This is a genomic window from Pseudomonas sp. sp1636 (assembly GCF_030376615.1).
Classification (GTDB): Bacteria; Pseudomonadota; Gammaproteobacteria; order Pseudomonadales; family Pseudomonadaceae; genus Aquipseudomonas.
This window is the reverse complement of record NZ_JARRAB010000008.1, coordinates 1-54,658: the sequence shown is the minus strand read 5'-3', so window position 1 is coordinate 54,658 and position 54,658 is coordinate 1. Positions and strand designations below refer to the sequence as shown.

Genomic DNA, 54,658 nt, shown 5'->3' with positions numbered 1-54,658 from the left:
CCGTACCCGCGCCTCCGGCGGGCATGGTTTGGGCTTGTCGATCGTGCGCCGGATCATCTACTGGCACGGCGGTCGGGCGCAGATCAGCCACAGCGAAGCCCTGGGTGGGGCAAAGTTCAGCCTGGTATGGCCGCGCCAGCAGGGCGCCGACTAGCAGGCCGTTGAAACACTACTGCGCTCGGCTATGCGGCGTTGAAGCCAGCCTTACAAAAGCGAAGCGTTGAACGCGCTTCGGCGCGACCCCGAAGGGGTGGGCGGAGCGAATCAAATGCTCGTGTACGGCTCGTCCACTGCGCTTTTTACTCGCTACGCTCGCCCTGTGGGCCAGCCTTCGGCTGTTACTCCGCTTCGCTGCGGCTGATTTCGCCTTGCCTAGCCTTCGCTCGCTACATTTCCCAACGGCCTGCTAGAGCCTGAGCTTGGCGTACTACTCGCCGCGGACTTCGATGCGCCGGCCGCTGGCCTGCTCCGTCTTGGGCAGTTCGATGCGCAGTACGCCGTTGCGGTAGCTGGCCGAGGCTTGCTCGGCCAGTACCGGCGTCGGCAGCGGAATGCTGCGGTGGAAGCTGCCGAAGGCGCATTGGCGGATGCGATACTGGCCGCTGCTGGACTCCTGCTCATAGCGTTTCTCGCCGCGCACGATCAGCATGTCGCTGCGCACCTGTATATCCAGGTTCTGCTTGTCCAGGCCGGGCACTTCGAGGCGTACCACGAACTTGTCGTTGTCCTCGAACAGGTCGCCGGCCAGCAAGGCCCAGTTTGCCGAGGGGAGCTCGGCGGAGGTCGGGGTTGTTGCCGCTGCCTTGTGGTTCCTGCCCTGCGGGGTGAAGCGGGTCAGGGCGCTGCCGGCACGCTCGCGCAGGTGGCGCCAGTCATCGCTGAGCGAGTGCCAGGTTTCCTCCAGGCTGTGTTTCAGTTCGGTGAGCTTTTCCATGGGTTGATCTCCTGGTTGCGAGCGACCGCACGCTGCCACGGGGGCGGCCGCTCAGGCGGATCAGGCGGTTTTGACCTCGATCTTGCGCGGTTGCGCATAGGCGTGCTTGGGAATGCGCAGGTTGAGCACGCCATCGCGCAGCTGCGCGTCGATCCGCGCGGTGTCCAGATCGCTGCTCAGGCTGAAGGCCCGGCGATAGCGCGACAGGCGCACCTCGGCATACACCGCTTCCATGTTTTCCGGGGTGTCCGGGGCTATGTCGCCTTCGATCAGCAGGGTGTCGTTGTCGATCCGCAGCTCGAGTTTGTCCTTGGGCACGCCGGGCATGTCGACGAGCAGCAGGATGCCGTCCTTGTCCTCGAAGACATCCACTTGGGGCAACAGCGTTTGCAGCTCTTCCTTGGATTCGCTGCGGCGGACTACTTGTTTCTCGTTCATCGCGGTTTCCTCCATCGAGACAGATTCGTGGCACGGGTGTAGCGGAGAGGTCACTGGATACTGATGCGTTTCGGTTGTGCCGATGCCTGACGCGCCACCGCGATATGCAGCACGCCGTTGCGGTACTGCGCCTGGATCTTGTCCGGGTCGGCATCGGCGGGCAGGCTCACGGTGCGCTTGAAGCGGCCGGCGAAACGTTCGTTGGCATAGGTCGAGAGGGTGCCGCTGTCTTGCGGAAGGGCGCTCTCGCGCTCGCCACTGATCGACAGCAGGCCGTGGTCGATCTGGACATCCAGTGTGCTCGCGTCGAGACCCGGTGCGAAAGCATAGATCTCGATTGCCGAAGGGCTGCTGCCGACATTGAGCGCCGGGAAGGCGCCGCTGGCCAGCGCGCGGATGCTGCCCGGCCGTCCCGGGTTGGCAAACTCTTGCTGCAACTCCTGCTGCAGCCGTTCGAACTCGGCGAGCAGTCCGCCGGGGAAGTTAAGCAGGGACTCGTACATCGCAAACCTCCTGTGGAGTATTGACCAGGGACTTGTTTGCGGTGCTCAAGGCCGGGCCTCAAGCCCCGCTAACGGTTATATGTTGGCGATCCGCTGCGGCTTCAAGAGCTTGTTTAAGAACGTTATCGAATGAAGTATGCCGGCAGGTAATAAGCTCCGCACCGCTCCTGCGCGTTAGGGGGCGGCCTGGCGATCGTTCCCGCGCCCGCCCGGGTATGCGCCCCGGAGGCTCTCGCGTAGATCCCATGTTGCTATGCAGCGAGTTGCAACAGCTGACGGGTAAATTGCCTATTGTTTGGCACTGGTCGTTAGAACGGCGCGGGGCAGTCGAAGCGCAGGCGTTCGCCGCTGTGCGGGTGGGTCAGGCCGAGCATGCAGGCGTGCAGGCACAGGCGCGGGTAGGCGGCCAGGGCTTGGGGCGGGGCGTAGAGGGCGTCGCCGAGCAGCGGGTGGCCGATCGACAGCATGTGCACGCGCAGCTGGTGCGAGCGGCCGGTGATCGGGGTCAATTCGACCCGGCAATAGTCGCCGCAACGCTCGAGCACGCGCCAGTGGGTCAGGGCGTGTTTGCCCAGTTCATGGTCGACCACATGCCGCGGCTTGCTCGGCGGGTCGTAGCGCAGCGGCAGGTCGATGCTGCCGCTGTCCTGTTCGGGCTGGCCCCAGCACAGGGCGGTGTAGGCCTTTTCCGTCTCGCGGTCGTGGAACTGCCGCGACAGCTCGCGGTGGCTGTCGACGTCACGGGCGAGGACGATGATCCCCGAGGTTTCCCAATCCAGGCGGTGGACGATGCGCGCCTCCGGGTAACCGTTGTTTTGCAGGCGGGTGACCAGGCAATCCTTGTTGTCATCGGCGCGGCCGGGCACCGAGAGCAGCAGGGTGGGCTTGTTGATCACCAGCAGGGCGGCGTCCTGGTGGAGAATTTCGATGTTCGACAGCGGCATGGCTCTTCCACAAATAGAAACGGCGGCCATGGCCGCCGTCTCTGGCTCTCAGCCAATCAACGATCTGGCAGGGTGATGTTGAGTTCCAGGATCGAACAGCTGCCCTGGTTTTCCAGGGCGACCTGCACGTTATCCGATTCGATGTTGACGTACTTGCGAATCACCTCGACCAGTTCTTTTTGCAGGGCCGGCAGGTAGTCCGGCTGGCTGCGCTGGCCGCGCTCGTGGGCGACGATGATCTGCAGACGCTCTTTCGCAATGGACGCAGTGGTTTCTTTTTTGCGTTCACGAAAGAAGTCAAAAATATTCATTAGCGAGCTCCAAACAAGCGTTGCATGAGTCCTTTCTTCTGCACATCGAGAAAGCGGTGGGCAACTTCCTTGCCGAGCAGGCGGTCGACGGCATCGCTGTAGGCCTGGCCAGCGTCGCTTTGGTCATCGAGGATGACCGGTACGCCCTGGTTGGAGGCTTTCAGCACGGCTTGCGATTCCGGGATCACGCCGAGCAGGCGGATGGCGAGGATTTCCTCGACGTCTTCCACGCCGAGCATTTCGCCGCGGGTCACGCGCTCGGGGTTGTAGCGGGTCAGCAGCAGGTGTTCCTTGATCGGCTCTTCGCCGTTCACGGCGCGGCGCGATTTGCTCGCCAGCAGGCCGAGCATGCGGTCGGAGTCGCGCACCGAGGAAACTTCCGGATTGGTCACGACAATCGCCTCATCGGCGAAGTACATCGCCAGGTGGGCGCCTTTTTCGATCCCGGCCGGCGAATCGCAGACCACGTATTCGAAGTTTTCGCGCAGTTCGTTGAGGACTTTTTCCACGCCTTCTTCGGTCAGCGCGTCTTTGTCGCGAGTCTGGCTGGCGGCCAGCACGTAGAGGTTTTCCAGACGCTTGTCTTTGATCAGTGCCTGGCTCAGGGTGGCTTCGCCGTTGACCACGTTGACGAAGTCATACACCACACGCCGCTCGCAGCCCATGATCAGGTCGAGGTTACGCAGGCCGACGTCGAAGTCGACAATGACCGTTTTGTGCCCGCGCAGGGCGAGGCCGGTACCGATGGCGGCGCTGGTGGTGGTTTTACCCACGCCACCCTTGCCGGAAGTGACTACGAGGATCTTGGCCAAGGTGATTCACCCCAAAAGTGTGAAGAAAGACGGGAATCCGACAGCCGTGCGCGGCTTCCAGATGCCTTTTTATGTCCCTGAAAATTGGCGGCAGTATCCGTTAAAGGCGGGTGATGTTCAACACGTCACCCGACAAGCTGACCTGTACCGCCTCGCCCCATAACGGGTCGCGGCGCAGGTCTTCGGCGACCTTGTATTGGCCGGCGACGGACAGCAATTCCGCGCCCATCTGCTGGCAAAAGATGCGTGCCTTGGTGTTGCCCTTGATGCCGGCCAGGGCGCGACCGCGCATGGGCGCGTAAACATGGATGTTGCCGTCGGCGAGAAGTTCCGCGCCGGCGCTGACCGCTGCCAGGACGATCAGGTCGCCGCCCTGAGCATAGACCTGCTGGCCGCCGCGCACCGGGCTGGTGATGATCTTGCTCGGCTTGACCTCGGGTTCTGCGGGCTTTTCCGGCTTTTTCGCGGTACTGCTACCGCCGGTCGGATCGACCGGGCGCTCGCGGGCGCCGGAGGGCGGCAGCACCGGCAAGTCCAAGGCGCTGGCGGCGGCGATGTCATCTTCGCGGTTGGCGCGCACGGCCAGGGTGCGCAGGCCATGGTTGCGGCACAGGGCCATCAGGGCGCCCAGGTCGAGGCTGCCTTCGCCTTCCGGCAGCTTGTCCAGGGCCAGTACCAGCGGGGTATTGCTGAAGAAGTTCGGGGCCTGGGCGACTTTGCCCGCCAGTTGCTGATCGAGACGGTCGAGGTCGTTGTGTGCCAGTTCCATCACGGTGATGGCCAGCATGCTGCCCTTGAGCTGGAATACGGGGTCTTGCTCGAGTAGATCGGCTTGGCTCATGGTCTGCCTGATACGCCTTGTCGGTCGTGACGAAAGTAGCCCGGACTTATAGCGATAACCCCGCTGGGCTGCAAGCCGGGCCGAGTCTTTGCGTAACGTCTGGCAAAACGCCGGTGCTAGAATGTCGGGCTTTATGCTTTGCTCGGGATCGTTGATGGATCGTCCAGTCTTTCGTGCCTATTTCCTGCACCCGCGTTTCTGGCCGTTATGGCTGGGGCTTGGCCTGTTGTGGCTGCTCGCGCTCTGGCCTTATTCGTGGTTGATGTGGCTGGGGCGCCGGCTCGGTGGGTTGATGTATCGCCTGGCCGGTTCGCGCCGGGCGATTGCCGCGCGCAACCTGGAGCTGTGTTTTCCCGAGTTGTCGGCTCGCGAGCGCGCCAGCTTGTTGCGGGAAAACTTCGCCTCGACCGGCATGACCTTCTTCGAAATGGCGATCAGTTGGTGGTGGCCGGCGGCGCGGCTGGGCAAACTGGGGCAGATCGAGGGGCTCGAACACCTGCGCGCGGCCGAAGCCGAGGGCCAGGGCGTGCTGCTGATGGCCCTGCACTTCACCACCCTGGAGATGGGCGGCGGTCTGTTGGGCATGCAGCAGGACATGTACGGCATGTACCGCCCGCACAAGAATCCGCTGTTCGATTATATCCAGCGCCGTGGCCGCGAGCAGCGCCTGCAGGGGGTGATCGAGCGCGACGATGTGCGCGGCATGCTCAAACTGCTGCGCGCCGGCAAGGTGATCTGGTACGCGCCGGATCAGGATTATGGCGCCCAGCGCAGTATTTTCGTGCCGCTGTTCGGCGTGCCGGCCGCGACGGTGACGGCGACCAGCAAGTTTGCCCGCCTGGGCCGGGCGCGGGTGATCCCCTTCACCCAGACCCGGCTGGCCGACGGCTCCGGTTATAAGGTGGTGGTGCACCCGCCGTTGGCGGATTTCCCCGGGGAAAGCGAGGAGGCCGACTGTTTGCGCATCAATCAGTGGATCGAGGCGGCGATTCGCCAGCAACCGGAGCAGTACCTGTGGGCACACCGGCGCTTCAAGACGCGCCCGCCGGGCGAGGCGAAGCTTTATCGCAAGCGCCGCAGGTAGACGCTGCGTTAGCATCGGCTCGGCGTGGATGGGGCGGCGCCCCCTGCGTGTCTTTCATGCCTGGCCGTCTCCAGGTTGCCAGTTAAAGAATTCGGAACCCGCCTATGACGCCAGACACTCCCTCCTGCCAGCCGGTCACCGGCTTGATTCTTTCGGGTGGCGGCGCGCGGGCGGCCTATCAGGTCGGGGTGCTGGCGGCGATTGCCGATTTGTTGCCGGATGCCACGCAGAATCCATTTCCGGTGATCGTCGGCACCTCGGCGGGGGCGATCAACGCGGTCGGCCTGGCGTGCGGGGCGTTGCATTTTGGCGAGGCGGTTCGCCGCCTGACCAGCGTCTGGCAGGGTTTTCATACGCATCAGGTGTATCGCAGCGATTGGCGGGGGGTGGTGCGCCAGGCCAGTCGCTTTATCGGTCACAGCTTGCTGGGGTTGGGCGGGCAGGTGCCGGTGGCGTTGCTCGACAGTTCGCCGTTGCGCGAATTGCTCCAGCGCGAGCTGGATTTTTCCGGGATCGCCGCTTCGGTTCGCCAGCGTCAGCTGCGCGCGGTGGCGGTGACGGCGTTCGGCTACGAGTCCGGGCATGCCGTGACCTTCTATCAGGGGCGCGCCACCATCGACCCCTGGATGCGCCATCGCCGGGTCGGCGTGCCAACCCGCTTGTCCGTCGACCATCTACTGGCCAGCTCTTCTATTCCATTGCTGTTCCCGCCGGTGAAGATCAATCGCGAATATTTCGGCGACGGCGCGGTGCGCCAGTCCGCGCCTATCAGTCCGGCGTTGCACCTGGGTGCGACCCGGGTGCTGGTGGTCGGCGTCAGTGACAATCCACCGGGTGCGCCGGCCAACGCTGGCGCTCCCAGAACCCAGGTGGTTAAGCCGCCGAGCCTGGCGCAAATCGGCGGGCACATGCTCAACAGCACCTTTATCGACAACCTGGAAGGCGACATCGAGCTGCTCGAGCGGCTCAATCGGATGAGCGAGCTGATCCCGCCGGAGCAGCGCCCGCGCGGCCTGGGGCTGAGTCCGGTGGAGGTGTTGGTGGTTTCGCCGAGCCAGCCGCTGGATGCGATTGCCGCACGCCATCGCCACGAGCTGTCGGCGGTGCTGCGTCTGTTCCTGCGTGGGCCGGGGGCGACCAAGGCTGGCGGTGCGGGCGTGCTCAGCTATTTGCTGTTCGAGGCCGGCTATTGCAACGAGCTGATCGAGCTGGGTTATCAGGATGCGATGGCGCGGAAAGCCGACTTGAGCGAGTTCCTGGGGCTCGCCCGCCCGCCGCTGGCGCAGAGCCAGTCGATCACGGCCTAGAGTTCGGGATACCCGGCGGCTGTTGCTGCGTTGCGGCGCTGCCTGGCCGCGCGCGGCAGGTTTGCAACGGCCTGCGAAAACCGTTCGGTCAGCTGCCGGGTAAATTGCATGGGCGGTGCCACTCGGTGGCGAACAGCGTTTAAACTGCGCCTTCCCGACGCTTTCTGTCGCATTTGCGAAAGCTGCGGTTTTCCTCGGGTTGGCGCTATAAGAAGTTGTCGCATGGCGGCAATGCCAGCCTCGAATCAATCCCTACAATCCTTCCCATCGCCTGCCATCCCATGCAGGTGTTACTCGTCAGGAGAGTTCCGATGTCCGTTCAGCACGATCCGGTGCAACGCGCCGATTTCGACCAAGTGATGGTTCCCAACTATGCCCCGGCTGGCTTTATTCCGGTGCGCGGCGCGGGTTCTCGAGTATGGGATCAAAGTGGTCGCGAGCTGATCGACTTCACCGGCGGCATCGCCGTGAATGCCCTGGGCCATTGCCATCCGGCCCTGGTGGCGGCGTTGACCGAGCAGGCCAATGCGCTGTGGCACATTTCCAACGTGTTCACCAACGAGCCGGCCCTGCGCCTGGCGCACAAGCTGGTCGACGCCACCTTCGCCGAGCGGGCGTTCTTTTGCAATTCCGGCGCCGAAGCCAACGAGGCCGCCTTCAAGCTGGCCCGGCGGGTGGCCTTCGACAAGTTCGGCGAAGAGAAGTACGAAATCATCGCGGCGACCAACAGTTTCCACGGCCGCACCCTGTTTACCGTCAGTGTCGGCGGCCAAGCCAAGTATTCCGATGGCTTCGGGCCGAAGATCCAGGGCATCAGCCATGTGCCGTACAACGATATCGAGGCGCTGAAAGCCGCGGTCTCCGGCAAGACCTGCGCCGTGGTGCTGGAGCCGATTCAGGGTGAGGGCGGCGTATTGCCGGCCGACCTGGCCTATCTGCAGGCGGCTCGTGAGTTGTGCGACCAGCACGACGCCTTGCTGATCTTCGACGAAGTGCAGACCGGCATGGGCCGCAGCGGTTCGCTGTTCGCCTACCAGCATTACGGCGTGACCCCGGACATCCTCTCCAGCGCCAAGAGCCTGGGTGGCGGATTCCCGATCGGCGCCATGCTCACCACCAATGACCTGGCCAAGCACCTGGTCGTCGGCACCCACGGCACCACCTACGGCGGCAATCCGCTGGCGTGCGCGGTGGCCGAGGCGGTGATCGATGTGGTCAATACCCCGGCAGTGCTGGCTGGGGTGAAAGCCAAGCGGCAGCGTTTCGACGCCCGCTTGCAGCAGATCGGCGAACAGTACGGCGTGTTCAGCCAGGTTCGCGGCCTCGGTCTGCTGGTCGGTGCGGTGCTCAGCGATGCCTGGAAAGGCAAGGCCAAGACGATTCTCGACGCCGCCGCCGCGCAAGGCGTGATGGTGCTGCAAGCCGGCCCGGACGTGGTGCGTTTTGCGCCGAGCCTGGTGGTGGAAGATGCCGACATCGATGAAGGCCTGGCACGTTTCGAACGCGCTGTGGCCAAGCTGACCCAGGCCTGAGTCGACAGCCCGGCGGCGATCCGCTTGCGCTCGCCACGGGCTGCGCTTGCTTGGCTTATGGATAAGCCGGGCTAATTGCAGGGATGACTGTCTCCGTGTGTGCTGTGGCCTTCGGGTTACGGTTTTCTCCGGGCGGCTCGCGTTGAGCGGCTTGGAGCTTTTCTTGAGAAGGAGTGACACCATGCTGGTGATGCGCCCCGCGCAAATGGCCGACCTGAGTGAAGTGCAGCGTCTCGCCGCGGACAGCCCGGTAGGTGTGACTTCGCTGCCGGACGATACCGATCGCCTGCGCGACAAGATCGCCACCTCCGAGGCGTCCTTCGCCGCCGAAGTCAGTTTCAACGGCGAGGAGAGCTACTTCTTCGTCCTCGAAGACAGCGAGAGCGGGCGCCTGATCGGTTGTTCCGGGGTCGTCGCCTCGGCCGGTTATTCCGAGCCGTTCTACAGCTTTCGTAACGAAACTTTCGTGCACAACTCCCGCGAGCTGAAGATCCACAACAAGATCCATGTGCTCTCGTTGTGCCACGACCTCACCGGCAACAGCCTGTTGACCAGTTTCTACGTCGAGCGGCCGCTGGTCGGCAGCGTCTGCTCGGAGCTGAATTCCCGGGGGCGGCTGCTGTTCGTCGCCAATCATCCGGAGCGTTTCGCCGATTCGGTGGTGGTGGAGATCGTCGGTCACAGCGACGAGGCCGGCGACTCGCCGTTCTGGGATGCGGTGGGGCGCAACTTCTTCGACATGAACTACACCGAGGCCGAGCGCCTGTGTGGGCTGAAGAGCCGCACCTTCCTCGCCGAACTGATGCCGCACTACCCGATCTATGTGCCGCTGCTGCCCGATGCGGCGCAGGAGGCCATGGGCCAGGTGCACCCGCGGGCCCAGGTGACCTTCGACATCCTGATGCGCGAGGGCTTCGAGACCGATCACTACATCGACATCTTCGACGGCGGGCCGACCCTGCATGCGCGCACCTCGGGCATCCGCACCATCGCCCAGAGCCGTGTGGTGCCGGTCAAGCTCGGCGAACCGGGCAAGGGCGGTCGCCCGTATCTGGTGAGCAACGGTCTGCTGCAGGATTTTCGCGCGGTAGTTGCGGATCTGGATTGGGTGCCGGGTAAGCCGGTTACCCTCAGTCTTGAAACTGCCGAAGCCCTCGGCGTCGGCGAGGGCGCCAGCGTGCGTCTGGTTGCGGTTTAAGGAGTTAGTGCATGATCGTTCGTCCCGTACGCAGTGCCGATCTTCCGGCCTTGTTAGACCTGGCGCGCAGCACCGGCGCCGGCCTGACCACCCTGCCGGCCAACGAGGCGCGCCTGGCGCACCGGGTCGGCTGGGCAGAAAAAGCCTTCCGCGGTGAGGCCGAGCGGGCCGACGCGGATTACCTGTTCGTGCTCGAGGACGACGACGGCAAGGTGGTCGGCATTTCGGCGATTGCCGGCGCCGTCGGCAAACGCGAGCCCTGGTACAACTATCGCGTCGGCCTGACCGTGAGTGCCTCCCAGGAGCTGAACATTCACCGGGAAATCCCCACCCTGTTCCTGGCCAACGACCTGACCGGCAACTCCGAACTCTGTTCGCTGTTCCTGCGTGCCGATCACCGCACGGGGCTCAATGGCCGTCTGTTGTCCAAGGCACGCTTCCTGTTTATCGCCGAGTTCGGCGAGTTGTTCGGCGACAAGGTGATCGCCGAGATGCGCGGCATGTCCGACGAACACGGCCGTTCGCCGTTCTGGGAAAGCCTGGGTCGGCACTTCTTCAAGATGGAGTTCAGCCAGGCGGACTACCTGACCGGGGTCGGCAACAAGGCTTTCATCGCCGAGTTGATGCCCAAGTTCCCGCTCTACACCTGCTTTCTCTCCGAAGACGCGCGCAACATCATCGGTCGCGTGCACCCGAATACCGAGCCGGCGCTGGCCATGCTCAAGGGCGAAGGCTTCAGCTATCAGGGTTATGTCGACATCTTCGACGCCGGTCCGGCCATCGAAGCGGAAACCGCGAAAATCCGTGCCGTACGCGACAGCCAGGCACTGGTGTTGGCCATAGGTACGCCGGGCGATGACGCCACGGTGTTCCTGATTCACAACCGCAAGCGCGAAGACTGCCGTATTGCCGTGGGCGCGGCGCGTCTGGCCGCCGGCACCCTGGTGGTCGATCCGTTGACCGCCAAGCGCTTGCAGTTGTCGGTCGGCGACCAGGTGAGAGCGGTGCCGCTGTCGGCCCGTGGCTGAATACCCGAAGCGCCTGGAGCCGATCCGGAGCGTTCGATCGAAGAGCATGCCCGGCGCAACGCCGGGTGATGAAATGGCTGGGAGTGATAAAACAAAATGAGCACCCATTACATCGCCGGTAGCTGGCAGGTTGGTCAGGGCGAAGCCCTGGAGTCGTTGAATCCGGTCAGTCAGGCCGTGGTCTGGCGGGGCCAGGCGGCCAGTGCCGCTCAGGTCGAGGCTGCCGTAATGGCCGCCCGCACCGCGTTTGCCGGCTGGGCCGCGAGTTCCCTGGACGGGCGCATCGCCGTGCTGGAACGCTTCGCCGTGGCCCTCAGGGGCCGTGCCGACGAACTGGCCCAGGCGATTGGCGAGGAAACCGGCAAGCCGCTGTGGGAGTCGGCCACCGAAGTCACCAGCATGGTCAACAAGGTCGCCATCTCGGTGCAGAGCTACCGCGAACGTACCGGCGAGAAGAGTGCGCCGCTGGCCGATGCCAATGCCGTGCTGCGGCACAAGCCGCATGGCGTGGTGGCGGTGTTCGGTCCCTACAATTTCCCCGGCCACCTGCCCAATGGGCACATTGTCCCGGCGCTGCTGGCCGGCAATTGCGTGCTGTTCAAACCCAGCGAGCTGACGCCGAAAGTCGCCGAGCTGACCGTCAAGTGCTGGATTGAGGCCGGCTTGCCGGCGGGCGTGCTCAATCTGCTGCAGGGCGCACGGGAAACCGGCGTGGCCCTGGCCGGCAATTCGGGCATCGATGGGCTGTTCTTCACCGGTTCCAGCCGCACCGGCAACCTGTTGCACCAGCAGTTCGCCGGGCGCCCGGACAAGATCCTCGCCCTGGAAATGGGCGGCAACAACCCGTTGATCGTCGACCAGGTCGCCGACGTCGACGCCGCGGTCTACACCATCGTGCAGTCGGCCTTTATCAGTGCCGGCCAGCGCTGCACCTGTGCCCGGCGTCTGCTGGTGCCGCAGGGCGAGTGGGGCGATGCCTTGCTCGCGCGTCTGGTTCAGGTCGCCGGGCAGATCAAGGTCGGCCGTTATGACGAGCAGCCGGCGCCCTTCATGGGCTCGGTGATTTCCTTAGGCGCGGCCGAACACCTGCTGCAGGCCCAGCAGCAATTGCTCGACAAGGGCGCCACGGCGCTGCTGGCGATGACCCGGCCGCTGCCCGGCGCCGCCTTGCTGACCCCGGGTATTCTCGATGTCAGCGCGGTGGCCGAACGTGCGGACGAAGAGTTCTTCGGCCCGCTGCTGCAAGTCATCCGCTATGCCGATTTCGAGGGCGCAATCGCCGAGGCCAACAACACCCAGTTCGGCCTGGCCGCCGGTTTGCTGTCGGACTCCAGCGCGCGTTACCAGCAGTTCTGGCTGCACAGCCGCGCCGGCATCGTCAACTGGAACAAGCAGCTGACCGGCGCCGCCAGCACGGCCCCGTTCGGTGGCGTCGGTGCTTCCGGCAACCACCGCGCCAGTGCTTACTACGCGGCGGATTACTGCGCCTATCCGGTGGCCTCGCTGGAAAGCGAGAGCCTGAGCCTGCCCGCCACCCTGACCCCGGGAGTAAGCCTGTAATGTCCGCCTATGAAATGAATTTCGACGGTTTGGTCGGCCCGACCCACAACTACGGCGGCCTGTCCTACGGCAACGTCGCTTCGCAGAGCAACAGCCAGGCCGCCTCCAGCCCGAAGCAAGCCGCCAAGCAAGGTCTGGCGAAGATGAAGGCGCTGATGGAGATGGGCTTCAAGCAGGGCGTGCTGGCCCCGCAGGAACGTCCGGATGTGGCGGTGCTGCGCCGCCTCGGCTTCACCGGCAGCGATGCCCAGGTGATCGAGCGGGCGGCGAAACAGGCCATGCCTTTATTGGTGGCAAGCTGCTCGGCCTCGAGCATGTGGACGGCCAACGCCTGCACCGTCAGCCCCAGTGCCGATACCGCCGACGGCCGGGTGCATTTCACCGCCGCCAACCTCAACTGCAAATTCCACCGCAGCATCGAGCACCCGACCACCAGCCGCGTGCTCGGCGCCATGTTCGCCAACGCTCAGCATTTCGCCCATCACCCGGCGCTGCCGGCGGTGGGGCAGTTCGGTGACGAGGGCGCGGCCAACCACACGCGCTTCTGCAAGGGTTATGGCGAGGCCGGGGTGGAGTTTTTCGTGTTCGGCCGCAGCGCCTTCGACAGCCGCTTCCCGGCACCGCAGCGTTACCCGGCGCGGCAGACCCTGGAAGCTTCCCAGGCCGTCGCCCGCCTGCATGGTCTGAGCGAGGAGGGCGTGGTCTATGCTCAGCAGAACCCGGCGGTGATCGATCAGGGCGTATTCCACAACGACGTGATCGCGGTGGGTAACGGCGAAGTGCTGTTCTATCACCAGGACGCCTTCCTCGACACCGACAAGGTGCTGGCCGAGCTGGGCGACAAGCTCGGCCGTCGTGGCGGCAACCTGCAAGCGGTGTGCGTGCCGCGCGATGCAGTCACGGTAGAGGACGCGGTGAAGTCCTACCTGTTCAACAGCCAGTTGTTGTCGCGCGCCGACGGCGGCATGTTGCTGATCGTGCCGGAGGAGTGCCGCAACAACGGCAATGTGTGGAATTACCTGCAGCGGCTCACCAGCGGCAGCGGGCCGATTCGCGAGGTCAAGGTGTTCGACCTCAAGCAAAGCATGCAGAACGGCGGCGGCCCGGCCTGCCTGCGTCTGCGCGTGGCGCTCAAGGACAATGAGCTGGCGGCGGTGAATCCGGGGGTGATCATGACCCCGCAGCTGTATGACACGCTCAACGTCTGGGTCGACAAGCACTACCGCGATAGCCTCCGCGAGAGCGAATTGGCCGATCCGCAATTGCTAATTGAATGCCGCACGGCATTGGATGAATTGACCCAGATCCTTAAACTGGGTGCGGTTTATCCTTTTCAATTGAACTGAGCGGCAAGCCAGCAGCCTCAAGCGCACGCTTGGCGTTCTAAACTTGCTGCTTGTGGCTTATAGCGTGGAGCTTTGAATAATGTCCGATGTCCTGCAACTGATTCTCGAAGATGAAGATGGCACCCAGCTGGAAACCACCTGCACCCGTTTTGCCGTCATGTGGCAGGGCCAGGAAGTCTGGTTTCAGCAGGTTGGCAATAACCAGTTGATGATTGGCGTGGACGTGGAGGAGGGTGCGGCCGAGTACGCCAACCTGCTGCTGCGCCCGCTGGCCACCAACCTGGTCAGCCTGGAGCTGGAGATGGAGCCGGGCGAGCCCGGCGACGACGAGCACGTGCACGGCCCAGACTGCAATCACGATTGAGGTAACTCCTATGCTTGCCCTCGGCAAACTGCTTGAACTGACCTTGGCCGGCTTTGAACCGGCAGCGAAGATCCAGCTGACGCCCGAGGGCGCGCGTTTGCGCTGGCTGGCCGAAGGCGCGCTGGAAGTGACGCCGCCGGCGGCCAGCGACAATGGCCTGGATCTGCTGCTCTCGGCCGGCATCCACGGCAATGAAACCGCCCCCATCGAATTGCTCGACCGCCTGCTGCACGGTATTGCCCGTGGCGAGCTGAAGCCGCGCGCACGGATCCTCTTCCTGTTCGGCAATCCGCCGGCGATCCGCCGCGGCGAGCGTTATATCGAGCAGGACATCAATCGCCTGTTCAACGGCCAGCACGAGCAGCATGCCGGTGCCGAGGCCATGCGTGCCTGTGAGCTCGAGCATCTGGCCGCGACTTTCTTCAGCAAGCCCGAACGTACCCGCCTGCACTACGACCTGCATACCGCGATCCGCGCCTCGAAAATCGAGCAGTTCGCCCTGTATCCCTGGCAGGCGGGGCGGCCGCGCAGTCTGCGCGAACTGGCCCGCTTGAATGCGGCGGGGATCGAGGCGGTGCTGCTGCACAACAAGAGTTCGATCACCTTCAGCGCTTACACTTACACGCAGCTGGGCGCCGAAGCTTTCACCCTGGAACTGGGCAAGGCGCGTGCCTTCGGCCAGAACCAGCAGGTCAATCTGGAGCGGCTCGAACAGCGTCTGCAGTACATCATCGAAGGCTGCGAGCCAGAGCCGCAAGCGCAAGGCGCCGAACTGAGCGGGCTGCAGTTGTTCACCGTGGCGCGGGAAGTCATCAAGCACAGCGACACCTTCCGCTTGCACCTGCCGGTGGACGTCGAAAATTTCAGCCAGCTGCCGCTCGGCTATCTGCTTGCCGAGGATATGGCCGGTACCCGCTGGGTAGTGGAAGAGCCGAATGCGCGAATCATTTTCCCCAACCCCAAGGTGAAAAACGGTCTGCGCGCCGGCATCCTCATCGTCCCGGCGGAAGACGTGCAGCTGGCCTGATCGGTCATGTGTAGCCCGGATAAGCGCAGCGCAATCCGGGATTGCCGTCATCCCGTTTTGCGCCAGGGCCTGCTCTATAAATTTAGGCGGGCTACGAAACTGTATCCCCCGGAACTGTAACTTGTGTGCCTGTGACCGGCGCCTTAGCATCGGCGTTTTCGTCACGTTAAGGAAAACCGTCCATGCCCGTCATCGACCTGCGCAGCGATACCGTTACCCAACCCAGTGCCGGTATGCGCGAGGCCATGCTGGCGGCCGAGTTGGGCGATGACGTCTACGGCGAGGATCCCACGGTCAACCGCCTGGAATGTTACCTGGCCGCCGAGCTGGGCTTTGCCGGCGCGCTGTTCGTGCCGAGCGGCACCATGAGCAACCTGCTCGGCCTGATGGCCCACTGTGAGCGTGGCGACGAATACATCGTCGGCCAGCAGGCACATACCTATAAATATGAAGGCGGCGGCGCGGCGGTGCTGGGTTCGATCCAGCCGCAGCCGATCGAAGGCGAGGCCGATGGTTCGCTCGACCTGGGCAGAGTCGCGGCGGCAATCAAGCAGGACGACTTCCACTTCGCCCGCACCCGCCTGCTGGCGCTGGAAAACACCATGCAGGGCAAAGTGCTGCCGTTGAGTTATCTGGCCGCGGCCCGCGAACTGACCCGCCAGCATGGCCTGGCCCTGCACCTGGACGGCGCGCGGCTGTACAACGCGGCGGTCAAGCAGGGCGTGCCGGCCAGGGAGATTACCCGGCACTTCGATTCGGTCTCGGTGTGTTTGTCCAAAGGCTTGGGCGCGCCAGTGGGTTCGCTGCTGTGCGGCAGCGGCGAGCTGATCGGCAAGGCGCGGCGTTTGCGCAAGATGGTCGGCGGCGGCATGCGCCAGGCCGGCCTGCTGGCTGCTGCCGGGCTCTATGCCCTGGAGCATCAGGTGGCCCGCCTGGCCGACGATCACGCCAATGCCGAATGCCTGGCCGACGGACTGCGCGGGTTAGGCTACGCGGTCGAGCCGGTGCAGACCAACATGGTCTATGCCCAGGTCGGCGAGCAGGCCGGCGCACTCCAAGCGTTCTGCGCCGAGCGCGGGATCAGGCTGACGGCCGCGCCGCGTCTGCGCATGGTTACGCATATGGACATCTCGGCGGATAACATTGGCCGGGTGCTTGAGGCGTTCGCCGCTTTCCGGGAAAACTGATCGAAACATAGCGTCAAATAGACGCTGCCTATTAATAAAGGTACTAGCCCCATAGCGCAGGCCCGATATAATGCGGCCCTTTGCCGGCTTTGCCGTGGCCGCCTGTTTCCGTGGATGATCCTATGAAAAGCGCAGAAATCCGTGAAGCCTTCTTGAGCTTCTTCGAAGAAAAAGGGCACACCCGTGTCGCTTCCAGCTCGCTGATCCCGGCGAACGACCCGACGCTGCTGTTCACTAACGCCGGGATGAATCAGTTCAAGGACTGCTTCCTCGGCCTGGAAAAACGTGCCTATACCCGTGCGGTCACCAGCCAGAAGTGCGTGCGTGCCGGTGGCAAGCACAACGACCTGGAAAACGTCGGCTATACCGCGCGCCACCATACCTTCTTCGAAATGCTCGGTAACTTCAGCTTCGGCGATTACTTCAAGCGCGACGCCATCCACTTTGCTTGGGAATTTCTCACCAGTGAGCGCTGGCTGAACCTGCCCAAGGACAAACTCTGGGTCACCGTCTACGCCAACGACGACGAAGCTTTCGATATCTGGAACAAGGAAATCGGCGTGCCGGCCGAGCGGATGATCCGCATCGGCGACAATAAGGGCGCGCCCTATGCCTCCGACAACTTCTGGACCATGGGCGACACCGGGCCGTGCGGCCCTTGCACCGAGATATTCTTCGATCACGGCGAGCATATCTGGGGCGGCCCGCCCGGTTCGCCGGAAGAAGATGGCGATCGCTACATCGAGATCTGGAACAACGTGTTCATGCAGTTCAACCGCACCGCGGACGGCGTGCTGCATGCGCTGCCGGCGCCGAGCGTGGACACCGGCATGGGTCTGGAGCGCATCAGCGCGGTGCTGCAGCACGTCAACTCGAACTACCAGATCGACCTGTTCCAGAGCCTGCTGAACGCCTCGGCTCAGGCCATCGGCTGCGCCAACGAAGATCAGGCGTCGCTGAAAGTGGTGGCCGACCATATCCGTTCCTGTAGCTTCCTGATCGCCGACGGCGTTACCCCGTCCAACGAGGGCCGCGGCTACGTGCTGCGCCGCATCGTCCGCCGCGCCTGCCGCCACGGTAACAAGCTGGGCGCCAAGGGCAGCTTCTTCTATCGGATAGTCGCGGCGCTGGTGGCCGAGATGGGCGAAGCCTTCCCCGAGCTGAAGCAGCAGCAGGCACAGATCGAGCGGGTGCTGAAAACCGAAGAAGAGCAGTTCGCCAAGACCCTGGAGCAGGGCCTGAAGATCCTCGAGCAGGATCTGAGCGAGCTTGCGGGCAGCGTTATCCCCGGCGAGGTGATCTTCAAGCTGTACGACACCTACGGCTTCCCCATGGATCTGACCGGCGACATCGCCCGCGAGCGCGAGCTGAGCCTCGATGAGGCCGGCTTCGAGCGCGAAATGCAGGCCCAGCGCGAGCGCGCCCGTTCCGCCAGCTCGTTCGGCATGGATTACAACAGCCTGGTCAAGGTCGACAGCGATACGCGCTTCCTCGGCTACGCCGGCACCAGCGGCAGCGGCAGCGTTATCGCGCTACTGCGCGACGGCCAGGCGGTCGAACGTTTGAATGAGGGCGAGGAGGGCGTGGTGGTGCTCGACCAGACGCCGTTCTACGCCGAATCCGGTGGCCAGGTCGGTGACTGCGGGTTTCTTGTCGATGAGGCGGGCGCCGGCGTGCGTTTCGATGTGCGCGACACCACCAAGGCCGGCGGGGCCTTCCTGCACCACGGCATCGTCGTCCAGGGCGGTCTGAGCCTAGGCGCCTCGATCAAGGCCGAAGTCGACGCCAGCGTGCGCCAGGCCACCGCGCTCAACCATTCGGCGACGCACTTGTTGCACGCCGCGCTGCGTCAGGTGGTCGGCGAGCACGTGCAGCAGAAAGGCTCGCTGGTCGATAGCCAGCGCCTGCGTTTCGATTTCAGTCACTTCGAGGCGATCACGCCGGCGCAATTGAAGCTGCTGGAAGATATCGTCAACACCCAGGTGCGCCTCAATAGCGCCGTGGAAACCGTCGAGACCGATATCGAAACCGCCAAGCAAAAAGGCGCCATGGCCCTGTTCGGCGAGAAGTACGGCGACCAGGTGCGCGTGCTGAGCATGGGCGGCGATTTCTCCGTCGAACTCTGTGGCGGTACTCACGTCTCCCGAACCGGCGACATCGGCCTGTTCAAGATCACCAGCGAAGGCGGAGTGGCGGCGGGTGTGCGGCGTATCGAGGCGGTCACCGGTGGCGCTGCTTTCGCTTACCTGAATGCGGCCGAAGAGCAGTTGAAAGAAGCCGCCGCACTGGTCAAGGGCAGTCGCGACAACCTGCTGGACAAGCTGACGGCCGTGCTGGAACGCAATCGCCAGCTGGAAAAGGAGCTGGAGCAGTTCAAGGCCAAGGCCGCCAGTGCGGCGGGCAACGATCTGGCCGGCGCTGCGGTGGCGGTCAAGGGCGTCAAGGTGCTCAGCGCGCGGGTCGACGGCCTGGATGGCAAGGCCATGCTGGCCATGGTCGATCAGTTGAAGAACAAGCTCGGCAGCGCGGTGATCCTGCTCGGCGGCGTGCAGGACGACAAGGTCGTGCTGGTGGCCGGTGTAACCCAGGATCTGACTGGCAAACTCAAGGCCGGCGAGTTGATGAAGCAGGCCGCGGCGGCGGTCGGCGGCAAGGGCGGTGGTCGGCCGGACATGGCCCAGGGCGGCGGTACCGATAGCGCTGCGCTGGATGGCGCCTTGGCGCTGGCCGTGGCCTTTGCCGAGCAAGGTCTGTAGGCCCCTGCCTGGGCGGGTGAGCGCCAAGGCCTGCATTACGCCCGGTGGGCCTTGGCAGTGGCTTGAGTTGAATGTTTAATGGGCGCCCTTCACGGGCTGAGGCGGCTTTGAAATGGCTTTGATCGTACAGAAATTTGGCGGCACCTCCGTCGGCACTGTTGAGCGGATTCAGCAGGTGGCCGAGAAGGTGAAGAAGTTCCGCGAAAACGGCGATGACATTGTGGTCGTGGTTTCCGCCATGAGCGGTGAAACCAATCGGCTGATCGAGCTGGCCAAACAGGCCAGCGATGAGCAGCCGGTGCCGCGTGAGCTCGACGTGATGTTGTCCACCGGCGAACAGGTGACCATCGCCCTGTTGACCATGGCCCTGATTCGCCGTGGTGTGCCGGCGGTGTCTTACACCGGTAACCAGGTGCGGATTCTCACCGACAGCGCGCACAACAAGGCGCGCATCCTGCAGATCGACGATCAGAAGCTGCGGGCCGATCTCAAGGCCGGCCGGGTGGTGGTGGTCGCCGGTTTCCAGGGGGTCGACGAGCACGGCAATATCACCACCCTGGGGCGTGGCGGTTCCGATACCACGGGTGTGGCCCTGGCGGCGGCGCTGAAGGCCGACGAGTGCCAGATCTATACTGACGTCGATGGTGTCTATACCACTGACCCGCGTGTGGTGCCCCAGGCTCAGCGTCTGGAGAAGATCACCTTCGAAGAAATGCTGGAAATGGCCAGCCTGGGTTCCAAGGTGCTGCAAATTCGCTCGGTGGAGTTCGCCGGCAAGTACAACGTCCCGCTGCGCGTCTTGCACAGCTTTAAAGAGGGCCCGGGCACCCTCATTACCCTTGATGAAGAGGAATCCATGGAACAGCCGATCATTTCCGGCATCGCTTTCAACCGCGACGAAGCCAAGCTGACCATCCGTGGCGTGCCGGACATCCCGGGCGTGGCGTTCAAGATTCTCGGCCCTGTCAGCGCCGCCAATATCGAAGTCGACATGATCGTGCAGAACGTGGCGCACGATAACACCACCGATTTCACCTTCACCGTACACCGCAACGATTATCAGGCCGCGCAGCAGGTGTTGGAAGACACCGCGCGTGAGCTGGGTGCTCGTGAAGTGATTGGCGACATCAAGATTGCCAAGGTGTCGATCGTCGGCGTCGGCATGCGCTCCCACGCCGGGGTCGCCAGTCGGATGTTCGAGGCCCTGGCCAAGGAAAATATCAATATCCAGATGATCTCCACCTCGGAAATCAAGGTGTCCGTGGTCATCGAGGAGAAATATCTGGAATTGGCGGTACGTGCTCTGCACACCGCCTTCGAATTGGATGCCCCGGCCCGACAGGGCGACTGAGGCATTGCCCAAAAGGCGCGCACTATTGCGCGCCTTTTGTCTTTTTGGTTGGCGTGGATGGACTTTCTTTCTGCCCACACTAGTCAATACTTGGGTGAAGGCCTCGCTTGAGCTTCATGGGGCTGCCACCATTATCTTTTTTGCAGACTGTTGTATTGGATTTAAATCCGTGAGGAGAAAGGAATGCTGATTCTAACTCGCCGGGTCGGTGAGACCCTGATGGTGGGTGACGAGGTCACTGTCACCGTGTTGGGCGTGAAGGGTAATCAGGTGCGCATTGGCGTTAACGCGCCGAAGGAGGTAGCCGTGCACCGAGAGGAGATTTACCAGCGCATCCAGAAAGAGAAGGACGAAGAACCAAGCCACTAATTTTTATCTGATTTTTGGCTTTGCAAACGGGGCAAAGCTGGGTATCATGCGCCCCGTGTTGCGGAGAGGTGGCCGAGTGGCCGAAGGCGCTCCCCTGCTAAGGGAGTACATCTCATAAGGGTGTCGGGGGTTCGAATCCCCCCTTCTCCGCCATTATTCAGCGTTGTAGGTGTTGATCCTGCTTTAATCGGTAAGTTGTTGAAATTAATCTGATTTAAGCTTGATTGAAAAAATTGAATGCCTATAATGCGCCGGACAGTGCACTCATAGCTCAGCTGGATAGAGTACTCGGCTACGAACCGAGCGGTCGGAGGTTCGAATCCTCCTGAGTGCACCATATTGAAGATGATCGGCAGCGATGCGGATCGTGTTTCAAACCAGCGGTGATCTGGTTAAAAAGCGCCACTTGCACTCATAGCTCAGCTGGATAGAGTACTCGGCTACGAACCGAGCGGTCGGAGGTTCGAATCCTCCTGAGTGCACCAATCAGAAGTAACAAGAAAAGGGCCTGCAGCGATGCAGGCCCTTTTTCTTAGTCGATTGTTTTTGCCCGCGAGTTCGTTGTGGTGCGGCCTTGCCAGGGTTTATTCATGGCTATGCCCCAATTATGTGTTGCATGCGCGGTCTCTTGTAGAGGGCCGCGCCTGTTCCTGACAGGCTAGCGGCATTTCCCACATCCATGTGGATCACGCGCCCCGCGGCGAATGCAGCCCGCAGGGCTGCCTGCCCATCGTTTCGCGCTATAGCCAAAGCTCGTCCCGAGGTCGGGCCTCCTACGGATCGCAGGCAGTTCGCGCTTGGTGATACAACGCCTATCGGGTACAGAGCCTTATTCATGGGCTGCTGTTGGTGGTGCAACCGCCAGATTTCTAGCGTTTGCCTTTAACGCAGCCGCTTTCATCGAAGCTGACTTGACGGCTGTTACCTTGACGGTCGCGGTAGTGATAGCGGGTCTGGCCGTTCTGGCCGCTGATTTTGTCCGGTGTACCCAGGCTGTTTTCCACGTCGTTGCGGTTCATGCCGCTGCGTATCTGCTGTTTGATGATGGCTGTGCGGCGTTCGCTATTGCTGATCAGGTTGCCGCAGCCATCCTGCTGCTCGCCGACCACCACCAGTTCGCGGGACTTTTGCGTGCCCTTGCGCCGTGAGGGTTTGCTTGGTTTGGCCAGTGGCGTGGATTTGCCGCTGCCTGGTGTGGCGTTATAAGCGTCCTGCAGGTATTGCGTGTGTTCGCTGGGGCAGCCCTGCTGGGTGAAGGCGATGTGGCCGTTGGCGTCTTCGCAGCGGAACACGGTTGCAGCCAGTAGCGGTGGTGGGCACAGCAAAATGGCGCAGAAAGCTGCGCGGCGCAGTCCATGCATCGAGGCGTCCTCCTTGACGGTCGTGGTGCAAGTCTAGTCGCACAGGTTGGCATTGCCAGTGGTGCCTTGTGCGGTGTCTCCGGCGTCGCAGCTACAGGTTCTTATAAAACGCCGAAGTTTGTCCTGCAAAGGCTTGTTCTTACCTGGTTTTTGTAGCGTGCAAAGCCGTCGGGCGGTGTTATCATTTTGCCCGTCAGCCCCGCCGGGGCTTGTGGATCACCACCATGGACTTACCCAGTAGTTACTCTGAATCTCGATTGTGCAATCGCGTACTGATTGATTGACCCTCTTTGGCGTGCGCCGCCACTGGGGGTGGAGCGTGCCATGACTGAAGTAGAAGCCAAAAAACCGCAAGAAAGCCTGCAGGATCGCCTGGCTCAGGTGGTTGAGTTGCTGCATCGGCATAAGCTGGTCGAAGACCTGACCCATCGTCAGGAAGGCCAGCACCACGATCTCGTGGAAAACCTGGTGCACCGGCAGAATCTGGTCGAGCTGCAACGCAAGCTCGATGACCTGCACTCCGCCGACGTTGCCCATATCCTCGAAGCGCTGCCGCTTGAGGATCGCCGCACTGTCTGGCAGTTGGTCAAGGTCGAGCGCGACGGCGATATCCTCCTCGAAGTATCCGACGCGGTGCGCGAAACGCTGCTCGCCGACATGGACGACCACGAGATTTTCGCGGCGGTCAAGGAGATGGATGCCGACGAGCTGGCGGATCTGGCCTCCGAGCTGCCGCGCGATGTCGTGCATGAATTGATGGAAACCCTCGATGCGCAGCAGCGTGAGCGGGTGCGCTCGGCGTTGTCCTATGAGGAGGATAGGGTCGGTGCGCTGATGGACTTCGAGATGGTCACCATCCGCGAAGACGTCAGCCTGGAAGTGGTGTTGCGTTACCTGCGCCGCCTCAAAGAGCTGCCGGGGCATACTGATAAGTTGTTCGTGGTCGATTACGACGGCGTGCTCAAGGGCGTGCTGCCGGTCAAGCGCTTGCTGGTCAATGATCCGGAAAAACTGGTCAGCGAGGTGATGGCCACCGATCCGGTGAGCTTTCATCCGGATGAGGACGCCTACGATGCCGCCCAGGCGTTCGAGCGCTACGACTTGATCTCCACGCCGGTGGTCGACAAGAACGGCAAGCTGATCGGTCGCCTGACTATCGACGAGATGGTCGACCTGATTCGTGAGGAAAGCGAAAACGAAGTGCTGAACATGGCCGGCCTGCGCGAGGAGGAAGACATCTTCGCCTCGGTATGGAAGTCGCTGCGCAACCGCTGGGCCTGGTTGGCGATCAATCTGATCACGGCGTTTATGGCTTCGCGGGTGATTGGCTTGTTCGAGGGCTCGATCGAGAAGTTGGTGGCCCTGGCCGCCTTGATGCCGATTGTTGCCGGTATTGGCGGCAATTCGGGCAATCAGACCATCACCATGATCGTGCGTGCCATGGCGCTGGATCAGGTCAGTACCGGCAATACCTCACGCTTGATTCGCAAGGAGCTGGGCGTCGCCCTGGTCAACGGCCTGGTCTGGGGAGGGGTGATTGGCGTAGTGGCTTATGTGCTTTACGACAGCTGGTCGCTGGGCGTGGTGATGACCGGGGCCATGACCCTGAACATGCTGCTTGCGGCATTGATGGGGGTGCTTATCCCGATGACTCTGGTGCGCATGGGGCGTGATCCGGCTTTGGGTGCCAGTGTGATGATTACGGCGATGACCGACAGTGGCGGTTTCTTTATTTTCTTAGGGCTGGCCACGGTGTTCTTGCTGTAGTCGCTCGTTGGTGGCGCAAGGCTCGACCCTATGGTCAGCGCGGTTGGGCGATGCCGCTGGTTGGGTTGTGCTGGGTGTAGGGTTTGATGCGGCGCCATTCCATCCGAATATGTCGCAAAAAACACTCTGGATTTGCTTCAAACGCCTGTTTCAAGCTAAGGTGCGCCAGCTTTTCCCGGCAGCTTTCGGGTGCCTCCTCCGTCCAAGAATATGCGACTGCCGAGTCGCGCCAATAAGGAGTCATTATGACCTCCAGCCAACTCCTGCTTGAGGGTGTCGATCTCATGCTGATGGGCATGGGCTCAGTGTTTTTCTTTCTGGCTCTATTGATTCTCTGTATTCGTCTGATGGCTCGTGTGGTCGGACGTTTCGCGCCGGCTCCGCATGTGCGTGAGACCAGTGCTCCAGCTCCGGTCAAATTAGCGGGTCAGGAGCCTGAGCCAGACATTCTTGCCGCCATTCAGTTGGCCCTTCATCAACACCGCGTGCGACGCGGCTGATTCTGGTTTGTCAGGGAGTTTCCGTATGACCGCTACGAAAAATGCACTTGGTATCACCGATGTGGTTCTGCGCGACGCGCATCAATCCATTCTGGCAACCCGGGTGCGTCTGGAGGACATGTTGCCGATCGCGCCCAAGCTCGATCAGGTCGGCTTCTGGTCGGTCGAATCCTGGGGCGGCGCTACTTTCGATGCCTGCATTCGTTACCTGGGTGAAGACCCATGGGAGCGTATTCGTGCGTTGAAGCAGGCCATGCCCAATACCCGTCAGCAGATGCTCTTGCGTGGGCAGAACCTGCTCGGCTATCGGCATTATGCCGATGACGTGGTGGAAAAATTCGTCGAGCGTGCAGCGGTCAACGGTGTCGATGTGTTCCGCGTGTTCGACGCGATGAACGATCCGCGCAACCTGCAGACCGCTCTGCGGGCGGTCAAGGAGCAGGGCAAGCATGCCCAGGGCACCATTTCCTATACCACCAGCCCGGTGCACACCCTGGAGATGTGGGTCGACCTGGCCAAGCAGATCGAAGACATGGGCGCCGATTCCATCGCGATCAAGGACATGGCCGGTATTCTCAATCCGTACATCGCCTTCGAGCTGGTGTCGCGTCTGAAGGCCAGCCTGTCGATCCCGATTCACATGCAGTGTCATGCCACTGCCGGGCTTTCCACTGCTGCGATTCTCAAGGCCGTGGAGGCCGGTATCGACAACGTCGACACCGCGATCTCCTCGCTGTCGATGACCTACGGCCACTCGCCGACCGAGTCGGTGGTGGCGATCTTCCAGGGTTCCGAGCGCGACACCGGCTTGAACCTGGAGCTGCTCGAAGAAATTGCCGCTTACTTTCGCGAAGTGCGGAAGAAATACGCCAAGTTCGAGGGCAACCTCAAGGGCGTCGACTCGCGCATTCTGGTCGCCCAGGTACCGGGCGGCATGCTCACCAACATGGAAAGCCAGCTGAAAGAGCAGGGTGCCCAGGACAAGTTCGATGAAGTATTGGCCGAGATTCCGCGGGTGCGCGAAGACCTCGGCTTCATTCCGCTGGTGACCCCGACCTCGCAGATCGTCGGCACCCAGGCGGTGATCAACGTACTGACCGGCGAGCGCTACAAGTCGATCACCAAGGAAACCGCAGGCGTGTTGAAGGGTGAATACGGCGCAGCGCCGGCTCCCTTCAATAAAGAGCTGCAGCTGCGGGTGCTGGATGGTGCCGAAGCCATCACCTGTCGCCCGGCCGACCTGCTCAGTGCCGAAATGGACAAGCTGACCGCCGAGCTCAAGGGCATCGCCCAAGAGAAGGGCATCAAGCTGGCCAAAGATGAAATCGACGATGTGCTGACCTATGCGCTGTTCCCGCAAATTGGCCTGAAGTTTCTGGAGAATCGCGGCAACCCTGCGGCCTTCGAACCAGCGCCGAGCGGTAACGAATTGCCGGCGCGGGAAGCGGGCAAGCCCGAAGTCTATACCGTGGAAGTCAACGGCAAGTCCTTTGTGGTTCAGGTCAACGAAGGCGGTGACATCGAAGGCCTCAAGCCTGTCGGTGGCGCCGCTGCAGCGGCCTCTGCTGCCCCAGTATCTGTCGGCGCTGGCGATCCGCAACCGGCGCCTCTGGCGGGCAATATCTTCAAGGTTCTGGTGCAGCCGGGGGCTACGGTCGAAGAAGGGCAACTGGTGATCATTCTTGAAGCGATGAAGATGGAAACCGAGATTCGTGCGTTCAAGGCCGGCACCATCGGTGCGGTCAACGTCAAGGTGGGCGATGCGGTGGCGGTGGGCGACAGCCTGCTGACCATCGGCTGAGGAGCATTTAATGGAAAAGCTCCTCAAACTTTGGCAAAGCACGGGTCTGTATCATCTGGAACCCGGCCAGGCCTTGATGATCGCTATCTGCTTGGGATTGATCTACCTGGCGATCAAGAAAGGTTTCGAGCCGTTGTTGCTGATCCCGATCGGCTTTGGTGGTCTGCTGGCCAACATTCCCGTGGCCGGCATGGCTGAAGGCTCCGGGATTTTGCACCTGTTCTATGAAGTCGGCTTGCCGACCAGCGTGTTTCCGCTGTTGATCTTCATGGGTGTCGGGGCGATGACCGACTTCGGGCCGATGCTGGCCAATCCGAAGACCTTGTTCCTGGGGGCGGCGGCGCAGTTCGGTATTTTTGCCACCTTGATCGGCGCGCTGGCGATTGCCTCCCTGGGGATTCCTGGCATGGAGTTCACCCTGCGTGAGGCGGCCTCTATCGCGATTATCGGCGGTGCCGACGGCCCGACCTCGATCTTTGTGACGGCCAAGCTGGCCCCGCATTTGCTCGGCCCGATTGCCGTGGCGGCGTATTCGTACATGGCCCTGGTGCCGCTGATTCAGCCGCCGATCATGCGTGCGCTGACGACCAAGGAAGAGCGCGCCATCGTCATGCAGCAGTTGCGGCATGTCAGCCAGGTCGAGAAGATTGTGTTCCCGCTGGTGCTGTGCCTGTTGGTGGGCATGCTGCTGCCGGACGCGGCACCATTGGTGGGCATGTTCGCCTTCGGCAACCTGTTGCGCGAAGCAGGGGCGGTCGAGCGTCTGGCCGATACCTCGCGTAATGCGTTGATCAACATCGTGACCATTTGTCTGGGCCTGACCGTGGGTTCCAAGCTTTCTGCCGAGTCGTTCCTGCAATTGAAGACTCTCGGCATTCTGCTGCTGGGCATGATCGCCTTCTGTGGCGGCACTGCGGCCGGCGTGTTGATGGCCAGGCTGATGAACCTCTTCAGTAGCAACAAGATCAATCCATTGATCGGCTCGGCAGGCGTCTCGGCGGTGCCGATGGCGGCACGAGTGTCGAACAAGGTGGGCCTGGAGGCCAATCCGCAGAACTTCCTGCTGATGCACGCCATGGGGCCGAACGTGGCCGGGGTAATCGGCTCGGCAGTGGCGGCCGGGGTATTGCTCAACTTTGTTGGGTAACGGCGAGTGCTGTAAGCAAAGAAGCCGCCCGAACGGAAAATGCCAGTCAGTTAAGCTGACTGGCATTTTTTCGTTCGGGCGGCTTCTTCCAAGGTTTAGGCTGAATGCCGGCCCGGTGCACGTCGGCCCGGAATCAAGCGTCAGTAGCTCTCCAGCGGATGGTTTGGCTCGAACGTGGTCTGGAAGCGGTTGCCGCCGCTTTTCTTCGCCATGTACATGGCGTAGTCGGCATGACTGAGCAGTTGTTGCGCATCGCCTCCATGTTGCGGATAGAGCGCCACCCCGATGCTCGGTAGAACCGTGTGAGGCTGACCGCCCAGGTCGAATGGTTGGTTGAGCGCCAAGCGGATTTTTTCGGCGACCAACAAGGCATGATCCGGCGAGTGGCAGTCCTCGAGCAGCACGACGAATTCGTCGCCCCCCAGGCGTGCGACCGTATCCGCCTCGCGCACGCATTGCCTGAGGCGATTGGCAACCATCTGCAGCAGTAGATCGCCGATGGCATGGCCGAATGTATCGTTCACCTGCTTGAACTTGTCCAGGTCGAGGAATAGCAGAGACAGTTGCGTGCGCTCCCTGTGCGCTTTGGCAAGCGCGGTATGCAAACGGTCATAGAGCAGTGCGCGGTTAGGCAGATGGGTTAACTGGTCGTATTGGGCCATGAACTGCAAGCGGCTGAGCAGTTGCTGGCGTTCGATGGCCGTGGCCACCTGGGTCGAGACGAATTGCAGCAGCTCTTTGTCCTTGTCGGTGTAGCGCGCCCCGTAGGTGTAACTCTGCACCACCAAGGCGCCAATAGTGCCCTTGTGTGAGTTGAGCGGCACGCCCAGCCAATAAAGTGAAGCGCAGTCGATAGCCTGCACATGCTCGGGCAGGGTCGCCAGCGTTTCTGGTGAGAGCAGCAGGGCCTGCCCGGTACGGATGATTTCGGCGCTGAGAGTGAGGGCGTCGCGCTTGTGCGGCGCCGGTGCCTGGTGGCGCTCATCAATATGGTAGGGGAAGCTCAGTTGGTCATTCTGTTCATCGTAAAGTGCCACGAAGAAGTTGATGGCTGGTAACAGTTGGCCGAGGATCGAATGGATTTTCTCAAACAGACCGGGCAAATCCTTGGCCAAGTGCGCCGCCTCGGAAATGGCATAGAGCGCCGATTGCATCGACTCGCTGCGTTTGCGTTCGCTGATGTCATGGGCCACGGCAATCCTCAGCTGATCGTCCTCCGACCAACGTGCCGACCACATGATGTGCACGATCTGCCCATCCTTGCGCACATAGCGATTTTCAAAGTTGGGCTTGATCGTGCCCGACATGATTTCGCTGGCCGCCTGCAGCGTTCTTGCGCGATCTTCCGGAAATACCAGTTCGATCATGGTCTTGCCGACCATTTCCTCGGCCGTATAACCAAAGATGCGCTCGCAGGCCGCACTGACAAAAACAAAGCGTCCGGCCTTGTCGACCACGCAAATGGCGTCGAGCAGAAGGTCAACGATGTTGTTTGAGGGTGCGTAAGGATTTGTTTTCATAACGTAAATTATTGGCTCTCGGGGCCAGCCATGGCCTGCGCAAGGGTGTGGCAACGTGTCGCAAGGCGGTAGCCACGAATTAACTTTAGTCGGCGCCCGGCGTGGCGGAAGCAATACTTCAAGGAAAATGTGTAATGGTTTTGCGACGGCGAATGGTTTGCCACGGCATCAGCAGGCCGTGCACCTGGCCGTCGTCGGTCACTGCTGGGCTGGCACCGCCTGGATTGGCTTTTGACCGTCCCGCTCAGGCCGCCACCACTGCCAGCACGCAAATTTTTCCCGGTTCCGGGTAGTGCCAGCGTACATCCACATCCCAGAAGCGCGAGCCATAGCGGCGCTCGGGCTGTGGAACCTGATAGGCCGGGCGCGGATCCTGGGCCAGGCATTGCTCGATTAGCCCGACCAGCGGCTCGCCGAGGCGCAGGCCGTGGCTGTGAGCCTGGCTGAGGGCGTCGTCCCGCCATTGCACCTCGATCAGCGGCGGGGCGCTGTCGGCGATGCGGTTATAGGCACGGGCGACGCTGTCGGCATAGGGCACATAGGGTTTGATATCCAGCACCGGGGTGCCATCCAGCAGGTCGATGCCGGACAGCCAGAGTTTGCCGAGTTCGACCTTGTCCAGCTTGACCACCGATTGACCGATGCCGTTGGGGCGGTGGGTGGCGCGGCTGGCGAACACCCCCACCGATTTATTGCCACCCAAGCGTGGCGGGCGCACTTTCAGGCGTGGCTGATCCTCCAGCGCCTGGTGAAACAGAAACAGCAGCCAGACATGGCTGACCTGTTCCAGGCCCTGCACCGCCTCGCCGGTATCGAAGGGCGCGAGCAGTTCCAGCACGCCGCGGGCCGCCGGTGCCAGCTGGGGCTGGCGCGGTATGGCGAATTTCTCCTTGAAACAGGAGCGGAGAAAACCGATGGGCGAAACGGAGTAAGGCATAAGGACGCGATTGGCAGTGGCGAGGGGGGCCATCTTACCCGCAATACGCGATGGCCTTAAGCGACGCTAGCGAACAATAGCAGCAGGCCCCAGGCAGACAGCAGCAACCCGGCGCTGCGGCCGAGCCAAAGGCCTCTGGGCAGCAGCTTCTCCAGCAGCACATAGGCGCCGATCAAGGCCACCCACAGTAGATTCATCACGCCGCCGACGAACAGCAGCCCCATCAGCATCCAGCAGCAGCCCAGGCAGTAGAGGCCATGTTTCAGGCCCATGAGCCAGCCACCGACGACACCGGAGCGCCAGTGACCGAGGAGAAACTGCACCGGCCCACGACAATGCGCCAGGCAGGCAGACTTGCCCGGCAGCCACTGATAGATGCCGGCGCCCAGCAGCAGAGCCGCGCCAAGCCAGTGGCTCTGGCTGCGCATCTGTGGGCTGAGCAGGGCGAGGCGATCCAGGCCCCATTGCAGCGCGGTGGCGATCAGGCCGAAGCCGCTCCACACCAACAGATAGGCCAGGCAGAACAGCAGCAGAGCCCAGTGCCGTTGGGGTGCGGCCATGTAGCGGCGCAGCATCTGCTGGTAGAGCAGGATCATCGGCAGGGCGCTCGGTAGCATCATGCCGACCATCATCACCGACCACATCGCCAGCATCAGCAGCGCATCGGCCAGGCTCCAGGGCATCGGCATGCCCGCCATGGCCATATCGGCCATGCCGCCCGGCGTGGCCATGCTCGCGGCCATGCGCAGCAACAGCAGCCACGCCACGCCGATTAATGTCAGCAGGCTCAGCAGCGCCAGCCATTGTTCCTTGCCCAGCGGCCAGTAGGGTAGGCGTCGTTGCCGCTGGTCGGCGAGCCCCTCGGGAAAGCTCCGCACCTTCAGCGCACCACCCCTTGCCCGGTGAAATGCAATCGGGCGAAATGCCCGTGGCTATTCTGCGAGGCGATCTTGATCGCGCCCTGGGTCTGGTAAGTACCGCTGGCCATTTGCGCTTCGGTGAACTCGAAGCCCTTGGGCAGAATCAGCCGCGCCTCATGAAGTTCGCCGGTTACCGGGTTGCGAATCGGCTCGCCGGTAGCCTCGAGCACGCCGGCAATGCGCGTGTGGGCTTCGCGCTTGTCCACGTCCACGCTGAACTCGATGGGCACGAACTGCGGTTCAAGCATCTCGCTGATGGTGCCGGCGAATACCGAAAATACCGTGCTGCCGGGTTCGGTGTCCTCTCCGGAGAGAATGCGCAGCAATGCTTCGCGCTGCTCCGGGGTGGCTTTGTCTTCGATGAAAACCTGGCAGCGGCCGTTGCCCTCGTGGATAGCGCCGGGCCAGGCAAAGGTGCCGACCCAGCACAGGCCGTCCAGTTTGACCTCGTTGTAGTGGCCCTGATCTATCCGCATCGACACCACGGCTTCGCAGTGACCGTTGCTGGGGAGGGCGCTGAACTGACAGGGACAGCCCCAATTGCAGTTGCAGGTGGCAAATTCGGCGCCCTGCATGCGCCAGTCAGCCATGCTCATGGCTACCTTCCTTGCCGCCGCGGCGGCCTGAGGTGCGGTTACCCCCAACCAATAAAGCTAGCAGAGTCGCCGCTCAGCGAGCGGCACGTCAGACCAGCGGCCGCACATTTGCACAGAAGCCGATTCAGCGGCTGAAGCCAGCGTCGATGGGGATAATCACGCCGATCATGTAGGCGCCGGCGGTGCTGGCCAGGCTGATCGCCAGGGCCGCCATTTCCTCCTCGCGGCCCCAGCGCTTCGTCGGGATTAGCGCGGTGCGGCCTTGCAGGGAGAAGTAGGGGGCATGGCGAATCCTTCAGGGAGGTGAGTGGCACTACCCGAATCGGCTGGCTGTCAGGCGGCAGTCACTATTGCCCTTGGAAATGCGGCGCCATGGGTTATGGCCAGGATCGCCCGCAGCTGGCGGGCGGCAGCCGTCAAGTCAGCCGCGCACGCGCAGGGTCAGGCCCTTGAGGAAGTTGCGCAGGAACTGATCGCCGCAGGTGCGGTAGTTGCTGTGGCCGAACTTGCGAAACAGTGCGCTCATCTCGGGCTTGGACACCGGACAGTCGACGCTTTGCATGATCTCGTGCATGTCGTCTTCCTTGAGCTCGTAGGCCACCCGCAGTTTCTTCAGCACCATGTTGTTGGTCACTGGCAGCTCGAAGGGGTGGGCCGGGCGGCTGTCGTCCTTGCCGCGCTTGAAGTACACCAGGCCATCGAGAAAGTGCGCCATCAGTTCGTCGTCGCATTCGACGAAGCCTTCCTCGTCGTCCTTTTTCAGCAGCGCGGCGATGGCGTCTTCGCCGGTCGGTTTGCCGCCGAGCTGGATGATTTCGGCGATTTTCGCGTCACTGACGTCGAGCATATAGCGCAGGCTGCGCAGTACATCGTTATTGAGCATGAGGAAGTCCTGAAATGTGGGAACTGCAACGCCAGTGGCGGCAGTCGAAGCAATCTAGAAGCGTTCTTTCGCGGCCAGGTAGCGCCATTGGCCGGGCGGGACTTTGGCCATGGGCACGCCGCCGATGCGGATGCGCTTCATGCCGAGCACCTTGAGGTCGACGCTGTTGCACATGAAAACGATCTGCCCGGGTTGTGGGTTTTTCAAGGCAAAGCGCAGGCGGGTTTCGTTCTGCCAACTGACCTTGCACGGTGGCAGTGCCGAGCCGTTGAAGCTCAGGCCATGGTTCAGGCGTTTTAGCTGGCTGTTGCTGAGCGTGCCGATCACCTCGACGACATACTCCTGCTCCAGCTTGGCCTGATCTTCCTTGAGCTTGCGCTCGATCCGCCAGTCCTGGGTCAGCACATGCAGGCCATCGGCGCCGGCCTGCAGGGGCAGGCAGGTGGTCAGGCGGGCGAAATGGCTTTTCAGCGGGCGGATGCCCGAACTGTCGTCCGGCCACTGGCTGGCCGGGCTAACGGACTCGACCGCGCGATCCGGGGAGTGACCGGAGGGCACATGCAGCAGCAGGGTGACCGGCTCGACCGGCGCCAGCACGGCGTCCGGGAGCAGTTCGACGCGCTGTGTCCCGACCTTGAATTGCGGCTCTTGCACCACCGCACCATCGACCAGCACCCAGCCGCCCTCGATATACAACTCGGCCTCGCGGCGTGAGCAGCCGACCAGTTCGATCAGGCGTTTGGACAGGCGTATCGGGTCGGTCATGGAAAGAGTCGTCGGCAAAAAAGGACAACCATTGTAACTGGCCAGGGACGCCGTGCGCGGATAAAAAAACCGCTCCGAAGAGCGGTCTTTATTTGCTGCAAGGGTCGCTTAACAACGTGCCGAGCGACGGTGCGGCGCGCGTGGCCCGCAGTGGCTTTTAACCCCCCAGGTAGGCGTCGCGTACCTTCGGGTCATGGAGCAAATCATGCCCGCTGCCCTGCATGACGATCCGGCCGTTCTCCAGCACATAGCCGCGGTCGGCCAGCTTGAGCGCCTGGTTGGCGTTCTGCTCGACCAGGAACACGGTTACGCCATCCGCGCGCAGCTGTTCGATGATGCTGAAGATCTGCTGGATGATGATCGGAGCCAGCCCCAGCGAGGGTTCGTCGAGCAGCAGTAGCTTGGGTTTGCTCATCAGCGCCCGGCCGATGGCGAGCATCTGCTGTTCGCCGCCGGACATGGTGCCGGCGCGCTGGGTCAGGCGTTCCTGCAAGCGTGGGAACAGATGCAGAACCTTGTCCAGTTGCTCCTGGAACTCGCCCTTGGCGGTGAAGAAGCCGCCCATCACCAGGTTTTCTTCCACGGTCAGGCGGGAGAATACCCGGCGTCCTTCCGGTACCACGGCAATGCTCTTGCGCATGATGTCCGGGGTGTTCTGGCCGATCAATTCCTCACCCTCGAAGCGGATGCTGCCGCTGCTCGCTTGCGGTGAGCCGCACAGGGTCATCAGCAGGGTCGATTTGCCGGCGCCGTTGGCCCCGATCAGGGTGACGATCTCGCCTTGGCGCACCTCGACGTCGACGTCATGGAGGGCCTGGATCTTGCCGTAGAAGGTGGAAACCTTGTCGAAATACAGCATCAAGCTTCCCCCAGGTAGGCTTTGATCACGTCCGGGTTCGCACGGATCTGCTCCGGCGTGCCGTCGGCCAGGGGCGTGCCCTGGTTGATCACGTAGATATGGTCGGAAATGCTCATGACCAGCTTCATGTCGTGTTCGATCAACAATACGGTGACGTTATGTTCATCGCGCAGCATGCGGATCAGGGCTTTAAGGTCGTCGGTTTCCCGTGGGTTGAGGCCGGCGGCCGGTTCGTCGAGCATCAGGATGCTCGGCCGGGTCATCATGCAGCGGGCGATTTCCAGGCGGCGTTGCTGGCCGTAGGCGAGGGTGCCGGCCGGGCGGTTGGCGAATTCGGTCAGGTCGACCTGCTCCAGCCAATGCGCGGCGTACGCCATGGCCTCGCGTTCGCTCTTGCGGAACGCCGGGGTCTTCAACAAGCCGGCGAGGAAGTTGGTGTTGAGGTGGCGGTGCTGAGCCACCAGCAGGTTCTCCACCGCGGTCATTTCCTTGAACAGGCGAACGTTCTGGAAGGTGCGCACCACGCCCTTGCGGGCGATCTGGTGGCCCGGCAGACCCTCGATCTGCTCGCCGGCCAGGCGGATATTGCCGCTGGTGGGCTGGTAGAAGCCGGTCAGGCAGTTGAACACCGTGGTCTTGCCGGCGCCGTTCGGGCCGATCATCGACACCACTTGCTTCTGGTTGACGGTCAGGCTCACCCCGTTGACGGCCAGCAGGCCGCCGAAGCGCATGGACAGGCCGCTTACTTCTAGGATCGGGCGGCTCATTGTTTCAGCTCCAGGTGGGGGCGCTGCATGGGCAACAGGCCCTGCGGACGCCAGATCATCATCAGCACCATCAGGGCGCCGAACATCAGCATGCGGTACTCGTTGAATTCCCGGGCCAGCTCAGGCAGCAGGATCATGACGATGGCCGCCAAGATGATCCCCAGCTGCGAGCCCATGCCGCCCAGCACGACGATGGCGAGGATGATCGCCGATTCGATGAAGGTGAAGGACTGCGGGCTGACCAGGCCCTGGCGCGCGGCGAAGAAGCTGCCGGCGAAACCGGCGAAGCAGGCGCCCAGGGTGAAGGCCGAGAGCTTGATCATGGTGGGGTTCATGCCCAGCGCGCGGCAGGCGATTTCGTCCTCGCGCAGAGCTTCCCAGGCACGCCCGAGCGGCATGCGCAGCAGGCGGTTGATCACGAACAGGGTCAGCAGCACCAGCACCAGGGCGATCAGGTAGAGGAAAATCACCTTGTTGATCGAGTTGTAGGCGACGCCGAAGTATTCGTGGAAGGTCTGCATGCCCTCGGCGGCCTTGCGCTCGAAGGCCAGGCCGAACAGGGTCGGCTTGGGGATCGAGCCGATGCCGTTGGGGCCGCCGGTCAGCCAGGTCAGGTTGTTCAGCAGGATGCGGATGATCTCGCCGAAGCCCAGGGTGACGATGGCCAGGTAGTCGCCGCGCAGGCGCAGCACCGGGAAGCCGAGGAGGAAACCGAAGGTGGCGGCCATCAGGCCGGCAATCGGCAGGCAGATCCAGAAGCTCAGGCCGAAGTAGTGCGCCAGCAACGCATAGCTGTAGGCGCCGACCGCGTAGAAGGCCACGTAGCCGAGATCGAGCAGGCCGGCCAGGCCGACCACGATGTTCAGGCCGAGGCCGAGCATCACATAGATCAGGATCAGGGTGGCGATGTCCACCGCGCCGCGGCTGCCGAAGAACGGCCAGGCCAGGGCCATGATGATCAGCCCCACGACTACCCAGCGCTGGGTCGAGGGCAAGGTGAGGAAGTTGCTGGCCTGGCTCGGCATGCTCGGCAACTTCGGCGTATGGCTCCAGACGGCACCCAGCTGGGTGCGGAACAATTGCCAGCAGAACATGGCTATCGAGCTGCCAAGGATGCCCCAGAGCACGGTCGGGCTGGCGCCTTGTACTTCCAGTTTGATGCCCACGATGCTCAGTTTTAGACCGATGACCGGATAGGCCACCGCCAGCACCAGCAGAGCGCTGAAGAAGGCCGTCTTGAAGTTTTTCATGATCGAGGTAGTCATACTTTCTCAACCTCCGGACGACCCAGGATGCCGGTCGGTCGGAACAGCAGCACCAGCACCAGCAGGCTGAAAGCCACCACGTCCTTGTACTGATCGCCAAAGATGTCGGCGCCGAAGGCTTCGGCTACGCCGAGCACCAGGCCGCCCAATACCGCGCCGGGGATGCTGCCGATACCGCCCAGCACCGCCGCGGTGAAAGCCTTGATCCCGGCGAGGAAGCCCAGGTGCGGGTTGATCACGCCGTATTGCATGCCCAGCAGTATGGCGGCAATCGCGGCCAGGGCGGCGCCGATGACGAAGGTCAGGCTAATGATGTTGTTGGTGTTGATACCCAGCAGGTTGGCCATCTTCAAGTCTTCGGCGCAGGCCCGGCAGGCCCGGCCCAAACGGGAGCGGGAGATGAACAGGGTCAGGCCGACCATCGCCAGGAAGGTGACGACGAAAATCAGCACCTGCATATAGGAAATGACCACGCCATTCATGGCGCTTTCACCGAACACGAAGTTGCCCGGCAGCGGGTTGGGGATGGCCTTGTCCTTGGAGTCCTGGGACAGCAACACGAGGTTCTGCAGGAAGATCGACATGCCGATCGCCGAAATCAGCGGGATCAGGCGGTTGCCGCCGCGCAGGGGGCGATAGGCGACGCGTTCGATGCTGTAACCGTAGGCCGCGCAGACAATGATGCTGGCGGCGAAGCCCGCGATCATGATCAGGGGCAAGCTGTCCAGGCCGAACATGGCCAAGCCGGCGATAACGATGAAAACTACATAGGAGCCAATCATGTAAACCTCGCCGTGGGCGAAGTTGATCATGCCGATGATGCCGTAGACCATGGTGTAGCCGATGGCGATCAAGGCATAGGTGCTGCCAACGGTCAGACCGTTAACCAGCTGTTGCAGGTAGTGATACAGATCAGGCATTGCCTAACTCCTGGGTCGTCACGCACGTCAGCGCTTGTGGCGCAGGGTGAGACCGGAATTCTTCTAATAAGCAAAGCCCACTGCGGCTGCAGTGGGCTTTGGGTTCAGGCGGGGCTGCTTACTTGGCTTCGGTTTTGGAACCGTCCTGGTGCCACTCGTAGACGACGAAGCTGAAGTCCTTCAGGTCGCCTTTTTCGTCGAAGCTGAGGACGCCGGTCGGCGTGTCGAAGCTGTTGGCGCGCAGGGCTGCGGCCACCTTGGCGGTGTCGGTATCGCCGGCTTTCTCGATGCCTTCGGCAATTACTTGCACGGCAGCATAGGCGGGGAAGACGAATGGGCCGCTGGAGTCTTCGTTCTTGGCTTTGAACGCCTCGACCAGCGCCTGGTTGCGTGGATCCTGGTCGAACGACTTCGGCAGGGTGACCAGCAGGCCTTCGGAGGCCGGGCCGGCGATGGCCGAGATTTCCTTGTTGCCCACGCCTTCCGGACCCATGAACTTGGCGCTCAGACCTTTTTCAGCCGACTGGCGCAGCAGCAGACCCAGCTCCGGGTGGTAGCCGCCGTAGTAGACGAAATCCACACCGGCCTGTTTGAGCTTGGCGATCATCGCGGAGAAGTCCTTGTCGCCAGCGTTGATGCCTTCGAACAGGGCGACCTTGGTGCCTTTGCCTTCCAGGGTCTGCTTGACCGCGGTGGCGATGCCTTCGCCGTATTGCTGTTTGTCATGGATTACCGCGACAGCCTTCGGCTTGACGTGGTCGGCGATGAAGTTGCCGGCGGTCGGGCCTTGCATGCTGTCCAGGCCGATGGTGCGGAACACCAGCTCGTAGCCGCGTGCGGTGATGTCCGGGCTGGTCGACGCCGGGCTGATCATCAGGATGCCTTCGTCTTCGTAGATGTCGGACGCCGGTTGAGTGGAGCTGGAGCAGAGGTGGCCGACCACGAATTTCACTTCGTCGTTGACGATCTTGTTGGCCACGGCCACGGCTTGTTTCGGATCGCAGGCATCGTCGTAGACCACGCCTTCGAGCATGGCGCCGTTCACCCCGCCGGCCTTGTTGATCTGCTCGATGGCCATCTTGGCACCGATGAATTGCATCTCGCCGTATTGTGCGACTGCGCCGGTTACCGGGCCCGCCATGCCGATCTTGATGGTGTCAGCCGCTAACGAGTAGCTGGCAACGCCGGCCATGGCCATGGCGGCAAACAGTTTGGAAATCTGCTTAGTAGCCTTGTTCATAGTGCTCCACTCTTATTGATTTTGGTTGTGTAGTTCTGGCGGCCAAAGCTGCAGAACCGGGTTGCTTCCCCCGGTCATACCCCGGCAACTGTACCGCTGCAGTGTAGAGTGCTGCTTTGCGGCTTGAAAGCCAGCCGGTGGGGGCAAAACATGCGGATGTCGCTTAATTGCAAGAAACGTATAGAAAAACGGCGTGTCTTGCCCGCTCCTGACAACGTCAGGCGTACTTGCCTGGCGCTTGCCCGACGCTATCATGTGGCCCGAGCGAAACCTGGACTACTTCTGCGGACACACCATGACTGAACAAACTAGCACGCTCTCTAGCAACACTCTATATGCCAAGCTGCTTGGGGAAACCGCGCCAATCAGTTGGCAAGAGTTGCAACCTTTCTTCGCCCGCGGCGCCTTGTTGTGGGTGGCGGCTGAGCTGGATCTGGTCGCTGTGGCGCAGGCCGTAGCCGAAAACGACAAGGATCGCGTCGCGGCCTGGCTGGCTCAAGGCTTGTTGAGCCAAGTCGATGACGGGCGTGCCGAGGACTTGCTGGCGCGCGACCCTCGGCTGTGGGCGGTGGTGGTGGCGCCTTGGGTGTTGGTGCAGGAGCGTCGTGGCGCAGCTGTTGTGCACTGAATGTGCGCCGAAGCGAGGCGCCGATGAGTGCTGAAGCGGTCTAGACTGGCCTTGGTTTCCCTCAGTGAGACGGAGTCAATATGTTCGAACCTGGCCATCTGCATCGTGTCAACCCGGTCGCCACCGCCGACCAGCCGGCGTTCAGCGTCGATCTCTACTACGAGGTGCGCCAGGATCCGGTCGAGGGGCCGATGCTGCACATGCGCTTGGTTGGCGAAGTGGCCGGCCAGGCGTTCGAGGAGCAGTTCGAGCTGCATCGCGATACCGCCTTCAATTTCGCCAGCGTCGCCAGCCGACTGGCGCTCAAGCATGGGATGCCGGCCACTTTCAGCCTGATCATGCGTGGCCACCGGGAATACGATCAGATGTTCGCCGATATCCGTAGCAAGCTCGGCAGCCATACCGGCGATCCGGTCGATCTCGACCATCTGGAGAAAGACGGCCTGTAGTGCTGTAGTGGCGCTATCGAATAGGGCGTTGCTCGCCGCGGATTCGCGAAGCAGCCTGTGGCGGGCTGTCGCTTCGCTCCGAGGCCGCCCTAGGCACTGACCCAACGTTGCCGCGCCCAGCCGCTCAAGGCGTCGACCGCCAGCACCAGGATCAGCATCGCCAGGATCACCGTCGCCGCCTGGGCTTCCTGGAACAGACTGAGGCTGACGTAGAGCATCTGCCCCAAGCCGCCGGCACCGACAAAGCCGAGCACGCTGGCCATGCGGATATTGTTTTCCCAACGGTACAACGAGTAGGCGATCAGCTGCGGCCAGACTGCTGGCAGGGTGCCGTAACAGAACGCCGCCATGTGCCCGCCGCCGCTCAGGCGAATCGCCTCGGCCGGTTCGTTCGGCGTGTTTTCCAGGGCCTCGGCGAACAGCCGGCCGAGCACCCCGGTGGTGTGCAGGGCCAGGGCCAGGGTGCCGGCATTCGGCCCGAGGCCGGCGGCCAGCACCACCAGGGCTGCCCATACCAGTTCCGGTATGGCGCGCAGGGCATTCAAGAGAAGGCGTGAACCACTCAGCGCCAGCCAGCCGAAACGTCCGGCCGCCGGCAAGGCCAGGAGCAGGCCGAGCAGGGCCGCGAGCAGGGTGCCGATGGCCGACATGGCCAGGGTCTCCAGCGCGCCGTGGCCGATGGCCCGCACCTGTGGCGCCGAGAAATCCGGGCTGAAGAAGTTGCTGGCATAGCGGCCCATCTGGCTCAGGCTGTCGCCACTGATCAGTGCGCCAAGGTCGATGCCCAGGAAGCGGAAGGAGGCGACCACCGTCAGCAGCAAGGCCAGCAGCAGGGCATAGTTGCCCAGGCGCTTGTCCGCGGCGGGCCTCTGCTCGGAAGTCCTCTCCCCGGAAGGCCTCATAGCAACCTCGCGCGCAGCAGACGGCTGAGCTGGTCGGCGAGCAGCACCAGCAGCAGGAAGCACAGCAGCATGCTGGCCACCTCGCCGCCGGCGAACATGCGCAGCGACAGGTCGATCTGCTGGCCCAGGCCGCCGGCGCCGACGAAGCCCATCACCACCGAGGCGCGGATCGCGCATTCCCAGCGGTACACCGTGTAGGAGAGCATTTCCGCGGCGGCATTGGGCAGCACCCCGTAGGCGAAGGCGGCCAGGCGCGGGCTGCCGGCGACCAGCAGGGCACGACTCGGGCGCGGGTCGACCGACTCGAAGATTTCCGCATAGACCTTGCCGAGCATGCCGCTGTAGGTGATGGCGATGGCCAGCACCCCGGCGGTCGGGCCGAGGCCGACGGCGCGCACGAACAGCAGCGCCCAGACGATTTCCGGCACGCTGCGCAGGACGATCAGCAGGCCGCGCACCGGCCAGCGCAGCGCCTGCGCCCACCACGCCGGGCGTCCGCCACGGTGCACGGCGGACAGCGACAGCGCGCGGCTGGCCAGCAGCGCGCCGGGAATGGCGATCAGCAGGGCCAGGGCCATGCCCGCGGTGGCGATGGCCAGGGTTTCCAGGGTGGCGCGAGCGAGCAACTGGAGGAATTCGCGGCCATGCGCCAGCGGCCAGAAGTCGGCGAGAAAGCGGCCCATATTGGCCGCGTTCTGTTCATCGAACAGCACCGCCAGGTTCAGTTCGCTGAGCGTCAGGCCCGGCCACAACAGCAGTAGGGCCAGCAGGGTCAGGGCCAGGCGCGGTAAGGCCGCCGGGTCGCGCAGTGGCGGGTTCAGCATCGCGGGATCTGCACACTCACAGGCGCCGACGCTGCCGAAGCGGGCACGGCTGGCAATTGTTCGTTGGCGTACAAGGCATCCAGCGCTCCGGTGCCGATCGCATTGGGCGGCAGGTCGAAGACGATGCGGCCCTCGCGCACGCCGATGATCCGCGGGAAATACGCCAGGGCCAAGTCCACCGCATGCAGGCTGGCCAGCAAAGTCATGCCGCGCCGGCTGGCTTCCTCGTTGAGCACGCTGAGGGTATGACCGGCGAGCACCGGATCCATCGCCGACACCGGCTCGTCGGCGAGGATCAGTTCCGGCGCCTGATAGAGCACCCGGGCGATGCCGACCCGTTGCAACTGGCCACCGGAGAGCTGATCGCAGCGTTCGAACAACTTATCGGCCAGATCCAGGCGAGCGAGAGTCGCCTGGGCTCCGGGCATATCCAGCGGGTGTAGCAGGTTGAGCAGGCTCTTGCCCAGCGACCATTGCCCCAGCTTGCCCGCCAGTACCGCCGTGACCACCCGCTGGCGCGGCGGCAGGGGCGGCGCCTGATGAATCAGGCCGATCCGCGCACGCAATTTTTGCCGCTGACCGGCAGCCAACTGCCAGGGCTGCTGGCCGAGCAGCTGAATCTGTCCGCTGCTGGGTTGCAGGTTGCTGGCGAGCAGGCGCAGCAGGCTGGTTTTACCCGCGCCCGAGGGGCCGATAATGGCCACCCGCTCGCCGGGCTTTACCTGTAGATCGACCGCGCTGAGCGCCACCTGACCGTTGGCGTGGGTCAGGCCCACGCCGCTGAGGCTGACACTCACTGCAACAGGCCGGCCGCCTGGGCTGCTTCCTCGATACCCTGGTAATTTTCGGCCTTGGTCGCGATAAAGCGGCTGGCGGCTTGCAGGTCGAGAATCGCCTTGTGCTGCGGGTTGGCCGGGTCGAGGGCGAGGAACGCCGCCTGGATCTTGTCGCGCACGACCGGGTCGAGGCTGCCGCGCACGGTCCAGTTGTAATCGAAGTAGGGCGGGGTGGTGGCGATCACCTTGACCTTGTCGGTGTCGACCTTGCCGGCGGCGACCAGTTTGTCCCACACCGAAGCGTTGAGTACGCCGCCGTCGGCCTTGCCGGCCTGCACCCAGGCCGCGGTGGCGTCATGCGCGCCGGAGTAGGCGATGCGACTGAAGAACTGTTCGGGCTCGATCCCGTCCTGCAGCATGAAGTAGCGCGGCATCAGGCTGCCGGAGGTGGACGACACCGAGCCGAAGGCGAAGGTCTTGCCTTTCAGATCCTGCAGCGAATGCACGGCCGGGTCGGCGCTGATGATCTTGCTGGTGAACTTCTCATCTTCGGCGCGTTGCACCAGGGGGATCGCATCGCCGGTTTTCAGACGCGCCTGGACGAAGGTGAAACCGCCCAGCCAGGCCATGTCGATACGGTCGGCGGCGAGGGCCTCGACCACCGCGGCATAGTCGGACACCGGGACGAATTCAACCGGCATGTCCAGTTGCTGTTCGAGGTAGGCGCCCAGCGGCTCGAACTTGCGCAGCAGTTCGGTGGGGGCTTCATCGGGGATGGCCGAGACGCGCAACACATCGGCGGCTTGGGCGAATACGGCGGAAACAGACAGGGCAAGGCCGGCAGCCAGCGCAAAGGGACGCTTCAACATGGGGGTTCTCCGGTTCAATGGCGGGGAAAGCCGACGGAGTATAAAGGGAATCATGCGCTTGTGGCGGTTGGGCTGCGCGGGCGCCGTGCCAAGCTGCGTTAAGATAAGCGTGACTTTTAGAGGAGTCTGATCATGACCGCCGCGTTTCCCGCCTTGGCTTTCGCCGGTATCGGCCTGATGGGCCTGCCGATGACCCGCCGCCTGCTCGCCGCCGGTTTCCCGTTGAGCGTGTGGAACCGTTCGCCGGACAAGTGCCTGCCGCTAGTGGAACAGGGCGCGCAGCAGGTGCAAACCCCGGCCGAGTTGTGCGCCGATGCCGGCATCGTGATGCTGTGCCTGGCCAATACCGAGGTGGTGGGCGAGGTGGTGTTCGGCCCCGGCGGCATCGTCGAGGGCGCCCGGCCGGGGCAGCTGTTGGTGGATTTTTCCAGCCTGGAGCCGGCGGCGACCCGGGCGATGGCCGCCGAACTGGAGCGTCGCTGCGGCATGCGCTGGGTCGATGCGCCGGTGTCCGGCGGCACGCCCGGTGCCGAGGCCGGCAGCCTGGCGATCATGGCCGGCGGCCGGGAGGAGGACATCGAGCGGGTGCGACCGATCCTCGCCCACCTGGGCCAGCGCCTGACCCGCATGGGCGATGTCGGTGCCGGCCAGGTGACCAAACTGTGCAATCAGATGATCGTCGCCTGCAACGCCCTGGTGATTGCCGAGGTGGTGGCCCTGGCGGAGCAGGCCGGGGTCGATGCCAGCCTGCTCGCGCCGGCCTTGGCCGGTGGCTTTGCCGATTCCAAACCGCTGCAGATCCTCGCCCCGCAAATGGCCAACAGCCAGTTCGAACCGATCAAATGGCATGTGCGCACCCTGCTCAAGGATCTGGACGGCGCGGTCAAACTGTCCCGCGAGATCGGCTCGGCCACCCCGCTCAGCGGTCTGGCGGCGCAACTGATGCGCCTGCACGGCAGCCAGGGCAATCTGCAGCGCGATCCGGCCACGCTGGTGCAACTGTACCGGGAGGGCGAGGCATGAAGATCGCCGCCAACCTGTCCCTGCTGTTCAGCGAACTGCCGTTGCGCGAGCGCGTGGTGGCGGCCGCCGCAGCGGGTTTCGATGGGGTGGAAATCCAGTTTCCCTACGAGCTGGCGGCGCTCCGTCTGCAGGAGGCGCTGGCGGCGGCGGGCATGCCGTTGGTGCTGATCAATCTGCCGGCCGGCGACTTGCTCGGCGGCGGCGCCGGTCTGGCGGCGGTGCCGGCGCGCCAGGCCGAGTTCGATGCCGCGCTACAGGAGGCGCTGACCTACGCGGCGATGGTGCGCCCGGCTTGCGTCAATGTGCTGCCCGGGCGCCTGGCCGCCGGGGTGAGTCGCGAGCTGGCGCTGGCGACCCTGGCCGCCAATCTGCACAAGAGCGCCGAGGCTTTTCTGCTGCTGGGGATCCGCGTGCTGGTGGAGGCGATTAACCCGTTGGATATGCCGGGCTTCTTGCTCAACACCCCCGAGCAGCTCGATGGGTTGCTGCGCAGGGTCGGGCATCCCAATCTGGCGGCTCAGTACGACCTCTATCACATGGCGCGCCAGGAGCTGGATCTGGTGGAGGGCATCGAGTTGCTGGCGGGGCGCATCGGCCATGTACAGTTCGCCGATTGCCCCGGTCGCGGGGCGCCGGGAACCGGTCGGCTCGAGTTTGCCCCGGCCCTGGCGGCGCTCGAACGCACGGGCTATCGGGGCTGGCTGGGCGCCGAATACCAACCGGGGGCGGCCGGGACGCAGGCGGGACTGGGCTGGCTGGCCGACTGGCGCAACGCCGGCTGAGTATGAATCGGCTCGTTACACCAGGGGCCGGATGCTGCTGGGGGAAAAGCGTTCGACCCGATTGCGTCCCAGCTTCTTGGCGCGATAGAGCATCAGGTCGGCGCAGTGCACCAACTCGCCCAGACCTTGCCCTGGTTGCCACTGGGCCACGCCAAAGCTACCGGTGACGCTGATCGTTCCGCTCAGCGGTTCGGCGGCGAGCAGGGTACGGAGCTTTTCCGCGATCAGGCAGGCCTGCTCGAGGTCGGTGTGCGGCATGAGGACGATGAACTCCTCGCCGCCCCAGCGGCACAAGCTGTCGGAATCGCGCAGGTGGGCCTTGATCCGTTGCGCCATGCCACTGAGTACACGGTCGCCGACGTCGTGCCCGTATTGGTCGTTGACAGATTTGAAATGGTCGATGTCGAGAAACACCAGGGCCAGCGGGAAGCCGTAACGCTCGGCCCGTTTGATTTCGTTGTCTGCCAGCTCTTCGAGCTTCAGGCGCGACCACTGTCCGGTCAGGCGGTCGGTATTGGCCAGGTGCTCGAGTTGCAGGTTGCTGTTGCGCAGTTCCTGCTCGGCTTGGCGCCGCCGCATGACCTCCAGGCGCAGGCGCCGGGTCAGGCGGGCAAAGCGCAAGGCCACGGCGCCCAGCAGCAACAGGGCCAGCAAGGCGCCCGCCAACACCTGGTAGAGCAGGCCATGATCGGTTGCTGCTTGGCGCGTGTAGAGAAAGCCGTCCAGTTCGATCGGACCCTCGGCCATACCCAGATCCAGGTAACTTTGCGCAATGGCGTGCCAGCGCCCGGGGTTCATGTGCCCGAGCTGAACCAGTTCCGGCATGATCAGTTTCTTCAACTGCTCGGCTTCGAAGCGCAAATGTTCCAGGCTCTTGTCGGGGGCGTAGCGCTGATGGATCAGCTGCACGCTTTCCTCGATGTTTTCCAGGGCGTACTGCCACCCTTGCAGGCTGGCCTGGATGAAGGCTTCGACCTGGGCCGGGCGTTGCTGCAGCAGGGCTTCGCGGGTGGTCAGCACATCGTTGTAAAAATTGACCCCGTATTCACGCGGATTGATCAACCGGTAGGGCACTTTGTGCTGTTGCAGCCAGAAGGGTTCGTTGGAGATATAGCCGTCGTAGGCATCGGTATGGCCGTCGAGCAGATCTTGTGGGTTGAAGCTGGTCTGCTGCACCTCGAGCCGGCTGAGGTCAATACCCTCATGCGCCAGGGTGATGCGCAGCTCGGCGCTTTCCGGTGCCGGCATCAGCATCACCCGTTTGCCCGCCAGATCCTGGGGGGTGTAGATGCCCGAGTCGGCGCGCACTATCCATACGATTGGCGAGCTCTGCATGATCGCCGCCAGCGCCACCACCGGCTGGCCCTGCATGCGCGCGATGATCAGGCCGCTGTTGGCAATGGCAAAATCGACATCGCCGGCGAGCAGGAGGTCTATCGGCTTTGGCGTCCCGGGCCCGCCTGGGCGAATTTCCACTTCCAGTCCGGCTTGCGCATAGAAGCCTTTTTCCAGCGCCAGGTAGTAGCCGGCGAACTGGAACTGATGCAGCCAGCGCAGTTGCAGGCGCACTTTCTCCGCGGCCATGGCCTCGGCCAGGCATAGCCACTGCACCACCGTCAGCAGCAGGGCGAGGATCAGTCGGAGCGCAGTGTGGCCCAGCCTAGCGGGTGGCGTTTGAACGGGTAAGGGCATGGCTACCTGCCGCTGGCTCAGCGTATATGCGACCTTGGAAAACCACTAACAGCGAGTGCGCTCACGGCAAAAGGCTCGGTTGTCAGTCGTGATTCACGCTATCGCCGGTTACGGGTGAAGCCTGTGGCGATATGGCATCAGTATAGTGAGGCTGTGCATAAGGCAAGCATAAGGCCGGCATATGACGGCGGATCGGCAGGTTCTTCGTCGCGGCCGGGCACCTCGCGGGCGATCCATGCGCCCCAGCCTGCGCGCCGCGTCAGTGAGGCTTCGACGAAGGCATGGGGCAGAATTGCGTCGGCGCATGCGCCCTTGCCGGGTAGCGGTGGCAGGGCGCAATGGTCGATGAGCGGCTGTACGCGGATGATCGGGTTGGGGCTTCAGTGGTGCGACTCGCCCAGTTGCCTGCTAGCGTCAGCCGGCCACCAGCACGCGAATCGCTTCCAGGCGCAGTGCGGCTTTGTCGAGCAGGGCCAGGCCCTGTTCGCGCTGCTGGCGCAGGGCTTGCAATTCGCTGTCGCGCACGCTCGGGTTGACCGCTTGCAGGGCCGTCAGGCGCGCCAGCTCCTCTTCGGTGTCGGCGGCCAGGCGCCGTTTGGCGTCCTCGACGCGTTGGCTGTGGGGCGCGGCGACCTTGCCTTCGCCGGCATTGATCAACGGGTTGAGGGTGTCGCGCTGGGCCTGGACGAACTTGTTGGCGCTGGCGCGCGGCACGCTTTCCAACTGGTCGTTCAAGGTCTCGAACGCCACCTTGTGCGCCAGGTCGTTGCCGTTACTGTCGAGCAGGCAGCGCAGCGCCGCCGGCGGCAGGTAACGACCCAGTTGCAGGGCGCGCGGCGCCACCACTTCGCTGACATACAGCAGTTCGAGCAGCACGGTGCCGGGTTTCAGCGCCTTGTTCTTGATCAGCGCCACGCCGGTGTTGCCCATCGAGCCGGAGCGCACCAGATCCATGCCGCCTTGCACCATGGGGTGTTCCCAGGTGAGGAATTGCATGTCCTCGCGGGCCAGGGCCAGGTCGCGATCGTAGGTGATGGTGACGCCTTCGTCGTCGCCGAGGGGGAAGCTGGCATCCAGCATCTTCTCGCTGGGGCGCAGGATCAGGGCGTTGTCGGAATGGTCTTCGCTGTCGATGCCGAAGGCGTCGAACAACTGCTCCATGTAAATCGGCAGGGCGAACTGATCGTCCTGTTCGAGGATGGCTTCGACCAGCGCTTCGCCTTCGCCGGCGCCGCCGGAGTTGAGTTCCAGCAGGCGGTCGCGACCGCTGTGCAGTTCGCCTTCCAGACGCTCGCGTTCGCTGCGGGCCTCGTCCACCAGGCTCTGCCATTCGCCATCGTCGCCGGCTTCCAGCAGCGGCAGCAGGCGGCTGCCGAACTGGTGCTGCAGGGCGTTGCCGGTCGGGCAGGTGGCGAGGAAGGCGTTCAGCGCCTGGTGGTACCACTGGAACAGGCGCTCCTGCGGGCTGTTCTCCAGGTAGGGCACGTGCAACTGGATGCGCTGTTTTTGGCCGATCCGGTCGAGGCGGCCGATGCGTTGTTCGAGCAGATCCGGGTGAGCCGGCAGGTCGAACAGCACCAGGTGGTGGGCGAACTGGAAGTTGCGGCCTTCGCTGCCGATCTCCGAGCAGACCAGCACCTGGGCGCCGAATTCCTCGTCGGCGAAGTAGGCGGCGGCGCGGTCGCGTTCGAGGATGTTCATGCCCTCGTGGAACACGGTGGCGGCAATGCCCTTGCGCACGCGCAGGGCGTCTTCCAGATCCATGGCGGTCTCGGCGTGGGCGCAGATCACCAGCACCTTGACCCGCTTGAGCATCTTCAGGGTGTCGATCAGCCATTCGACGCGCGGATCGAAACGCCACCAGCGTTGTTCCTCGTCGACCTCGGCCTGGGCCTGGTAGCTGACTTCCGGGTACAGATCCGGGTGCTCGCCGATCGGCAGCTCCATGTACAGATCCGGACTGGGCAGCGGATAGGCGTGCAATTCGCGTTCGGGGAAGCCCTGCACGGCGGCGCGGGTGTTGCGAAACAGCAGGCGGCCGGTGCCGTGGCGGTCGAGCAGCTCGCGCACCAGGCGCGCCGAGGCTTCGCTGTCGCCGTGGTTGACCGCGGCCAGCAAGCCTTCGCCCTCCAGGCCGAGGAAGTCGTGGATGGTGCGGTGCGCAGTGCTCGACAGGCTGCCCTGGTCGAGCAGCTCCTGCACGGCTTCGGCGACCGGGCGGTAGTGGGCGCTCTCGGCGCGGAAGGCGGCGAGATCATGGAAACGATGCGGGTCGAGCAGGCGCAGGCGGGCGAAGTGGCTGTCCTGGCCGAGCTGTTCCGGGGTGGCGGTGAGCAGCAGCACGCCAGGGATGACCCCGGCCAACTGTTCGACCAGGGCGTATTCCTCGCTGGCATGCTCCGGGTGCCAGACCAGGTGATGGGCCTCGTCGACCACCAGCAGATCCCAGCCGGCGGCAAACAGCGCGTCCTGGGCGCGCTCGTCTTCGCACAGCCATTCCAGAGCGACCAGCGCCAACTGGCAATCCTCGAACGGGTTGCTGGCATCGCTCTCGATAAAGCGTTCGGCATCGAACAGGGCGACGTCGAGGTTGAAGCGCCGGCGCATCTCCACCAGCCACTGGTGCTGGAGGTTTTCCGGTACCAGGATCAGCACGCGGCTGGCGCGCCCGCAGAGCAGTTGGCGATGGATCACCAGGCCGGCTTCGATGGTCTTGCCCAGGCCCACTTCGTCGGCCAGCAATACCCGTGGGGCGATGCGGTCGGCGACTTCACGGGCGATGTGCAACTGGTGCGCGATCGGTTGCGCGCGCACGCCGCCCAGGCCCCAGAGCGAGGACTGCAACTGCTTGCTGGTGAACTCCAGGGTGCGGTAGCGCAGGGCGAACCAAGGCAGGGGATCGATCTGCCCGGCGAACAGGCGATCGCTGGCCAGACGGAATTGAATGAAGTTGGACAGCTGGGTTTCCGGCAGGCTGACGCTGTGGTTCTGCCCGTTGAGCCCGTGGTACACCAGCAGGCCGTCGATGTCGTCGACTTCCTGGACGGTCAGCTTCCAGCCTTCGAAGTGGGTGATCTCGTCGCCCGGAGAAAAGCGCACGCGCGTCAGCGGTGCATTGTTCGCAGCATACTGGCGGGTTTCGCCAGTGGCCGGGTAGAGCACGGTGAGCATCCGACCGTCCTGCATGAGGACGGTGCCCAAGCCCAACTCCGCTTCGCTGTCACTGATCCAGCGTTGCCCCGGTTCATACTGCGCCATGCCTGTCTCCTGCGTGAAAAAGCCGGCTATGGTAACGGAACGCCGGGCTCAGGCCAAAGGCGCAATAGTGCTTAACCGGCACTTATAAGGCTTACTTAAGTCGAAAGTGTAGTGAGGCGGGCCTCAAGTTGGCGTCCGAGTGGCCGACAGCCCGACCAAAGGAGGACTGATAAAGTGCTACCGCCCATTCCCCACGGCATGGCGCCGGTCACCGTCCAGCAGGACGCGATCAAGCCCAGGCCCGATGTCCCGCCGGTTACGCCGGCTGCCGCCAGCGCCAAGGAAAGTGGCGTGAGCCTGGATAAGCGCCACCCGCAGGAGGCAACCGAGTTGCTGCGCGAGGAACAGCGGCGGCGCCAGCGGCGTGGCTACAGTCCCGAGGCGCTGGCGGAAGGCGAAGTGGCCGCGGCCGACGAGGCGGTAATCGATGAGTTGCCCCGCCAGGGTTTGTGGGTGGATGTGCAGGTCTGAACCGCGCACAATCATGGCCAAGTGCACCGCCTGTTTCGCCGAGCCCGTTGTGAGTCTATTCCCCGCGACCGATCTGCAATTACCTGATGCCGAGCTGGAGTTGCTTGGGCGCTGGCTTGCGCCGGAGATGGCCGATCTGTGGCTGCAGCAACTGCTCGAACAGACGCCCTGGCAGCAGCCGCACGTGCGGCTCTACGGACGAGCGCATCGAGTGCCGCGGCTGGTGGCCTGGTATGGCGATGGCGAGGCCGGCTACCGCTATTCCGGCCTGACCCATCAGCCGCTGCCCTGGACAGCCCTGCTCGCAGAGATTCGCGCCCGGCTGGTGGCGACGCTGGGGCAGCCGCTTAATGGCGTATTGCTCAATTATTACCGCGACGGGCAGGACTCCATGGGCTGGCACAGCGACGACGAGCCTGAGCTGGGCGCCAATCCGTTGATCGCCTCGCTCAACCTCGGCGCGACCCGGCGTTTCGATCTGCGGCGCAAGGGACAGAGCCGGATTGAACACTCGTTGTGGCTCGAGCACGGTTCACTGCTGGTCATGCGCGGGCCAACCCAGCATTATTGGCAGCACCAAGTGGCGAAGACGCGCAGCCAGTGTGCGCCGCGCCTGAATCTGACGTTTCGTTTAATCCGGTCGCCCGCATGAACAATGACGACAAGCTGATTGATTTCAGCGCCGAGCGCGGCAAGCGCATTCACGATCTGCACGACAAGAAACTCGAGGAAATGCGCCAGGCATTCGAGCAGGCGCTGCCGCTGCCCAAGGGTAAGAAACAGGCCAAGCACAAAGCGAAAAAGCGCTGATTCGCGCGGTTCCGAGGCCGATCCATTGATCTGGGTCAGCTTCCTGTATTGCCCGCCGTCGAGGCTTTCCCGGCCTTGACTTGGATCAATGATCCTGCCCCCGTGCCTGTTACCTTGCAGCCATTCCAGCAGGGTTAGCGCAGGAGGCAACCATGTTTATTGATGTCGTAGTTCTCGCCGGTATCGGCACCGTTGGTTTGATGGTCGCTTTCTTCGCTGGCGTTGGTTATTTCATCTGGAAGGACTCGCACAAGCGCAAGGCGCCGTAAGTTCTCCAGTTTCACGAGCACGCAAGGCAATTTGGGCGACTTCGGTCGCCTTTTTTTATGGTGCGCGATTTGTCCCCGGGCCGATCCGGGCGCCGCGGCGTTGCTCAATCCAGGCGTTTGCTCACCCGGGTTACCGCCACGCCCAGCATCAGTCCGGTGAACACCAGCAATGCCAGTATCTCCGGCCAGAGATCCAGCAACCCGGCACTGCGCAGCATGATCCCGCGCGCCAGGCGCAGGAAGTGGGTGAGCGGCAGCAGTTCGGCGATCCACTGGGCGGCCTTGGGCATGCCGGCGAAGGGAAACATGAAACCGGACAGCAGAATCTGCGGCAGGAAGGTGAAAAAGGCAATTTGCATGGCCTGGAACTGGGTCTGCGCCAGGGTCGAGATAAACACTCCGAGCGCCAGGCTGGCGACGATGAACAGCAAGGAGGCGGCATAGAGTTCCAGTAACGAACCGCGGATAGGAACCTCGAACAGCAGGCGGCCGGTGAGCAGAATCACCGTCACCTGGAGCAGGCCGATAGCGACGAAGGGCAGCACCTTGCCGAGCGTCAGCTCCCAGGGCGACAGGGGCGTGGTGATCAGCATTTCCATGTTGCCGCGTTCGCGTTCGCGAACCAGGGCGATGGCGGTGAACAGCACCATGGTCATGGTCAGGATCACCCCGATCAGCCCCGGCACGGTATTCACCGCCGCGAGGCGCTCGGGGTTGTAGAAGTTGACCAGCTCGATCGTCTGGCGACTCTCCCAGCCCGGCAACGGGTAGCTCGCCAACTGGCGCGCCGAGGCCTGTACGCTCTGATCCGAGCCATCCACCACCAGTTGTAGCGGCGGGCGCTCCTGGTTTTCCAGGCGCGCCTCGAAATCCCTCGGGATGACCAGGGCGGCGCTGATCTTGCCTTGGCGCAGCAGGCTGTCCATTTGCTGCGGGTTGCTCAGCCGGTAGCGCAGGTTGAGCACCTGGCTGGAGCCGAGTTCCGCCACCACCTCGCGCGAGCGCGCGCTGCCCGCCTGGTCGAGGACGGCGGCGTCGATGCCGCGCACGTCCATGTTGATCGCGTAGCCGAACAGCACCAGTTGCAGCAGCGGAATGCCGACGATCATGGCGAAGGTCAGGCGGTCGCGGCGCAGTTGGCGCAGCTCCTTGACCACGATCGCAGTGAGGCGGCGCAGGTTCATCGCGGGGCCTGCACGGGTTGGCGGGTGACGCTGACGAATACGTCTTCCAGGTTGGCTTGCGTGCTTCTTATTTGCACATCGATGCGGGCGGCGTGCAGGCGCTGTTCGATGCCCGCGCGGGCATCGGCGGTGGCCACCAGCACCCGCAATGCGGCACCGATCTGCGCCATCGCCAGCACATCCGCGCAGCCCTGCAGTGCACGCTGGGCCTGGCGTGGTTGCGCGCACTCGATCAGCAGCGGGTGGCCGGGCAGGGCATCGAGCAGTTCGCGCGGGCTGCCGTCGGCGACCAGGCGGCCGGCGTCGAGGATGCCCAGGCGGGTGCAGCGCTCGGCCTCGTCCATATAGTGGGTGGAGACCAGCAGGGTGGTGCCGGCGTCGGCCAGCTCGAACAACGACTCCCAGAATTCCCGACGCGACTGCGGATCGACCGCGCTGGTGGGCTCGTCGAGCAACAGCAGATCGGGCTTGTGCAACACCGCGCCGGCCAGCGCCAGGCGTTGCTTCTGCCCGCCGCTCAGGGTGCCGGCCATCTGTTGACGCTGCTCGCCCAGCCAGTAGCGCTCGAGCAGTTCGGCGATACGCTGGCGCGCCGCAGCCTTGTCCAGACCCTGCACGGTGGCGAGAAACTGCAGGTTCTCGACCACGCTGAGGTCTTCGTAGAGGGAGAATTTCTGGGTCATGTAGCCGATGCGCCGCTTGAGTGCCTCGGCATCGCGGGGGATCTGGCAACCGAGCACCTCGATCTCCCCCGCGCTGGGTCGCAGCAGGCCGCAGAGCATGCGGATGGTGGTCGACTTGCCGGAGCCGTTGGGGCCGAGGAAGCCGAACACCTCGGCGCGCCGTACCCGCAGGTTCAGGTTGTCCACCGCTGTCAGCGCGCCGAAACGCTTGCTCAGGCCGCTGGCCTGAATCACCACGTCAGTGCTGGGCATCGGCGTCGCGCTCGGCGCTGAGCGGTAGCCCGGCCGGCAGCCGGCGTGCGCCATCGCCTTGCAGGCGCAGTTCGGCACGATACATCAGGCGGCTGGCGTCATCGCCGCTGAGGGCGAAGTAGGGGGTGAAGCTGGCTTCGCTGCGGATGCTGCTGAGGGTGGCGGCGAAGGGCTGCTCGACGCCCTGGACAGTCACGCGCAGGGCGTCGCCCAGCTCGAAGCGGGTGCGCTGGCTGGCGGGGATGTAGAGCCGTGCGTAAGGCGCATCGCCGACCAGCAGGCTGGCCAGTTCGGCTCCGACCGGCGGTTGGTCGCCGGGCTTGAAGGGCAGGGCATCGACCCGTCCAGCCCGCGGGGCGCGCAAGCTCAGGTGGTCGCGGTCGAGCTGCAGGCGGGCCAGGTTGGCGCGCACGGCCTGCAGGCTGGCGGCGGCTTGTTGCAGTTGCTCCGTGCGAGTGCCGTGGGTCAGTTCGCGCAACTGGGCGTCGGCGTTGCGGGTGGCGGCCCTGGCCTGATCGCGGCTGGTGCGGGCGCGATCCAATTCGGCGATGGCCACCTGGCGATGCCGGTAGAGGGTGTCGAAGCGCTGGAAATTGCGCTCGGCGTCGGTCAGCTCGGCGCGGTTGCGCGCCAGGGTGGCCTGGGCCGCCTCGATGGTTTCCACGCGCGCGCCGTTGCTCAGTTCACTCAGGCGCGCCTCGGCCTGCGCTACCTCAGCCCGGGCCTGAGCGATGCGGGCATCCTGGCGGCGCGGGTCGAGTTCGAGCAGCAGTTGTCCGGCCTCGACCCGATCGCCTTCGGCGACGTGCCAGCGCAGGATGGTTTCCGAGGCTTCGGCGGGCAGGCCGATACGGTCCCATTCCAGGGTGCCGAGCAGTACGGGCTCGGACGCTTCCTGGCGGCAGCCGGCGGAGACTATGAGCAGGAGGGCCAGCAGGCAATGTTCAGGGCGCATGGGGACTCTCCAGGCCGCGTTCGAGGAGGATCAGGGTGTGACGGGCCAGCGCCTCGTCGTCCAGTTCGGGGGCGTTGAACAGGCCGCGCCAGATAGGGGCGGCGGCGTAAGGGAACAGGGTCAGGCCGACCAGCGAGACGACTAGCAGGCGGGGCTCGAGATCCGGGTTGAGGGCGCCACGCCGCTGCGCGGCGGCGAAGCGCTCGGCCAGCATGCGTGAAATCAATGGCGCGATGTGGCTCATCAACAACTCGCGCAGGCCGCCGCCTTCGCATAGCACCTCGCGTACCCACAACGGTGGCAACCAGGGATGTGCCTGGACGACCCGGCGCATGCCCTGGATAAACTCGCGGATCAGGGCCGCGGGGTCATCGCCGGTCTCGCGTAGGCTTTGGCTGAGCCCCATAAGCGCGGGTAGCAGGCGCTCTGCGACGACGGCGGCGAGCAACTTCGCTTTGTTACCGAAGTAGTAATTGACCAGCGCGGGGGTGACCCCGGCGGCACTGGCGATGGCGCGCAGGCTGCTGGCGGCGATGCCCTTGTGGGCGAATGCGTTGAGGGCGGCGTCGATCAGGCGCTCGCGTTGCGCAGTCGTATCGCCGCCGGGGCGGCCGGGAGGGCGGCTTTTTTTCGCTGGGACTGGGGTTGTTGGTGTGTTCATGAATTAAATTTAAATACAAATATAATTATT

General features: G+C 63.5%; 56 protein-coding genes, 3 tRNA genes and 1 pseudogene (1 of these 60 cut by a window edge). 29 read left to right on the top strand and 31 right to left on the bottom strand.

The genetic code is table 11. The features are described 5' to 3' along the window. Nucleotides 1-154: the 3' portion of an ATP-binding protein gene (locus P8H27_RS09860; RefSeq protein WP_289637124.1), read on the top strand. The gene continues 1,454 nt to the left of window position 1, outside the view; only the last 154 of its 1,608 coding nucleotides appear in the window; the start codon falls outside the window, past its left edge; the stop codon is at nt 152-154. A gap of 273 nt (nt 155-427) precedes the next feature. On the opposite strand, the gene P8H27_RS09855 is transcribed toward P8H27_RS09860, so the two are convergent. The 7 genes from P8H27_RS09855 to minC all read right to left on the bottom strand — a co-directional run bounded on the left by P8H27_RS09855 (nt 428) and on the right by minC (nt 4,783). Further along, nucleotides 428-934, bottom strand: a complete 507-nt coding sequence (locus P8H27_RS09855; RefSeq protein WP_289637122.1) for an Hsp20/alpha crystallin family protein — start codon at nt 932-934, stop codon at nt 428-430. Nucleotides 935-994: 60 nt separating this feature from the next. Continuing rightward, entirely contained in the window at nt 995-1,372 is a 378-nt protein-coding gene (locus P8H27_RS09850; protein WP_289637121.1) for an Hsp20/alpha crystallin family protein, read from the bottom strand. Between the two features lie 50 nt (nt 1,373-1,422). Continuing rightward, nucleotides 1,423-1,875 (bottom strand): Hsp20/alpha crystallin family protein, encoded by a 453-nt coding sequence (locus tag P8H27_RS09845; protein WP_289637120.1) that lies wholly within the window; start codon nt 1,873-1,875, stop codon nt 1,423-1,425. Nucleotides 1,876-2,183: 308 nt separating this feature from the next. Then, nucleotides 2,184-2,819, bottom strand: coding sequence for an RluA family pseudouridine synthase (locus P8H27_RS09840; protein ID WP_289637119.1), 636 nt, complete (start codon nt 2,817-2,819; stop codon nt 2,184-2,186). 56 nt (nt 2,820-2,875) lie between these two features. After that, nucleotides 2,876-3,130 carry a cell division topological specificity factor MinE gene (gene minE / locus P8H27_RS09835; protein ID WP_289637118.1) on the bottom strand — a complete coding sequence of 85 codons (255 nt, stop codon included), beginning with the start codon at nt 3,128-3,130 and terminating at the stop codon, nt 2,876-2,878. Then, a complete protein-coding gene (minD, locus tag P8H27_RS09830; protein WP_289637117.1) occupies nt 3,130-3,942 on the bottom strand; it encodes a septum site-determining protein MinD in 813 nt (270 codons plus the stop codon). Before minD ends, minE begins: the two co-directional genes overlap by 1 nt. A 100-nt stretch (nt 3,943-4,042) precedes the next feature. Further along, on the bottom strand, nt 4,043-4,783 hold the full coding sequence (minC, locus tag P8H27_RS09825) for a septum site-determining protein MinC (RefSeq protein ID WP_289637115.1): 741 nt from the start codon (nt 4,781-4,783) through the stop codon (nt 4,043-4,045). A gap of 154 nt (nt 4,784-4,937) precedes the next feature. Here minC and P8H27_RS09820 point away from each other — a divergent pair, with 154 nt between their 5' ends. From P8H27_RS09820 to P8H27_RS09745, 16 genes are all read left to right on the top strand, one after another. Further along, nucleotides 4,938-5,867 (top strand): lipid A biosynthesis lauroyl acyltransferase, encoded by a 930-nt coding sequence (locus P8H27_RS09820; RefSeq protein ID WP_289637113.1) that lies wholly within the window; start codon nt 4,938-4,940, stop codon nt 5,865-5,867. Nucleotides 5,868-5,971: 104 nt separating this feature from the next. Further along, on the top strand, nt 5,972-7,174 hold the full coding sequence (locus tag P8H27_RS09815) for a patatin-like phospholipase family protein (RefSeq protein WP_289637112.1): 1,203 nt from the start codon (nt 5,972-5,974) through the stop codon (nt 7,172-7,174). Between the two features lie 311 nt (nt 7,175-7,485). Then, nucleotides 7,486-8,706 (top strand): aspartate aminotransferase family protein, encoded by a 1,221-nt coding sequence (locus P8H27_RS09810; protein WP_289637111.1) that lies wholly within the window; start codon nt 7,486-7,488, stop codon nt 8,704-8,706. Nucleotides 8,707-8,887: 181 nt separating this feature from the next. Further along, the gene (aruF, locus tag P8H27_RS09805) at nt 8,888-9,904 is read left to right on the top strand and encodes an arginine/ornithine succinyltransferase subunit alpha (protein ID WP_289637110.1); all 1,017 of its coding nucleotides are present in this window, start codon (nt 8,888-8,890) and stop codon (nt 9,902-9,904) included. Between the two features lie 11 nt (nt 9,905-9,915). Further along, entirely contained in the window at nt 9,916-10,932 is a 1,017-nt protein-coding gene (astA, locus tag P8H27_RS09800; protein ID WP_289637109.1) for an arginine N-succinyltransferase, read from the top strand. 96 nt (nt 10,933-11,028) lie between these two features. Beyond that, the gene (gene astD / locus P8H27_RS09795; RefSeq protein ID WP_289637108.1) at nt 11,029-12,492 is read left to right on the top strand and encodes a succinylglutamate-semialdehyde dehydrogenase; all 1,464 of its coding nucleotides are present in this window, start codon (nt 11,029-11,031) and stop codon (nt 12,490-12,492) included. After that, entirely contained in the window at nt 12,492-13,838 is a 1,347-nt protein-coding gene (astB, locus tag P8H27_RS09790) for an N-succinylarginine dihydrolase (protein WP_289637107.1), read from the top strand. The genes astD and astB overlap by 1 nt, the downstream gene beginning before the upstream one ends. 79 nt (nt 13,839-13,917) lie before the next feature. After that, nucleotides 13,918-14,202 (top strand): topoisomerase II, encoded by a 285-nt coding sequence (locus P8H27_RS09785; RefSeq protein WP_289637106.1) that lies wholly within the window; start codon nt 13,918-13,920, stop codon nt 14,200-14,202. Between the two features lie 10 nt (nt 14,203-14,212). Further along, nucleotides 14,213-15,229 carry a succinylglutamate desuccinylase gene (gene astE / locus P8H27_RS09780; protein WP_289637104.1) on the top strand — a complete coding sequence of 339 codons (1,017 nt, stop codon included), beginning with the start codon at nt 14,213-14,215 and terminating at the stop codon, nt 15,227-15,229. Nucleotides 15,230-15,411: 182 nt separating this feature from the next. Next, nucleotides 15,412-16,416 carry a low-specificity L-threonine aldolase gene (gene ltaE, locus P8H27_RS09775; RefSeq protein ID WP_289637103.1) on the top strand — a complete coding sequence of 335 codons (1,005 nt, stop codon included), beginning with the start codon at nt 15,412-15,414 and terminating at the stop codon, nt 16,414-16,416. Nucleotides 16,417-16,538: 122 nt separating this feature from the next. Further along, entirely contained in the window at nt 16,539-19,172 is a 2,634-nt protein-coding gene (gene alaS, locus P8H27_RS09770; RefSeq protein WP_289637102.1) for an alanine--tRNA ligase, read from the top strand. A gap of 112 nt (nt 19,173-19,284) precedes the next feature. Beyond that, entirely contained in the window at nt 19,285-20,523 is a 1,239-nt protein-coding gene (locus tag P8H27_RS09765; RefSeq protein ID WP_289637101.1) for an aspartate kinase, read from the top strand. Between the two features lie 183 nt (nt 20,524-20,706). Further along, a complete protein-coding gene (gene csrA / locus P8H27_RS09760) occupies nt 20,707-20,892 on the top strand; it encodes a carbon storage regulator CsrA (protein WP_010490393.1) in 186 nt (61 codons plus the stop codon). Between the two features lie 62 nt (nt 20,893-20,954). Then, a tRNA-Ser gene (locus P8H27_RS09755) sits at nt 20,955-21,045 on the top strand. A gap of 107 nt (nt 21,046-21,152) precedes the next feature. Continuing rightward, a tRNA-Arg gene (locus tag P8H27_RS09750) sits at nt 21,153-21,229 on the top strand. A gap of 71 nt (nt 21,230-21,300) precedes the next feature. Continuing rightward, nucleotides 21,301-21,377, top strand: a tRNA-Arg gene (locus P8H27_RS09745). A 384-nt stretch (nt 21,378-21,761) separates the two neighbouring features. Here the strand turns inward: P8H27_RS09745 and P8H27_RS09740 are convergent. Beyond that, nucleotides 21,762-22,253, bottom strand: coding sequence for a DUF4124 domain-containing protein (locus P8H27_RS09740; RefSeq protein WP_289637098.1), 492 nt, complete (start codon nt 22,251-22,253; stop codon nt 21,762-21,764). 324 nt (nt 22,254-22,577) lie between these two features. Here P8H27_RS09740 and mgtE point away from each other — a divergent pair, with 324 nt between their 5' ends. Continuing rightward, nucleotides 22,578-24,020 carry a magnesium transporter gene (gene mgtE / locus P8H27_RS09735; protein ID WP_289637096.1) on the top strand — a complete coding sequence of 481 codons (1,443 nt, stop codon included), beginning with the start codon at nt 22,578-22,580 and terminating at the stop codon, nt 24,018-24,020. 34 nt (nt 24,021-24,054) lie between these two features. Here the strand turns inward: mgtE and P8H27_RS09730 are convergent, their stop codons facing one another. Further along, nucleotides 24,055-24,264 (bottom strand): hypothetical protein, encoded by a 210-nt coding sequence (locus P8H27_RS09730; protein ID WP_289637094.1) that lies wholly within the window; start codon nt 24,262-24,264, stop codon nt 24,055-24,057. A 1-nt stretch (nt 24,265) separates the two neighbouring features. Here P8H27_RS09730 and P8H27_RS09725 point away from each other — a divergent pair, with 1 nt between their 5' ends. From P8H27_RS09725 to P8H27_RS09715, 3 genes are read left to right on the top strand one after another with little or no spacing between them, the layout of a single operon-like run. Continuing rightward, nucleotides 24,266-24,520, top strand: coding sequence for an OadG family protein (locus P8H27_RS09725; protein WP_289637092.1), 255 nt, complete (start codon nt 24,266-24,268; stop codon nt 24,518-24,520). Nucleotides 24,521-24,545: 25 nt separating this feature from the next. Beyond that, nucleotides 24,546-26,321: a sodium-extruding oxaloacetate decarboxylase subunit alpha gene (gene oadA / locus P8H27_RS09720; RefSeq protein ID WP_289637090.1), complete on the top strand. Its 1,776-nt coding sequence runs from the start codon at nt 24,546-24,548 to the stop codon at nt 26,319-26,321. Nucleotides 26,322-26,331: 10 nt separating this feature from the next. Beyond that, the gene (locus tag P8H27_RS09715; RefSeq protein ID WP_289637089.1) at nt 26,332-27,468 is read left to right on the top strand and encodes a sodium ion-translocating decarboxylase subunit beta; all 1,137 of its coding nucleotides are present in this window, start codon (nt 26,332-26,334) and stop codon (nt 27,466-27,468) included. Between the two features lie 140 nt (nt 27,469-27,608). On the opposite strand, the gene P8H27_RS09710 is transcribed toward P8H27_RS09715, so the two are convergent. The 12 genes and pseudogenes from P8H27_RS09710 to P8H27_RS09655 form a co-directional block, all read right to left on the bottom strand. Further along, nucleotides 27,609-28,988, bottom strand: a complete 1,380-nt coding sequence (locus P8H27_RS09710) for a bifunctional diguanylate cyclase/phosphodiesterase (RefSeq protein ID WP_289637087.1) — start codon at nt 28,986-28,988, stop codon at nt 27,609-27,611. A 244-nt stretch (nt 28,989-29,232) separates the two neighbouring features. Further along, nucleotides 29,233-29,925, bottom strand: coding sequence for a tRNA (N6-threonylcarbamoyladenosine(37)-N6)-methyltransferase TrmO (tsaA, locus tag P8H27_RS09705; RefSeq protein WP_289637085.1), 693 nt, complete (start codon nt 29,923-29,925; stop codon nt 29,233-29,235). 56 nt (nt 29,926-29,981) lie between these two features. Beyond that, entirely contained in the window at nt 29,982-30,803 is an 822-nt protein-coding gene (locus tag P8H27_RS09700; protein ID WP_289637084.1) for a DUF2182 domain-containing protein, read from the bottom strand. Between the two features lie 2 nt (nt 30,804-30,805). After that, nucleotides 30,806-31,441: a DUF1326 domain-containing protein gene (locus P8H27_RS09695; protein ID WP_289637083.1), complete on the bottom strand. Its 636-nt coding sequence runs from the start codon at nt 31,439-31,441 to the stop codon at nt 30,806-30,808. A 124-nt stretch (nt 31,442-31,565) separates the two neighbouring features. After that, nucleotides 31,566-31,694, bottom strand: a pseudogene (locus P8H27_RS09690) (3-oxoacyl-ACP reductase); the annotation flags it as partial. Between the two features lie 168 nt (nt 31,695-31,862). Further along, nucleotides 31,863-32,324 (bottom strand): DUF1456 family protein, encoded by a 462-nt coding sequence (locus P8H27_RS09685; RefSeq protein ID WP_289637082.1) that lies wholly within the window; start codon nt 32,322-32,324, stop codon nt 31,863-31,865. 54 nt (nt 32,325-32,378) lie between these two features. Continuing rightward, nucleotides 32,379-33,089, bottom strand: a complete 711-nt coding sequence (locus P8H27_RS09680) for an rRNA pseudouridine synthase (RefSeq protein WP_289637081.1) — start codon at nt 33,087-33,089, stop codon at nt 32,379-32,381. Between the two features lie 157 nt (nt 33,090-33,246). Beyond that, a complete protein-coding gene (locus P8H27_RS09675) occupies nt 33,247-33,948 on the bottom strand; it encodes an ABC transporter ATP-binding protein (RefSeq protein WP_289637079.1) in 702 nt (233 codons plus the stop codon). Next, nucleotides 33,948-34,715: a high-affinity branched-chain amino acid ABC transporter ATP-binding protein LivG gene (gene livG / locus P8H27_RS09670; RefSeq protein ID WP_289637078.1), complete on the bottom strand. Its 768-nt coding sequence runs from the start codon at nt 34,713-34,715 to the stop codon at nt 33,948-33,950. Before livG ends, P8H27_RS09675 begins: the two co-directional genes overlap by 1 nt. Further along, nucleotides 34,712-35,980, bottom strand: coding sequence for a high-affinity branched-chain amino acid ABC transporter permease LivM (locus tag P8H27_RS09665; protein ID WP_374761342.1), 1,269 nt, complete (start codon nt 35,978-35,980; stop codon nt 34,712-34,714). Before P8H27_RS09665 ends, livG begins: the two co-directional genes overlap by 4 nt. Beyond that, nucleotides 35,977-36,900 carry a high-affinity branched-chain amino acid ABC transporter permease LivH gene (livH, locus tag P8H27_RS09660; protein WP_289637077.1) on the bottom strand — a complete coding sequence of 308 codons (924 nt, stop codon included), beginning with the start codon at nt 36,898-36,900 and terminating at the stop codon, nt 35,977-35,979. The genes P8H27_RS09665 and livH overlap by 4 nt, the downstream gene beginning before the upstream one ends. A 118-nt stretch (nt 36,901-37,018) precedes the next feature. Beyond that, complete coding sequence (locus tag P8H27_RS09655) at nt 37,019-38,140, bottom strand: branched-chain amino acid ABC transporter substrate-binding protein (protein ID WP_289637076.1); 1,122 nt, start codon at nt 38,138-38,140, stop codon at nt 37,019-37,021. Between the two features lie 295 nt (nt 38,141-38,435). Here P8H27_RS09655 and P8H27_RS09650 point away from each other — a divergent pair, with 295 nt between their 5' ends. After that, nucleotides 38,436-38,768 carry a DUF2288 domain-containing protein gene (locus P8H27_RS09650; RefSeq protein ID WP_289637075.1) on the top strand — a complete coding sequence of 111 codons (333 nt, stop codon included), beginning with the start codon at nt 38,436-38,438 and terminating at the stop codon, nt 38,766-38,768. A gap of 80 nt (nt 38,769-38,848) precedes the next feature. After that, nucleotides 38,849-39,217: a DUF5064 family protein gene (locus P8H27_RS09645; protein WP_289637074.1), complete on the top strand. Its 369-nt coding sequence runs from the start codon at nt 38,849-38,851 to the stop codon at nt 39,215-39,217. Between the two features lie 89 nt (nt 39,218-39,306). Here P8H27_RS09645 and phnE read toward each other — a convergent pair whose 3' ends face one another. Genes phnE through P8H27_RS09625 form a run of 4 tightly spaced genes read right to left on the bottom strand, consistent with a single transcriptional unit; the run spans nt 39,307 to nt 42,588 of the window. Then, a complete protein-coding gene (gene phnE, locus P8H27_RS09640) occupies nt 39,307-40,119 on the bottom strand; it encodes a phosphonate ABC transporter, permease protein PhnE (protein WP_289637073.1) in 813 nt (270 codons plus the stop codon). Beyond that, on the bottom strand, nt 40,116-40,943 hold the full coding sequence (locus P8H27_RS09635) for an ABC transporter permease (protein WP_289637072.1): 828 nt from the start codon (nt 40,941-40,943) through the stop codon (nt 40,116-40,118). The genes phnE and P8H27_RS09635 overlap by 4 nt, the downstream gene beginning before the upstream one ends. Continuing rightward, complete coding sequence (locus tag P8H27_RS09630; RefSeq protein ID WP_289637071.1) at nt 40,937-41,740, bottom strand: phosphonate ABC transporter ATP-binding protein; 804 nt, start codon at nt 41,738-41,740, stop codon at nt 40,937-40,939. Before P8H27_RS09630 ends, P8H27_RS09635 begins: the two co-directional genes overlap by 7 nt. Further along, a complete protein-coding gene (locus P8H27_RS09625; RefSeq protein WP_289637070.1) occupies nt 41,737-42,588 on the bottom strand; it encodes a putative selenate ABC transporter substrate-binding protein in 852 nt (283 codons plus the stop codon). The genes P8H27_RS09630 and P8H27_RS09625 overlap by 4 nt, the downstream gene beginning before the upstream one ends. Before the next feature lie 132 nt (nt 42,589-42,720). Between P8H27_RS09625 and P8H27_RS09620 the strand changes: the two genes are divergently transcribed. Together P8H27_RS09620 and P8H27_RS09615 are read left to right on the top strand one after the other, a co-directional pair. After that, nucleotides 42,721-43,611: an NAD(P)-dependent oxidoreductase gene (locus tag P8H27_RS09620; RefSeq protein WP_289637069.1), complete on the top strand. Its 891-nt coding sequence runs from the start codon at nt 42,721-42,723 to the stop codon at nt 43,609-43,611. Further along, nucleotides 43,608-44,393 carry a hydroxypyruvate isomerase family protein gene (locus tag P8H27_RS09615; RefSeq protein ID WP_289637068.1) on the top strand — a complete coding sequence of 262 codons (786 nt, stop codon included), beginning with the start codon at nt 43,608-43,610 and terminating at the stop codon, nt 44,391-44,393. Before P8H27_RS09620 ends, P8H27_RS09615 begins: the two co-directional genes overlap by 4 nt. A 15-nt stretch (nt 44,394-44,408) precedes the next feature. On the opposite strand, the gene P8H27_RS09610 is transcribed toward P8H27_RS09615, so the two are convergent. Beyond that, nucleotides 44,409-46,085: a GGDEF domain-containing protein gene (locus P8H27_RS09610; protein ID WP_289637067.1), complete on the bottom strand. Its 1,677-nt coding sequence runs from the start codon at nt 46,083-46,085 to the stop codon at nt 44,409-44,411. Between the two features lie 414 nt (nt 46,086-46,499). After that, the gene (rapA, locus tag P8H27_RS09600; RefSeq protein WP_289637066.1) at nt 46,500-49,343 is read right to left on the bottom strand and encodes an RNA polymerase-associated protein RapA; all 2,844 of its coding nucleotides are present in this window, start codon (nt 49,341-49,343) and stop codon (nt 46,500-46,502) included. A 174-nt stretch (nt 49,344-49,517) separates the two neighbouring features. Between rapA and P8H27_RS09595 the strand changes: the two genes are divergently transcribed. From P8H27_RS09595 to ccoM, 4 genes are all read left to right on the top strand, one after another. After that, entirely contained in the window at nt 49,518-49,814 is a 297-nt protein-coding gene (locus P8H27_RS09595; protein WP_289637065.1) for an aspartate-semialdehyde dehydrogenase, read from the top strand. Between the two features lie 49 nt (nt 49,815-49,863). After that, entirely contained in the window at nt 49,864-50,466 is a 603-nt protein-coding gene (locus tag P8H27_RS09590; protein WP_289637064.1) for an alpha-ketoglutarate-dependent dioxygenase AlkB, read from the top strand. Then, nucleotides 50,463-50,624 carry a hypothetical protein gene (locus P8H27_RS09585; protein WP_289637063.1) on the top strand — a complete coding sequence of 54 codons (162 nt, stop codon included), beginning with the start codon at nt 50,463-50,465 and terminating at the stop codon, nt 50,622-50,624. The genes P8H27_RS09590 and P8H27_RS09585 overlap by 4 nt, the downstream gene beginning before the upstream one ends. A 152-nt stretch (nt 50,625-50,776) precedes the next feature. Then, complete coding sequence (gene ccoM / locus P8H27_RS09580; RefSeq protein WP_289637062.1) at nt 50,777-50,893, top strand: cytochrome c oxidase subunit CcoM; 117 nt, start codon at nt 50,777-50,779, stop codon at nt 50,891-50,893. A 104-nt stretch (nt 50,894-50,997) separates the two neighbouring features. Here the strand turns inward: ccoM and P8H27_RS09575 are convergent, their stop codons facing one another. From P8H27_RS09575 to P8H27_RS09560, 4 genes are read right to left on the bottom strand one after another with little or no spacing between them, the layout of a single operon-like run. Then, nucleotides 50,998-52,077 carry an ABC transporter permease gene (locus P8H27_RS09575; RefSeq protein WP_289637061.1) on the bottom strand — a complete coding sequence of 360 codons (1,080 nt, stop codon included), beginning with the start codon at nt 52,075-52,077 and terminating at the stop codon, nt 50,998-51,000. Then, nucleotides 52,074-53,012, bottom strand: coding sequence for an ABC transporter ATP-binding protein (locus tag P8H27_RS09570; protein WP_289637060.1), 939 nt, complete (start codon nt 53,010-53,012; stop codon nt 52,074-52,076). The genes P8H27_RS09575 and P8H27_RS09570 overlap by 4 nt, the downstream gene beginning before the upstream one ends. After that, the gene (locus tag P8H27_RS09565; RefSeq protein WP_289637058.1) at nt 52,999-53,967 is read right to left on the bottom strand and encodes an HlyD family secretion protein; all 969 of its coding nucleotides are present in this window, start codon (nt 53,965-53,967) and stop codon (nt 52,999-53,001) included. Before P8H27_RS09565 ends, P8H27_RS09570 begins: the two co-directional genes overlap by 14 nt. Beyond that, complete coding sequence (locus P8H27_RS09560) at nt 53,957-54,628, bottom strand: TetR/AcrR family transcriptional regulator (protein WP_289637056.1); 672 nt, start codon at nt 54,626-54,628, stop codon at nt 53,957-53,959. Before P8H27_RS09560 ends, P8H27_RS09565 begins: the two co-directional genes overlap by 11 nt. Nucleotides 54,629-54,658 lie beyond the last annotated feature (30 nt).

Excerpts from the sequence above, each read along its gene's own strand:
- P8H27_RS09820 (WP_289637113.1), top strand. The coding sequence starts at position 4,938 with ATGGATCGTCCAGTCTTTCGTGCCTATTTCCTGCACCCGCGTTTCTGG.
- P8H27_RS09710 (WP_289637087.1), bottom strand. The coding sequence starts at position 28,988 with ATGAAAACAAATCCTTACGCACCCTCAAACAACATCGTTGACCTTCTG.
- P8H27_RS09645 (WP_289637074.1), top strand. The coding sequence starts at position 38,849 with ATGTTCGAACCTGGCCATCTGCATCGTGTCAACCCGGTCGCCACCGCC.
- P8H27_RS09675 (WP_289637079.1), bottom strand. The coding sequence starts at position 33,948 with ATGCTGTATTTCGACAAGGTTTCCACCTTCTACGGCAAGATCCAGGCC.
- astB (WP_289637107.1), top strand. The coding sequence starts at position 12,492 with ATGTCCGCCTATGAAATGAATTTCGACGGTTTGGTCGGCCCGACCCAC.
- astD (WP_289637108.1), top strand. The coding sequence starts at position 11,029 with ATGAGCACCCATTACATCGCCGGTAGCTGGCAGGTTGGTCAGGGCGAA.
- P8H27_RS09620 (WP_289637069.1), top strand. The coding sequence starts at position 42,721 with ATGACCGCCGCGTTTCCCGCCTTGGCTTTCGCCGGTATCGGCCTGATG.
- astE (WP_289637104.1), top strand. The coding sequence starts at position 14,213 with ATGCTTGCCCTCGGCAAACTGCTTGAACTGACCTTGGCCGGCTTTGAA.
- P8H27_RS09785 (WP_289637106.1), top strand. The coding sequence starts at position 13,918 with ATGTCCGATGTCCTGCAACTGATTCTCGAAGATGAAGATGGCACCCAG.
- P8H27_RS09815 (WP_289637112.1), top strand. The coding sequence starts at position 5,972 with ATGACGCCAGACACTCCCTCCTGCCAGCCGGTCACCGGCTTGATTCTT.
- P8H27_RS09715 (WP_289637089.1), top strand. The coding sequence starts at position 26,332 with ATGGAAAAGCTCCTCAAACTTTGGCAAAGCACGGGTCTGTATCATCTG.
- P8H27_RS09635 (WP_289637072.1), bottom strand. The coding sequence starts at position 40,943 with ATGCTGAACCCGCCACTGCGCGACCCGGCGGCCTTACCGCGCCTGGCC.
- P8H27_RS09655 (WP_289637076.1), bottom strand. The coding sequence starts at position 38,140 with ATGAACAAGGCTACTAAGCAGATTTCCAAACTGTTTGCCGCCATGGCC.
- P8H27_RS09615 (WP_289637068.1), top strand. The coding sequence starts at position 43,608 with ATGAAGATCGCCGCCAACCTGTCCCTGCTGTTCAGCGAACTGCCGTTG.
- phnE (WP_289637073.1), bottom strand. The coding sequence starts at position 40,119 with ATGAGGCCTTCCGGGGAGAGGACTTCCGAGCAGAGGCCCGCCGCGGAC.
- P8H27_RS09575 (WP_289637061.1), bottom strand. The coding sequence starts at position 52,077 with ATGAACCTGCGCCGCCTCACTGCGATCGTGGTCAAGGAGCTGCGCCAA.
- csrA (WP_010490393.1), top strand. The coding sequence starts at position 20,707 with ATGCTGATTCTAACTCGCCGGGTCGGTGAGACCCTGATGGTGGGTGAC.
- P8H27_RS09610 (WP_289637067.1), bottom strand. The coding sequence starts at position 46,085 with ATGCCCTTACCCGTTCAAACGCCACCCGCTAGGCTGGGCCACACTGCG.
- P8H27_RS09585 (WP_289637063.1), top strand. The coding sequence starts at position 50,463 with ATGAACAATGACGACAAGCTGATTGATTTCAGCGCCGAGCGCGGCAAG.
- P8H27_RS09730 (WP_289637094.1), bottom strand. The coding sequence starts at position 24,264 with ATGACTCCTTATTGGCGCGACTCGGCAGTCGCATATTCTTGGACGGAG.
- P8H27_RS09680 (WP_289637081.1), bottom strand. The coding sequence starts at position 33,089 with ATGACCGACCCGATACGCCTGTCCAAACGCCTGATCGAACTGGTCGGC.
- livG (WP_289637078.1), bottom strand. The coding sequence starts at position 34,715 with ATGAGCCGCCCGATCCTAGAAGTAAGCGGCCTGTCCATGCGCTTCGGC.
- P8H27_RS09665 (WP_374761342.1), bottom strand. The coding sequence starts at position 35,980 with ATGACTACCTCGATCATGAAAAACTTCAAGACGGCCTTCTTCAGCGCT.
- ltaE (WP_289637103.1), top strand. The coding sequence starts at position 15,412 with ATGCCCGTCATCGACCTGCGCAGCGATACCGTTACCCAACCCAGTGCC.
- minE (WP_289637118.1), bottom strand. The coding sequence starts at position 3,130 with ATGAATATTTTTGACTTCTTTCGTGAACGCAAAAAAGAAACCACTGCG.
- P8H27_RS09695 (WP_289637083.1), bottom strand. The coding sequence starts at position 31,441 with ATGAGCATGGCTGACTGGCGCATGCAGGGCGCCGAATTTGCCACCTGC.
- aruF (WP_289637110.1), top strand. The coding sequence starts at position 8,888 with ATGCTGGTGATGCGCCCCGCGCAAATGGCCGACCTGAGTGAAGTGCAG.
- P8H27_RS09740 (WP_289637098.1), bottom strand. The coding sequence starts at position 22,253 with ATGCATGGACTGCGCCGCGCAGCTTTCTGCGCCATTTTGCTGTGCCCA.
- astA (WP_289637109.1), top strand. The coding sequence starts at position 9,916 with ATGATCGTTCGTCCCGTACGCAGTGCCGATCTTCCGGCCTTGTTAGAC.
- P8H27_RS09855 (WP_289637122.1), bottom strand. The coding sequence starts at position 934 with ATGGAAAAGCTCACCGAACTGAAACACAGCCTGGAGGAAACCTGGCAC.
- P8H27_RS09650 (WP_289637075.1), top strand. The coding sequence starts at position 38,436 with ATGACTGAACAAACTAGCACGCTCTCTAGCAACACTCTATATGCCAAG.
- P8H27_RS09570 (WP_289637060.1), bottom strand. The coding sequence starts at position 53,012 with ATGCCCAGCACTGACGTGGTGATTCAGGCCAGCGGCCTGAGCAAGCGT.
- P8H27_RS09845 (WP_289637120.1), bottom strand. The coding sequence starts at position 1,875 with ATGTACGAGTCCCTGCTTAACTTCCCCGGCGGACTGCTCGCCGAGTTC.
- P8H27_RS09625 (WP_289637070.1), bottom strand. The coding sequence starts at position 42,588 with ATGTTGAAGCGTCCCTTTGCGCTGGCTGCCGGCCTTGCCCTGTCTGTT.
- P8H27_RS09850 (WP_289637121.1), bottom strand. The coding sequence starts at position 1,372 with ATGAACGAGAAACAAGTAGTCCGCCGCAGCGAATCCAAGGAAGAGCTG.
- livH (WP_289637077.1), bottom strand. The coding sequence starts at position 36,900 with ATGCCTGATCTGTATCACTACCTGCAACAGCTGGTTAACGGTCTGACC.
- rapA (WP_289637066.1), bottom strand. The coding sequence starts at position 49,343 with ATGGCGCAGTATGAACCGGGGCAACGCTGGATCAGTGACAGCGAAGCG.
- minC (WP_289637115.1), bottom strand. The coding sequence starts at position 4,783 with ATGAGCCAAGCCGATCTACTCGAGCAAGACCCCGTATTCCAGCTCAAG.
- P8H27_RS09565 (WP_289637058.1), bottom strand. The coding sequence starts at position 53,967 with ATGCGCCCTGAACATTGCCTGCTGGCCCTCCTGCTCATAGTCTCCGCC.
- oadA (WP_289637090.1), top strand. The coding sequence starts at position 24,546 with ATGACCGCTACGAAAAATGCACTTGGTATCACCGATGTGGTTCTGCGC.
- P8H27_RS09810 (WP_289637111.1), top strand. The coding sequence starts at position 7,486 with ATGTCCGTTCAGCACGATCCGGTGCAACGCGCCGATTTCGACCAAGTG.
- P8H27_RS09840 (WP_289637119.1), bottom strand. The coding sequence starts at position 2,819 with ATGCCGCTGTCGAACATCGAAATTCTCCACCAGGACGCCGCCCTGCTG.
- alaS (WP_289637102.1), top strand. The coding sequence starts at position 16,539 with ATGAAAAGCGCAGAAATCCGTGAAGCCTTCTTGAGCTTCTTCGAAGAA.
- mgtE (WP_289637096.1), top strand. The coding sequence starts at position 22,578 with ATGACTGAAGTAGAAGCCAAAAAACCGCAAGAAAGCCTGCAGGATCGC.
- P8H27_RS09765 (WP_289637101.1), top strand. The coding sequence starts at position 19,285 with ATGGCTTTGATCGTACAGAAATTTGGCGGCACCTCCGTCGGCACTGTT.
- P8H27_RS09560 (WP_289637056.1), bottom strand. The coding sequence starts at position 54,628 with ATGAACACACCAACAACCCCAGTCCCAGCGAAAAAAAGCCGCCCTCCC.
- P8H27_RS09725 (WP_289637092.1), top strand. The coding sequence starts at position 24,266 with ATGACCTCCAGCCAACTCCTGCTTGAGGGTGTCGATCTCATGCTGATG.
- P8H27_RS09685 (WP_289637082.1), bottom strand. The coding sequence starts at position 32,324 with ATGCTCAATAACGATGTACTGCGCAGCCTGCGCTATATGCTCGACGTC.
- tsaA (WP_289637085.1), bottom strand. The coding sequence starts at position 29,925 with ATGCCTTACTCCGTTTCGCCCATCGGTTTTCTCCGCTCCTGTTTCAAG.
- ccoM (WP_289637062.1), top strand. The coding sequence starts at position 50,777 with ATGTTTATTGATGTCGTAGTTCTCGCCGGTATCGGCACCGTTGGTTTG.